We start from the raw sequence: 56,995 nt of genomic DNA, 5'->3' as shown, positions 1-56,995 counted from the left end.
GCTCCTCGATCACCCCCGAGCGGGACGCTTCGGCGACGATCAGATGGAGTTCCTCGGCGGTGACGTGATTCTCCGATTCGCGGCGCAGGCCGATCAGGCGGAAGAAGAGCGCGCTGGTGGCGTCGAGCAGCCACACCAGCGGCGCCGTCAGCCGCGCGAGCCACAGCATCGGCACCGCCATCAGCACCGCGATCGGCTCGGGCGAGCGGAGCGCGAACTGCTTGGGCACCAGCTCGCCGACGATCAGCGAGGCGAAGGTCGTGAGGCCGATGACGACGACATAGGCGATCGTCTCGGCGGTCTCGTGGCTGAGGCCCAGCGCCTCGATCCGGGCGGCGGTGGGTTCGCCGAGGCTGGTCCCCGAATAGGCGCCGGCGACGATGCCGATCAGGGTGATGCCGATCTGGACGGTCGACAGGAACCGGCCGGGATCGGCGGCGAGCTGGATCGCGGTGGCGGCGCCGCTGCGCCCGGTCCGCACCATCGCCTCCAGCCGCGCCTTGCGCGCGGAGACGATCGCCAGCTCGCTCATCGCGAACACGCCGTTCAGAAGGATGAGCGCGAGGATGATCGCGACGTCGATCCAGGGGAAAGGGGGGAGCGCGTGCATTGGCGTTCCGCTATCCCATAGCCGCGAAGCTTACGGTTTCACAACCGTCACGTCAGGCCGGGTTCAGTGCGCAGGCGGAACAATTGCCGGCAATACAGGGTTCCAACGTCGTAAAAACGGGAGGTTTTGACATGATCCGATCCAAGCTTTTGCTCGGGGCCGCGCTCGCGTCGCTGACGCTTGCCAGCGCCTGCGTCACCGATCCGGAGACCGGCGAGCGCCGTCCCGCCAAGGCGGGCCTCGGCGCCGCGGTGGGCGCGGTCGGCGGCTATCTGCTCGGCGACCTGGTCGGCGGGCGGCGCGACCGCACCGAGAAGATCGTCGGCGCCGGCATCGGCGCGATCGCGGGCGCCGGCGTCGGCGCCTATATGGACAATCAGGAGCGCGAGCTGCGCCGCCGCACCGCCGGTACCGACGTGCAGGTGATCCGCCAGGGCGACGATCTGGTGCTCAACATGCCGTCGGGCATCACCTTCGCCTATGACAGCGCGAACATCCAGCCGCAGTTCCGCGGGACGCTCGACCAGGTGGCCGACGTGCTGCGCCAGTATGACCGCACCTATGTCGACGTGTACGGCCACACCGATTCGACCGGCAGCGATTCGTACAACATGGGTCTGTCGGAGCGCCGCGCGACCTCGGTGGCCGACTATCTCGCCAGCCACGGCGTGCAGCCGGCGCGGATCGGCACCCGCGGCTTCGGCGAGAGCCAGCCGGTCGCGTCCAACGACACCGAGGACGGCCGCGCCGCCAACCGCCGCGTCGAGATCAAGATCGTGCCGGTGACGAACGAGGGGTAAGCGCCTGGGGTCGGATGAGGTGGAATCCGTGCTCCTGCGAAGGCAGGAGCCCTGGACTACATGCCATTCGCTTGCGGCCTGAGCTCCTGCCTTCGCAGGCGCACCGATGCTGCTTCGATACGAACGGACAGACGTTAGAGTCCGTTTGGAAAAGGCGGCACCGGCCCGCTCCGCCACCTGGCCACCCACGAGCGTATCCTGATGGGTGGCCGGGTGGCGGAGCGGGCCGGTGCCGCCGAAATGCGCCTTCTGGCGCCTTTCCAAACGGGCACTTAGCGCCGCATCGCGAAGAACTCCCGGAGCAGCGCCGCCGCCTCGGCTTCGCCGATGCCGGCGTAGACCTCGGGGCGGTGGTGGAGCGTCGGCTGGGTGAACAGCCGCGGGCCGTGCTCGATCGCGCCGCCCTTGGGGTCGCTCGCGCCGTAGTAGAGCCGCGCGATGCGGGCGTGGGCGATCGCGCCGGCGCACATCGCGCAGGGCTCCAGCGTCACCCACAGGTCGCAATCCTCGAGCCGCTCGCGGCCGAGCTGGGCGGCCGCCTCGCGAATCACGCGCATCTCGGCATGGGCGGTCGGATCGTGGAGCCCGCGCGGCGCATTGCCGGCGACCGCGATCACGCAGCCGTCGTGGACCAGCGCGGCGCCGACCGGCACCTCGCCGGCCGCGGCGGTATCGCGGGCGGCATCGAGCGCGGCGCGCATCGGTTCGGGAAGCGGGAACATCCGCCTTCCCCTAGCCGGTTCAGGCTGCGCTTGTCGAAGGCCGGCCGATGCCCGATTCGGGCTGCAGCACCGTCCAGAGCGCGAAGATCGCGCCAGGCACGAACGCAAGCAGGGTCAACGCGCAGGCGATGAGGAAATGGCTGTCGGCGCCGCGCTTCAGGTACACGCCGAGCGGCGGCAGCAGCACCGCGGCGACGATCCGTCCCGCGCTCATTGCACCGCGGCGGCGTTGCCCGCCTTCTCGACGCCGATCGTCGGGACCTGCACCGTCTTGTTGACGGTTCCCACGTCGATGCGGCCGACGTCGGCCTTGAACTCGGGCGCCTGGCCGCCCTCCACGTTGATCTTGGGCAGGCTCGCCTGACGGGTCTGATCGATGCTGACCAGCCCCAGCGCCATCAGCACGATCAGCACCACCACGGCCAGGCCGATCAGGGCGAGAAGCGTCCGCATCCTTGGTCTCCCGAAAATCGGTTCGTTCGCGTAATAACGCGTGGACGTCGAATGAGGTTGCACGCTTAAATCGGCAGATGCCGGCTGAATCGGTTGACTGGATGGCCGTCTCCAGCTACGTGCGCCGCCTTTCCGGGGCATATCCCGAAACTCAGGAACGAGCACAATGTCGCGCATCTGCGAGCTGACCGGCAAGGGCCGGCAGGTGGGTCACAATGTTTCCCACGCCAACAACAAGACCAAGCGCACCTTTCTGCCCAACCTGCAGAATGTGACGCTGATGTCGGACGCGCTGGGCACCAGCGTGCGGCTGCGCGTGTCGACGCACGGCCTGCGTTCGGTCGAGCATGTCGGCGGCCTCGACAACTGGCTGCTCAAGACCCGCGACGAGGACCTGTCGCTGCGCGCGCGCCGCCTGAAGCGCGACGTCCGCAAGAAGCTCGGCGAGACCGCCGCGGCCTAACGCGCCTCCGCGTCTGGCGAGACCGGCCTGCTTCCCTCGCGGGAAGCGGGCCGTTCGCGTTTGGGCCAATCGCTTCTGGGGAGGTCGAGCCGGAACTTGAGCAGCAGCGTGCGCTGGAACCAGGACAGATTGTCGTCGGACACCAGCCAGACGATCGTCGCGCCGCCTTCGCGGGTGATGGCAATCCCTTCGAAATTGTCGTGGATCAGCGGCGATTCGAGCGCCGCGATCTCCCGTCCCACCACGCGCTGCCCCGGCTTGACCTTGCGCGTGTCGACGAGCGTCAGCTTGTTGACGAAGCCGGTCCCGAGCGAGAAGCGGCGATTGAGCACGAGGAGCCGGCCATCGGGCAATTCGGCGGCGTCGACCGGGCGGTAGTGCCGGGGCGGCAGATAGGCGAAGGCGAAGCCCCGGCGCGGCGCCGACACCGGATCGCCGAGGAAGCGCAGCACCGCCTTGCCGCCGCCGGGCGCCTTCTGCCCTTCGGAAAAGACCAGGAAGCCACCCCCGCGCAACCGCACCATCGTCTCGGCACCGCTGTTGATCGGCCAGTCGCGCATCGCCGGCGGCGTCGCCGCGCCCTCGGGCCGCGCGAAGCCGGGCGTATAGCGCCAGATCATGTTGAAGCGCTCGAAGCCGACCCAGATGCGGCCGCTCGCCGGATCGCGCACCATCGATTCGCTGTCGCGGTCGAGCTTGCGCCAGCCGCTGCGGGGGCCGGCCGGCAGCACGCCGAACCAGGGATTATGTGGCCGCATCGGCGGCGCCATGCGGAAGCCGAACAACAGACCGCCGTCCGACAGCAGGGTGAAGCGATCGCCGTCGACCGTCATCGACGAGAAGCCGCCGAACGCAGGATCGTCGCTCAGGAGCTGGAGCCCGCCGAGAAAGGTCAGCGCACCGATCCGCTGCGGATCGCCCGCGCCGAGCGCGACCGGCCGCGTCTTCACCGTCGGCGTGCCCCGGTAGAGCGGCAGCCGCTCCTCTCCCGACCAGCTCGGGCAGAGCAGCAGCACGGCGAGGATCACGCGGAGGAAGCGCACACATGCCGCTGTGCCTGAAGCGGAGCCGCAGCGGAAGGGTCCGGCTGAACGGCGGATAACCAACGGATTCAGGAACGGCTCAAGCCGGATATGCGAATCACATATCTGTCGACGGCGGTTGAGTCGCACCGGCGCCGGCACCGAAAGTTGCGAGGAGACGAAAGATGTTCAAGAAACTGATGCTCGCCGGCGCCGCGTTCGCGATGGGTGCCGTGAGCCTGGTCCCGGCGCCTGCGATGGCGCAGCGCTACGACCGCCACTATTCGCACGGGCGTTACTATGACGGCTACGACCGCGGCTACCGCAGCTATCGCGGCCGCGACTACAACTATCGTTCGTACCGGGCGCGCGAGAAGTGCCGCGACGGTGACGGCGGCACCATCGTCGGCGCGATCGCCGGCGGCCTGGTCGGCAACACGGTCGCGGGCCGCGGCGGCGACCGGACGCTCGGCACCATCCTGGGCGCAGGCCTGGGCGCCGTCGCCGGCCGTGCCATCGATCGCTCGGATCGTCCGCATTACTGCCGTTGATCGGCAGTCAGTATCCCCGCGTAGCGTATCGGGGCGAGGGGCCGGCTTCCTTCCGGGGAAGCCGGCCCCTCTGTTTATCGGTTCACGCGAAGGCGCGATGACGCGGAGAGAAGAAGAAGAAGAGTTTGTTCGCGCAGAGGCGCAGGGGACGCAGAGATATCTCGCTTGCGGCCGTCGTCTCGCGCAAGCGAGACCCTTTCATCCGTGGCAGCCCAGCTTTGGAAGCCGCTGGCGCGGCTGAGAGTGCGGCAGGCGACGTATCTCTGCGCCCTCTGCGCCTCTGCGCGAACGAATCTTCCTCCTCGCGCCTTCGCGCCTTTGCGTGAACCTATTCCTCACCCGCCCCTCGACTTCGCCCGGGACGAACGGAGGAATCGTGGACCGGCGCGGTCCGGCCGCGCCTTCGGCCGTCAATACATGTGCTGCCCGCCGTTGATGCTCAGCGTCGAGCCCGTCACGAACCCGCCATCCTCCGAGCACAGGAAGGTGACGCCGCGGGCGATCTCGCTCGCTTGGCCCAGGCGCCCCACCGGGATCTTGGCCACGATCTTCTCGAGCACGTCCGCCGGCACCGCCGCCACCATGTCGGTGTCGATGTAGCCGGGCGCGATCGCGTTCACCGTCACGCCGAAGCGCGCGCCCTCCTGCGCCAGCGCCTTGGTGAAGCCGTGGATGCCCGACTTGGCGGCGGCGTAGTTGACCTGGCCGTACTGCCCCGCCTGGCCGTTGATCGAGCCGATGTTGACGATGCGGCCCCACTTCCTCTCGCGCATCCCGGAGAACACCGCCTTCGCCATGTTGAAGCAGCCGCCGAGGTTGGTGCGCATCACCTCGTCCCACATCTCGTAGGTCATCTTGAGGATGGTCGCGTCGCGGGTGATGCCGGCGTTGTTGACCAGCACGTCGACCGGACCGAGCTCGGCCTCGATCCGCTTCACGCTCTCCTGGCACGCGTCATAGTCGGCGACGTCCCATTTGAACGCAGGGATGCCGGTGCGATCGCTGAATCCCCGCGCGCGCTGCTCGTTGCCGGCATAATTGGCGGCGACGGTCATGCCCTGCTCCTTGAGCGCGATGCTGATCGCCTCGCCGATTCCGCGCGTGCCGCCCGTGACGATCGCTACCCGTGCCATGACCTTCCTCTCCGTGACTGACCGGCCCCGACGCTAGGCGGCGTCGATCCACCCCGCAAGCTCGCGCGCGAGCAGGCGGCGCAGCATTGCGACGCCTTCACGGTCGGCGTTGAGGCAAGGCAGATAGGCGAAGTCGGTTCCGCCCGCCGCGCGGAAGGTCTCGCGCCCGCGGATCGCCAGCTCCTCCAGCGTCTCGACGCAGTCCGCCGCAAAGCCGGGCGCGACCACCGCGACCTTGCGCACACCCTTCGCCGGCAGGGCAGCGAGCGTCGCGTCGGTGGCGGGCTCCAGCCATTTCGCGCGGCCGAAGCGTGATTGGAAGGCGACGATCAGCTCGCGGCCCGATGCTTCGGACAGGAGGCGCACGGTCTCCTGGCAGTGGTCATGATAGGGATCGCCGAGCTCGCGCGTCCGCTGCGGCATTCCGTGGAAGCTGGCGACGATCGCGTCCGGCACGAAATCGAGACGCGCGAGCGACGTTTCGACCGAGGCCCTGAGCGCGGCGACATAGGCGGGATCGTCGTAATAGGGCGGCAGCGTGCGCACCGCCGGCTGCCAGCGCATCGTCGCCAGCGCGGCGAACGCGCTATCGTTGGCAGTGGCGGTCGTCGCCGCGCAATATTGCGGGTAGAGCGGCGCGAGCAGGATGCGCTCGCATCCCGCCGCCTTGAGCGCGATCACCCGGTCGGCGATCGCGGGGCGGCCGTAGCGCATCGCCCAATCAACGCTCACGTCCCCGCCGAACGCATCCTTCAGAGCGGCCGCCTGCTCGGCCGTGATCGCGGCGAGCGGCGAGCCGGCTTCGGTCCACACCTGAGCATAGGCATGGGCGGACTTGCGCGGGCGGGTGCGCAGGATCACCCCGCGCAGGATCGGCTGCCAGAGCGGCTTCGGGAGCTCGATCACGCGCGGATCCGACAGGAACTCGGCGAGATAGCGGCGCACCGCACCCGCCTCGGCGGCATCGGGCGTGCCGAGATTGATCAGCAGCACGCCGACCTTGGCGCGCGGATGACCGGCCGACATCACAGCGGCAATCGCCTGTACCGGTTGCCGGAGAGCGACGCGATCGCATTGGCCAGCGCGGGCGCGACCACCGGCACGCCGAGTTCGCTCACCCCGCCCGGCTCGGCGTCGCTCTCGATCAGCTCGACGGTGATGTCGGGTGTGTCCGCCAGACGCGGCAGGCGGAGGTCGCGGAAGCTGCGCGCGTCGGCGCGGCCGGCAGTATAGCCGGTGGAGGCGCCGGTCGCGGCGGCGAGGCCGAAGATCAGCCCGCCCTCGATCGCCTGCAGCACCAGCTCGGGGTTGATCACCCGCCCGCAATCAACCGCCGCCACCATGCGGTCGACGCGCGGACGGCCGCCGTCCATCCCCGCCTCGACCATCAGCGCGATGCGGCTGCCGCGGAAGCGGTGGCAGGCGACGCCCTGCCCGCTGCCCGGCACCCCGCCCTGCCAGCCGCCCAGCGAGGCGATGGTGGTGAGGCAGCGCGCCAACCGCGGCTCGGCGCCGAGCATCGAGATGCGGTAGGACAAGGGCTCGGTGCCGGCGGCGTTGGCGAGCTCGTCGACGAAGCTCTCGGTCGCGAAGCAGGTCGCGAAATGCCCGCCCGAGCGCCACCAGCCGGACGGGATACCGATCTCGGCCGGATGATGATCGACCGCCCAGGCAGGAAGGCGATAGGCCGGCGCGGCGCCGTCGACCGCGACCGCATCGCCCCGCTCGTGCAGCGCGCGCGCGATCGGCCCGGCGCCCCCGAGCCGCTCCGCCAGCTCATGGCCGAGCGACGGCGCGGCGACCGCCGCCTGCCAGCCGAGGATGCCGCCCTCCGCCCCCAGCCGCGCCAGCATCCGCAGCCGCGCGGGCGGGCGCGGCGGCGGGCGCATCAGGCTTTCGGCGCGCGACCAGCCGAGCTGGACCGGCTTGCCGAGCCGGCGCGTGAGCAGCGCCGCCTGGGCCACCGCCTCGCTCTCCAGGTTCGCGCCGAATGCGCCGCCGGCCATCATCGGGTGCAGCACCACGCGCTCGGGCGCGATGCCGATCGCCCGCGCCGCCGCCGCGCGCGTCGCCTGCGGCGCCTGGGTGGCGGCGTAGAGGATCAGCTTGCCGTCCTCATAGCTGGCGGTGGCGGTGACCGGCTCGATCGCGGCATGGAGGCCGGCGCCGACATGATATTCGGCGCTCACCACATGCGCGTTGCTGAACACGGCGGGAAGATCGCCCTCGCCCGCGACGCGCTCGCCGGGACGGGCCAGCGCCTCGGCCAGCGCGCGGTCGATCGCGGCGCTGTCGACGAGCGGCGCCGGCGTCTCGAAGCGCGGATCGAGCGCCTCCAGCGCGCGATTCGCCGCCCACCAGGTGTTCGCGACCGCCGCCACCCAGCGCTCATGCTCGACGATATGGAGCATACCGGGCACGCGCTCGGCACCCCTGCGGTCGACGCGCACCAGCCGGCTGGCGCCGACGGGACCGTGGCGGACCGCGGCGAACACCATGCCGGGCAGGCGGATGTCGCCGGCGAAATTGGCCGAGCCGTCGACCTTGGCGGGGGCGTCGAGCCTCGGCGCGGGTGTGCCGGCGAGCCGGGCCTGGCCGTCGCGGGGCGGGATGTCGCCGGGCAGGCTTTCGCGCGCCGCCTCCGCCGCCAGCTCGCCGAAGCGCAGCCGCTCGTTGCCGCGCACCACGAATCCCGCTTCGGTGCGCAGCGTGCGCCAGTCGGCGTCCCAGCGCCCCGCGGCCGCCTTCATCAGCAGCGCCCGCGCCAACGCCCCGGCGCGGCGGAGCGGCGCCTCGAACCGGCGGACCGAGCTCGACCCGGCGGTCAGCATCGGCGCCTCGCCGTCGAGCAGGTGCCGCCAGCCGGTATCGGGACCGAACAGCACCTCGGCGGCGAGCGGGTTGGCGTAGAGGCCGCTCTCGGGCGCCGCCTCCACCCCCACCGTCCGCCAGTCGGCGCCGAGCTCGTCCGCGACGATCTGCGGCAGCGCGGTGTAGACGCCCTGCCCGTGCTCGCATTGCGGCACGGCGACGGTGACATGGCCGTCGGTGCCGATCTTGATCCAGCCGGCGAACACCGTCTCGCCCTCGGCGGCGGGCAGGTTGACGACATGCGCGCGGGGCCACAGCGCATAGGCGACGACCAGCCCCGCCGCGGCGCCGCCGCCGATCAGCAGCGTCCGTCGGTCCATGACATGCTCGCCTTCATCCGCTCCGCTCTATCGCGACGCCGCGCCGGCCGCTAGTGAGAGCGCGCCACCTTCCGGGAGAGCCCGTCTTGCTGTCGATACTCGCCGCCGCCGGCCGGCATATCCGCTACGAGGATCTGCACCTCGATCCGGTCGCGCTGCACCTCGGCTTCTTCGACCTCAAATGGTATTCGCTGGCCTATATCGCCGGCATCCTGGTCGGCTGGTGGTATCTGATGCGCCTGCTCGCGCAGCCGGGCGCGCCGATGGCGAAGCGCCATGCCGACGACCTCGTCTTCTACGCGACGCTGGGCATCATCCTCGGCGGGCGGCTGGGCTATGCGATCTTCTACGCCCCCCAGCTGCTGACATCGCTCAGCATCCTCCGCCTGTGGGACGGCGGCATGTCCTTCCACGGCGGGGTGGTCGGCACCACCATCGCGATCATCGTGATGGCGCGGCAGCACAAGCTCAACTGGCTGCGCATCCACGACTATGTCGCCTGCTGCGCGCCGTTCGGGCTGTTCTTCGGCCGGATCGCCAATTTCGTGAACGGCGAGCTGTGGGGCAAGCCCGCCGACGTGCCCTGGGCGATCATCTTCCCGCGCACCGGCGACGACGTCGCGCGCCATCCGAGCCAGCTCTACGAGGCGGGGCTGGAGGGGATCGTGCTGTTCGCGGTGCTGTGGTTCCTGTTCTGGCGGACCGACGCGCGCTACCAGCCGGGCAAGCTCGTCGGCACCTTCCTGGTTGGTTATGGCCTGTCGCGCTTCTTCGTCGAATTCTTCCGCGAGCCCGACGAGCAGTTCGCCGGAACGATCTTCGCCCATGCCGGGCTGCACATGGGACAGCTGCTGACGCTGCCGATGATCGCGGGCGGCATCTACCTGATCGCCACCGCCAGGCGCCGCCGCCTGCGGGTCGAGGCGACGGCGGGGCTGGAGAGCGTGGCCTGACCCAAACCGTCATGCCGGACTTGTTCCGGCATCCACCGAGCAGCAAGAACCGAAACTGACCGAAACGGGGCACGGTGGACCCCGGAACAAGTCCGGGGTGACGAATTAGAGCCTGTCCGGATGAAGTGGAATCGTGCTCCTGCGAAAGCAGGAGCCCTGGATCACGGGGGTATCTCTTGCGGCCTGAGCTCCTGCTTTCGCAGGAGCACTGGCACTGCTTCAATCTGAACAGGACAGACTTTAGGACAAGTGACCGAAGACCTCCTTCCCGAACGCCTCGCCCGCGCGATCACGCTCGCCGGGCCGATCCCGCTGTCGCAATATATGGCGGCGGCGAACGCGCATTATTACGCGACGCGCGATCCCCTGGGCGCCGCGGGCGATTTCACCACCGCGCCCGAGATCAGCCAGATGTTCGGCGAGCTGATCGGCCTGTGGCTCGCCGACCTGTGGAGCCGCGCCGGACGGCCGGCGGCGCGCTACGTCGAGTTCGGCCCCGGCCGCGGCACGCTGGCGAACGATGCCCTGAGGGCGATGGCCAAGGCCGGGCTCGCCCCGCCGGTGCACCTCGTCGAGTTCAGCCCCGCGCTCCGCGCGCAGCAGGCCGAGCGGCTGCCGCAGGCGGAATGGTGCGTCGACCTGGTCGGCGTGCCCGACGACGGCGCGCTGCTGGTCGTCGCCAACGAGTTCTTCGACGCGCTGCCGATCCGCCAGCTCGTCAAGACCAACGACGGCTGGCGCGAGCGGCTGGTCGCCTGCCAGGACACCGTGTTCGTGCCGGTGGTCGGCAACACCGTGTTCGATCCGATCGTCCCGCCCGCGCTCAGGGACGCGCCTGCCGGGTCGGTGCTCGAGACCTCGCCGGCGAGCGTCGCCGCGGTGCGCCAGCTCGCCCGCGCGGTCGCGACACGCGGCGGAGCGGCGCTGGTGATCGACTATGGCTATGCGGGCCCGGCGATCGGCGACAGCTTCCAGGCGGTGAAGGCGCACCGCTTCGCCAATCCGTTCGACCAGCCCGGCGAGGCCGACCTCACCGCGCACGTCGATTTCGCCACGCTCGCCGAGGCCGCGCGGGCGGAGGGCGCGGCCACTTACGGCCCGGTCGGCCAGGGCGCCTTCCTGACCGCGCTCGGCATCGATGCGCGCGCGGCTGCGCTCGGCGGCGGGACGGACGTGATGACCGCGCGCGACCGGCTGGTCGGGGCCGAGCAGATGGGGGAATTGTTCCGGGTGCTGGCGATCGTGCATCCGGACTGGCCGCTACCGGAGGGTTTCGCATGATCGACTATCGTGACGCCACGCCGGCCGACGGCCCGGCGCTCGACGCGATGGCGCGGGCGATCTGGGTCGAGACCTTCGCCCACAGCTGTTCGGCGGAGGATGCCGAGGCCTATCTCGCCACCGCTTATGGCCCCGCCGGCGCGCTGCTGCGCGACCTCAACGGCGGCAGGGCGCGCTTCCGGCTGGCGCTCGCGGCGGAGCGGATCGTCGGTTACGCCAAGCTCAACCCGCCGTGGCTGCCCGATGCCGAGCCGGGGGCGATGCAGCTCAGCCAGCTCTATGTCGTGCGCGACTTCCACGGCGCCGGCATCGCGCACGCGCTGATGGACTGGTCGATCGACGCCGCCCGCGCCGCCGGCGCCGCCGCGCTGCTGCTGACGGTGTGGGAGGAAAACCATCGGGCGCGACGCTTCTACGAGAAGCGCGGCTTCGTCCATGTCGGCGACTATGCCTTCCCGGTCGGCAATCAGATCGATACCGACAACATCATGCGGCTGGCGCTGTGAGCGACGTCGAGGTGATCCGCGCCAGGGCGTTCGGCGATCTCGCGCACGGCTTCCTCGGCCGGCGCGGCGGGGTGTCGGCCGGAGTGCTGGCGGGCCTCAACGTCGGCTGGGGATCGGGCGACGACCGGGAGGCGATCGCGGAGAACCGCCGCCGCGCCGTGGAAGCGGTATCGCCGGATGCCAGGCTGGTCACCGTCCACCAGGTCCATTCGCCCGATGCGGTCGCGATCGCCGCGCCCTTCCCCGACGACGCCCGGCCGCGCGCCGACGCGATGGTCACCGACCGGCCGGGCCTGCTGCTCGGCATCCTCACCGCCGACTGCGCGCCGGTGCTGTTCGCCGACGCCGAGGCAGGCGTGATCGGCGCCGCCCATGCCGGGTGGAAGGGCGCGATCGGCGGCGTCACCGACGCGACGGTCGCCGCGATGGAGCGGCTCGGCGCCCGGCGCGAGCGGATCGCCGCCGCGGTCGGCCCCTGCATCGCCCAGGCGAGCTATGAGGTCGACCTCGCCTTCCGGGACCGCTTCGCCGCGGACGATCCCGCCAACGAACGCTTCTTCGTCGACGGCCGTCCCGGCCATGCCCGCTTCGACCTCGAAGGCTATGTCGCGCACCGCCTCGCCGCCGCCGGCATCCGCCGCGTCGAGCTCATGGGCCTCGACACCTATGCCGATCCCGCGCGTTTCTTCAGCTATCGCCGCGCCACCCATCGCGGCGAGCCCGACTATGGGCGGCAGATCAGCCTGATCGGTTTGAGATAGTTTCCACTGTTACTTGTTTTCGGCTAGGTCGGATCGAGATCGGAGAGACAGGATGACGGACGAGACCGAAGCCGAGCTGACCGGGACCAAGCCCCAACGCAAACCCAAGGCATCGGCGCAGTCGATCGGCGAGCGCAGGCTCAAGCCGTCGACCTTGATGATGGGTCACGGCTTTGACCCGATGCTGTCGGAAGGATCGCTGAAGCCGCCGATCTTCCTGACCTCCACCTTCGTCTTTCCCAACGCGGCGGCGGGCAAGCGCCATTTCGAGGGTGTCACCGGCAAGCGTCCCGGCGGCGCCGAGGGGCTGGTCTACTCGCGCTTCAACGGTCCCAACCAGGAGATCCTGGAGGATCGCCTGGGCGTGTGGGAGGATGCCGAGGACGCGCTCGCCTTCTCCTCGGGCATGTCGGCGATCGCGACCCTGTTCCTGTCGATGGTCAAGCCTGGCGACACCATCGTCCATTCGGGGCCGCTCTACGCCGCGACCGAGACGCTGATCGCGCGCATCCTCGGCCGGTTCGGAGTGCATTGGCTCGACTTCCCCGCCGGGGCGACGCGCGAGGAGATCGACGCGGTGCTCTCCAAGGCGGCGAGCGGCAACGTCGCCCTCATCTATCTCGAAAGCCCCGCCAACCCGACCAACGCGCTGGTCGACGTCGAGGCGGTAGCGGCGAGCCGCGACGCGATCTTCGGCAATGGCGCCGGCAAGCCGCCGATCGCGATCGACAACACCTTCCTCGGGCCGCTCTGGGCACAGCCACTCAAGCAGGGCGCCGACATCGTCGTCTACTCGCTGACCAAATATGCCGGCGGCCATTCGGACCTGGTCGCGGGCGGCGTGCTCGGTTCCAAGGCGCACATCAACACCATCCGGCTGATGCGCAACACCATCGGCACGATCTGCGACCCCAACACCGCCTGGATGCTGCTGCGCTCGCTGGAGACGCTCGAGCTGCGCATGAGCCGCGCGGGCGAGAACGCCGCGAAGGTGTGCGAATTCCTCGCCCGGCACCCCAAGGTCGAGAAGGTCGGCTATCTCGGCTTCCTCGAGCGCGGCAGCGACGCGCGGCAGGCCGACATCTACAAGCGCCATTGCACCGGCGCCGGCTCGACCTTCTCGCTGTACCTCAAGGGCGGCGAGAAGGAGGCGTTCGCCTTCCTCGACGCGCTCAGGATCGCCAAGCTGGCGGTCAGCCTCGGCGGCACCGAGACGCTGGCCTCGCACCCTGCGGCGATGACGCACCTGTCGGTGCCCGATGCGCGCAAGGCGGCGCTCGGCATCACCGACAATCTGGTGCGCATCTCGATCGGGGTCGAGGATGCCGACGACCTGATCGCCGACTTCGAGGCGGCGCTGGAAGCGGTGTGATCGCCGTCGCCCCGGCAAGGGAGCCATCACGGGAATGGTTTGATGGGCCCCGATGGCGGGGGCCGCCAATAGTATCTCGCTAGGGGTCTGTCCGGACGAGATTGAATCGTGCTCCTGCGAAGGCAGGAGCCTTGGATCATGGGCGTGTCGCTCGCGGCCCGGGCTCCTGCCTTCGCAGGAGCACTGACACGGCTTCGATCTGAACAGGACAGACTCTGGATTCGGATTCGCGGATCGACATTCGACGGGCGGGCGCCGCCGCGCTTGCAATGTAGGATTTCACCTGCTTGCCTCGCGGGCCGGCGTTGCCGCGGCGCCGGCCCGCTCTTTGATTCCGTCCATCTTGTCCGTGCCGCTCCTGCGCCGCGTCCATGGCGCGCTGGCGTCGCGTAACTGCCGCGTCAACGGCGCTCAGGTGCCGCGTTCCTGCCGCTTCGACGGCGCCTTCATGCCGCTTCGGTAGCGTTTCGGCCTACAAAGGCCGCGCCAAGTCAATTTGGTCAAGATTTTCGGGCATCCTGACACCGGACAGCACCGTCCGAGACGAGGCCGTCTACCCGTGACTTTCGTGACCTTCGACGGTTTTCTGCGGGTTTCGGGATCGTCATCGAAGCAGAGCCAGTGCTCCTGCGAAGGCAGGAGCTCAGGCCACAAGCGCCGTCCTCTGATCCAGCGCTCCTGCCTTCGCAGGAGCACGACCTCCCCTTCATCCGGATCGGCTTCAGTTCGGGCGAATGGGAATTTGCTTATTGCCATTTGGCACCACATTCACTATTTCATGCCACATGGCCCACGCCGAACTCATCGATACCCGTGCTCCCGCCTTCGTCGCGGAACCGATCACCGACGAAGAGGCGGGCGCCCTGTTCCGCGCGGCGGTGCGGCTGTTGGCGCTATGGGGGGTGACCGATCCGCAAGCGGCGACGCTGCTCGACATGCCGCTCCGCACCTTCCGCCGCTGGAAAGCGGGGCAGCTGGGCCAGGCCGGGCGCGACCTCAAGGCGCGGCTCGCCAACCTCATCGGCATCCACAAGGCGCTGCGGCTGATCTTCAACGATCCCACGCGCGGCTATCGCTGGATCAAGGCGCCCAACCAGGCCTTCGCCGGCGCCTCGGCGCTCGACGTGATGCTGGGCGGCGAGCTCACCGATCTGATGCGCGTGCGCCGCTATCTCGACGCCGAGCGCGGCGGCTGGTGAGCGATCCGCCGCCGGCGGCGGAGGTCGACTGGCGCGGCGCGCGCCGGATCATCCGCACCCACTTCCCGCCGATCGACCTGTTCGAGGACATCGCCGATCCCGCCGACTGGCCGCTGCTGATCTCGGCCGAGCAGAAGACCAACCCGCGCCTCGCCGCCTCGATCGGCAACCTCGACCTCGTACCGCCCGCGCGCCGCGTCGGCGGGCCGGGCGCGAGCTATCTGATGGCGCCCTTCACCCATGCCAGCCCCGACCGGCCGAGCCGCTTCTCGGACGGGCTGCCCGGCGTGCTCTACGCCGGCGACAGCTTCGAGGTGGCGCTGTTCGAGACGATGCACCACCATGCCCGCTTCATGGCGCGGACGGACGAGGCGCCGGGCTGGACCTCCCAGTTCCGCGAGATCGTGCTCGACGTTGCGGGCGACCTCCACGACCTGCGCCGCGGCGGCTTCATGGCCGAGCTCGACCCCGATCGCTACGACGCCGGCCAGCGTCTCGCACGGTCGCTGCGCGCCGAGGGATCGGACGGGCTCGTCTATCCCAGCGTGCGCTATCCCGGCGGCGAGTGCGTCGCATTGTTCTACCCCGATCTGGCGCGCCATCCGCTGCAGGGCCGGCACCTCGACTATCATTGGGACGGCGAGCGGGTCGACCTCTACCGTGACGCCGGCGCGGGCGCAGTCTATCGGCTGAGCTGAGCCCGCACCTCCAGGCGATCAGTCGAACAGCTCCGACAGGAACGACTTGCGCTTGTAATGCTGCTTGTGCCGATGGTCGTCGTCATAGCGGCGCGGCTGCTCGTAGCGGCGGCGGTCGTCGTCGCGGTCGCGGTCGCCGCCGAACGCGGCGTTGCTGCGCTCGATGATCTTGTCGAGCTCGCCGCGGTCGAGCCAGACACCGCGGCAGCTCGGGCAATGGTCGATCTCGATCGCCTCGCGCACGGTCGGCACCAGCGTGGTCTGGCACACGGGGCAGGACATGGTGGTGGTCATGATCACTCCTCTTGTTCGGTCGGCGCCGGTGGAGGAGGAAGGCGGTGGCCGAACCTGCACCGAGCGCGCTCGATGCGGTCCGACATCACGATGGCTCACAGGAGAGCCGTCGCCAGAGGGGCCCGGTCCGCACCCGTCACGTGGGGGTGCGGCCATGCGGCTTCAAGGGTCAGCCGTCGCCGACGCGCTCGATGTCGGCGCCGACCGCGGAGAGCTTCTCCTCCAGCCGCTCATAGCCGCGGTCGAGGTGATAGACGCGGTTGACCTGGGTCTCGCCCTCGGCGGCGAGGCCGGCGATGATCAGGCTCATCGAGGCGCGCAGGTCCGTCGCCATCACCGGCGCGCCGACCATCCGCTTGACGCCGCGCACCACCGCCGAGCGGCCCTTGACGGTGATGTCCGCCCCCATGCGCGCGAGCTCTGGGACATGCATGTAGCGGTTCTCGAAGATCGTCTCGGTGAGCACGCTGGCGCCGTCGGCCTTGCACAGCATCGCCATGAACTGCGCCTGCATGTCGGTGGCGAAGCCGGGATAGGGCGCGGTCGACAGCGTCAGCGGATGAAGGCCGTTGCGGGCCTCGACCTTGAGGCCGCCGCGCGTCTCCTCGACCGTCGCGCCGGCCTCGACCAGCGCAGCGACAGTGGCGCGCATGTCATGCGCATTGGCGCCGGCCAGCTCGACCGAGCCGCCGGTGATCGCCGCGGCGCAGGCATAGCTGCCCGCCTCGATCCGGTCGGGCATCACCGCATAGGTCGCCCCGTGCAGCCGATCGCGCCCCTCGATCTCCAGCGTCTCGGTGCCGATGCCGGAGATGCTCGCGCCCATCGCTACCAGGCAGTTGCAGAGGTCGACGATCTCGGGCTCGCGCGCGGCATTCTCGATCATGGTGCCGCCCTTGGCGGTCACCGCCGCCATCACCGCGTTCTCGGTCGCGCCGACCGATACGATCGGAAAGGTCACGCGCCCGCCCGGCAGCCGCCTGACGCCGTTGGTTTTCGGCGCGGTCGCCTTCACATAGCCGGCGGCGAGCTCGATCTCCGCGCCCAGCGCTTCCAGCGCCTTGAGGTGCAGATCGATCGGCCGGTTGCCGATCGCGCAGCCGCCGGGCAGCGATACCGTCGCCTCGCCCGTGCGGCCGACCAATGGTCCCAGCACCAGGATCGACGCGCGCATCTTGCGCACGATGTCGTAAGGTGCCTCGCTGGAGGTCAGGCGGCCGGCGCGGATCGTCATCACCCGGCCGAAATCCTCCGGCCGCGCCCCTTCCACCTGCGTCGAGGCGCCGAGCTGGTTGAGCAGATGGCCGAAGCTGTCGACGTCGGCGAGGCGTGGCAGGTTCCTCAGCGTCAGCGGCTCGTCGGTGAGCAGCGCGCAAGGCATCAAGGTGAGCGCCGCGTTCTTCGCGCCGGAGATGAAGATGCGGCCTTCGAGCCGGTTGCCGCCGCGGATCAGGATACGGTCCATGGACCGGCTTCTATCGTGCGCCGGGCCCCGCGCAAGCACCGCTCGCCAACTTCCGCTTGATCGACTTTAATGCGTTGATTCCAAATGACTGCTCTGCAGGGGCGGAACGGGGGGACTGTACGTGCCATCGAGTTGTTTCGCCGACGTATTGGGCGAGCACGTCGATCTGACGGCGGCGGAGCGCGATGCGCTCGCCAGGTTGGAGGAGCGTCGCCGCGACATACGCCGCGGTGCCATTCTGCAGCGGGAGAACGAGCCCGGCGGCGAGCTCTATGTGCTCCGCCGCGGGCTGATGATGAGCTATGTGCTGCTCGACGACGGCAGCCGGCAGATCCTGCGTTTCCTGTTCCCTGGCGACATGATCGGGTTCGGCGGCGTCATCTATCGCGAATCGCCCGAGACGCTGGCGGCGCTCAGCGACTGCACGGTGTGCCCGTTCGATCGGCACGCGCTCAGCCAGATCTTCGTCGACCACCCGCGGCTGGCGGCGTTGATCCTGATGTTCAACCAGATCGAGCGCGTCTCGCTCACCGACCGGCTCGCCGCGCTCGGCCGCACCTCGGCCAAGGCGCGGGTGGCGGCGCTGATCCTCGATCTCAGGAACCGGCTCGCCATCACCGACAAGTCGGTCGGCGCCACCTTCACGCTCGGGCTGACGCAGGAGGAGATCGGCGACGCCACCGGCCTCACCGCCGTCCACGTCAACCGTATGCTCCGCCAGCTCGAGGAGGAGGGGCTGATCAAGCGCGAGCTCGGCCGCGTCACCATCCTCGACGAGCGCTCGCTGACACGGGCGGCCAATTACGTGAACCGCTACGAGGGGTTGGAGCTCGGCTGGCTGCCGCCGGCGCGCTGACCGAGCGATTGACCCATAAATTCCGTTCGCCCTGAGCTTGTCGAAGGGCCGTACTTCTTCTTCGCTGACGGAAAGAGGAGCAGCCCTTCGACAAGCTCAGGGCGAACGGGAAAGGTGATTTCAATCAATCTGCTGTCGCTTTAACGGATCACGCCTTCTCCAGCGTGCACTGGAGCGGGTGCTGGTTCTGGCGGGCGAAGTCCATCACCTGGCCGACCTTGGTCTCGGCGACCTCGTAGCTGAACACGCCGCACACGCCGACGCCCTTCTGGTGGACGTGGAGCATCACCTGCGTCGCCTCCTCCATGCTCATGCGGAAGAAGCGCTGGAGCACGAGCACCACGAACTCCATCGGCGTGTAATCGTCGTTGAGCATCAGCACGCGATAGGGCGTCGGCTTCTTGGTCCGCGTCCGCGTGCGGGTGGCGACGCCCAGCGAGGTGCCGACGTCGCCGTCGTCGCTTTCGTTCTCGTCGGCCATGATAATGTCAGGGATCACACTCACGGCCTAAAAATATGGCATTCGCCAGCCCAAGGGCAAGGGGCGAGACGACGCCCGTCCTCTCGCGCCGTCAATCCGCCGAAAGCGGGGATGAGGGCGCTGCCGTGCTTCATTATCCGTTCGAGCAGAGCCTGTCGAAGCTCCGCCCTCCCCGTCCCTTGTATGAAGAAGAAAGGACGGCCCTTCGACAAGCTCAGGGCGAACGGAAGCAGGTTCCGATCAGCCAAACTCGCGTCTCGCCGCCAAAAAGAAAGGGCGGCCACCCAGCGGCGGCCGCCCCTTCGGTACGCTTACCGGCGCACAGGCGCTCAGGCGGCGGTCTTCACCTTCTCGGCGGCGACCGCGAAGCGGTTGGAGATCGGCTGCGCGGCATCGCCGGCGAGCTTGATGACGGCCTCGGTGCCCTTCGACGCCTCGGCGACCGCCGAGTCGAACGAGGTGCGCAGATAATCGCTCTGCAGCTTGAAGAAATCGGCCGGCGACTTGGCGCCGGCGAGATTCTTGAGGGTCGCGGTGAAACCCTCGAACGACTTGCGGCCGTATTCGGCGGCATCCTGGCTCAGGGTCTCGAGACCCTTGGCGGTGATGCGGCTCGACTCGACGAGCGCCTCGACGTTGCCCTTGGCGAAATCGTTGAATTCCTCGACGAGCTTCGCCGACTTCTCCATCGCCGCCTTGGCGCGGTCGTTGATGTCGGTGAACGCCTTCGGAGCTTCGAACTGGGTGGCCATGACGGTGGTTTCCTTCTGCGCGGTTTCCGCGGTCTCCACCGCGGCGGTGGTGACGGCCTGCGCCGTTTCGATCACGGGAGCGGCGGCTTCGACGACGGCCTCCTCGACCCTGGCGGCGATCGCGACCGGCGCCGGATCAGCCGCGGGGGCCTGAACGGCTTCGATCAGGTTCGCCGGCGTTTCGGCAGCGGCCTTGACGGCCAGCGCCTTGGCGCGGGTGACGCGGCGCTTGGGCGTTTCAGCGGCCGGCGCCTTGGCGCCGATCTTCGGACCCTTGCTGGCCATTATCCTCTTCCGAATCCCGGTTGTTGCTGCGGCGCACAAATACGCATCTCGCGCCGGAAATCAAGTAGATTTTGTGCAGCGCAACATAGGTGTAACGATCGTCGGAAAACGGTGAATTTCAGCGGATCCGGACGTATTCTCCCGGAGCCTCGGCCAATGCCTTGAGCTTGCCGTGCCCCGGTATTCTGGCGCCTTTTGCGGGCACTTCGTCGCTCTCGAGTCCGCGCAGCCAGGCCATCCAGTCGGGCCACCAGCTTCCCTTGGTCTCGGTCGCGCCGGCAAGGAACTCCTCGAGAGTCGCCGCAGGCTTGTCGTTGGTCCAATACTGGTACTTGCCCGCCGCGGGTGGATTCACCACGCCCGCGATGTGTCCCGACCCGGCGAGCACGAACCGCAGCGGGCCGGAGAGGTGGTGGGTGATCTTCCACACGCTCCTGGCCGGCGCGATATGGTCTTCGCGCCCGGCCTGGACATAGGTCGGTACCGTCACCTTGCCGAGGTCGATCGGCGTCCCCCTGATCGCCAGGCTGCCCGGCAGCACCAGCCGGTTGTCGCGGTAGAGATCGGTCAGATAACCCTGGTGCCACAGCGCCGGCAGGTTGGTGACGTCGCCGTTCCAGTAGAGCAGGTCGAACGGCAGATAGTCCTGCCCCATCAGGTAGTTGTTGGTGACATAGTTCCAGATCAGGTCGCGTCCCCTCAGCAGGTTGAAGGTCGCGGCCATGTAGCGTCCGTCGAGATAGCCGTCGGCGGCGAGGCTCTTGATCAGCGCCATCTGGTCGTCGTCGATGAACAGGTTGAGGTCGCCGGCCTCGCTGAAGTCGACCTGGGCGGTGAAGAAGGTCGCGCTCGCGACCTTGTCGAGTTGCCCGCGCGCGGCAAGCACCGCCAGGGTCGCGGCGAGCGTCGTGCCGGCGACGCAATAGCCGATCGCATGGACGCTCGGCACGTCCAGCAGGTCGCGGATCGTGTCGATCGCATTGATCTGGCCGTCTTCGACGTAATTGTCCCAGATCACGTCCTTCATCGATGCGTCCGCCGACTTCCAGGACACCATGAACACGGTGAGGCCCTGCGCCACCGCCCAGGCGATGAAGCTCTTCTCGGGCGAAAGATCGAGGATGTAGAAGCGGTTGATCCACGGCGGGAAGATGACCAGCGGCGTCTTCAGCACCTTGTCCGTGGTCGGCGAATATTGGATCAGCTCGTAGAGCGGGGTGCGCTTCACCACCTTGCCCGGCGTCACCGCAATGTTGCGACCGACCTCGAACGCTTCGGGATCGGTATGCGTGAGCTGCCCCTTGCCGAGATCGGCGAGCATGTTCTGCAGGCCCTTCAAGAGGCTCTCGCCCCGCGTCTCGGCGATCTTCTTCAGCACCTCCGGGTTGGTCGCCGGAAAGTTGGTCGGGCTCATCGCATCGATGAAGCCCCTCGTCGCGAAGCGGATCTGCTCCTTCTGCCTGGAATCGACGCCTTCGAGCGCGTCCACGCCCTTCACCAGATGCTCGGCGATGGTGAAGTAGCTCTGGCGGATGAAGTCGAACAGCGGCTGCTCGCGCCATTCGGGTGCCTTGAAGCGCTTGTCCCTGGCCTGCTCGGGCGACTCATGGAAGGGCTCGGCGTGGGCGGGATCGAGGAAGCGCTGCCACAGCTTCATCGTGTCCGCCCAGAAGTCCGCCGAGGCGCGCAGCATCGGCGTCGGATCGAACGGGGCGGGCAGCGCCGGGGCCTGCTCGGCCGCGGCGACGCCCGCCTCCAGCATCATCTGCTGCGCGCGACCCAGCACCCATGTCCAATGCTGCATGTCCTCGAGGCTCGGCGCGATCGGGGACGTTTCGGTACTGCTCATGCGTGCTCGGGTCTCCGGCGGCCGACGCGGGATCAGCGCTCAGCCGCCCGGAATGGTTTCCATGCGCTTGACGCGCCAGCTCGTGATCTCGCCAGCCGTAACGCAGGCCCAGGTCGAGGTGAAGCGTCCGGCGGTCTTGAACGGCTTGCCTTTGTCGTCCTTGCCCGACTGGGCGAAGCGGCCGTCGACCTGCCAGGCATCGCCCTGCTTGGTCGTGCTGGCGATCGTCATCGTCACATCGTCGATCTGCCAATTGTTGAACCGGTCGAAATAGGCCATCACCTTCTCCGAGCCAACGACCTGGCTCTTGTCGGGCGCGATCAGCACGCCTTCGGCGCCGTACATCGTCGCGAGGCTGCCATTGTCCTGGACCATCTGCGCATTGGCGTAACGATCGACCGCGCGGGTCAGCGTCTCGCGCCGACAGACCGGCACGTCGGCAGGGAACGCGGCGAGCGACGCCCCGATCAGCAACATCTCCAACATCTTCCCCTCCGTTCCGCGGTGTTCGTGCACCGCATATCGCGCTATGATAGCGCAACGTCGCGCCGAGCGCGACGCCAGCCGAAAAGGATAATGTCGTGTCCGAAGAGTTCTACCGCATCCGCCGCCTGCCCCCCTATGTCATCGCCGAAGTCAACGCGATGCGGGCAGCCGCGCGTGCGGCGGGCGAGGACATCATCGACCTCGGCATGGGCAACCCCGACCTGCCGCCGCCGGCCCATGTCATCGACAAGCTGTGCGAGGTCGCGCAGAAGCCGGCGGCGCACGGCTATTCGCAGTCGAAAGGCATTCCGGGCCTGCGCCGCGCCCAGGCGAACTATTACGCCCGCCGCTTCGGGGTCGAGCTCGATCCCGAGAACGAGGTCGTCGTGACGATGGGTTCCAAGGAAGGGCTCGCCAGCCTCGCCACCGCGATCACCGCGCCGGGCGACGTGATCCTGGCGCCCAACCCCAGCTATCCGATCCACACCTTCGGCTTCATCATCGCCGGAGCGACGATCCGCGCGGTGCCGACCACGCCGGACGAAGCCTATTTCGAGAGCCTCGAGCGCGCGATGAACTTCACCGTGCCGCGGCCGAGCGTGCTGGTGGTCAACTATCCGTCGAACCCGACCGCGGAGACGGTCGACCTCGCCTTCTACGAACGGCTGGTCGCCTGGGCGCGCGAGAACGAGGTGTGGGTATTGTCCGACCTCGCGTATTCGGAGCTCTATTACGACGGCAAGCCGACGCCCTCGATCCTGCAGGTCAAGGGCGCCAAGGACGTGGCGGTCGAGTTCACCTCGCTCAGCAAGACCTATTCGATGGCGGGCTGGCGGATCGGCTTCGCGGTCGGCAACAGGAAGCTGATCGCGGCGATGACGCGGGTGAAGTCCTATCTCGATTACGGCGCCTTCACGCCGATCCAGGCGGCCGCCTGCGCCGCGCTCAACGGGCCACAGGACATCGTCGAGACGAACCGGCAGCTCTACCACAAGCGCCGCGACGTGCTGGTCGAGAGCTTCGCGCGCGCCGGTTGGGACATCCCCTCCCCGCGCGCCAGCATGTTCGCCTGGGCACCGCTGCCGCCGGCGCTGGCGCATCTCGGCAGCCTGGAGTTCTCGAAGCAGCTCCTGACCCACGCCAAGGTCGCGGTGGCGCCGGGGGTCGGCTATGGCGAGAACGGCGAGGGTTATGTGCGGATCGCGCTGGTCGAGAACGAACAGCGCCTCCGCCAGGCGGCACGCAACGTGAAGCGCTACCTCCAGTCGATGGGCGTCAACACGCCGACGCAGGCGGCGGGCTAGAGTCTTTCCCCTCTCCCTCTCCCTTTGGGAGAGGGGTTGTTGAACGCTGTCCTATCTTCCAATGAGTGATCCATGCCCGTCCCGGCTGCGCCTCTCGACGCGCTTCCGCGCCAAGATCGGCGGACCAGCCCGTCGATAACGCTGCCGGACGAGGTACGCGCTTTCCCGGAGAGCCTTCCGACCGGACGGTGAGATCTATTCCGCCGCCTTGAGCTGCGGATCCTCGCTCGCGACATCCTCGGGCAGCGCCCAGAGCAGGTCCGTCTTCGCGAGCTCGCGCCCGTCGTGCGAGAGCACGTGCACCTGGCGGATCGGGCGATGATCGCGCGCGTCGACCAGGATCGGCGAGGCGGGCACCCCCGTCTCCCAGCGCTCGCCCCATTGCCTCAGCGCCACCATCGTCGGCAGCAGCGCCATGCCCTTCTCGGTCAGGCGATACTCGATCTTGCGGCGGTCGTCGGGCAGCGCGCGCCGTTCGAGGATGCCGTGGCTGACGAGCCGCGCCAGCCGGTTGGCGAGGATGTTGCGGGCGATGCCGAGCTCCGACTGGAACTCCTCGAAATGGTGGAGGCCGTTGAACGACGCCCTCAGGATCAGGAACGACCAGCGCTCCCCCATCGCTTCGAGCGCGGCGGGCAGGCTGCATGCCAGATCCCGCAACGGCTCTCTCAGGCGGTTCGTGCCCATGGCTGCCATCCTATCGAAAAAGTCTTCCCATTGAAACCGATCGTGCTATCGCAATGCAGCAAAAGTTTTCAGTTGCAACTTACAAGCGAATCATATAAGTAGCGAATTGCAACTTAGTTGCAATCCCCAGGAGGAAGTGATGGTTCGTTTCCTGTCCACCACCGCGGCTGCCGCTGCTTCGCTGATGCTTGTCGCCGCGGTTCCGGCCGCCGCCCAGAGCGCCTATTACAGCGCCACCGCCGCCAATGCGGTGAAGAAGACCAGCATCGTCACCCGCAACACCATCTGGAAGTGCAGGGACACGGTGTGCACCGCTGCCAAGGCGCCCGATCGCGACGCCACCATGTGCGTGATGGTGGCCCAGCGCGTCGGCCAGCTCTCGTCCTTCACCGTGAACGGCACGGCGTTCGACGCCGAGGCGCTCGGCAAGTGCAACGCCGCAGCGAGCTGACCTGACGCCGCATCGCCGTCCCTCCGCCGCTGACGAACGGAGGGACGGCCGGCGGTCGCCAATGCCTGCAGGACCGCTGGAAATTTATTGCAAAGCAGCAGCAGCCCGCCCCATCTAGGACTCATGCTGCGTCAGTACGAACTGGTCGATCGGGTCCTTGGCTATGACCCTCAAGCCGACGAGGCTCTGCTGAACCGCGCCTATGTCTTCTCGATGAAGGCGCACGGGAGCCAGCTCCGCGCATCCGGCGACCCCTATTTCAGCCATCCGATCGAGGTGGCCGGCATCCTCACCGATCTGCACCTCGACGACGAGACGATCGCCACCGCGATCCTCCATGACACGATCGAGGACACGGTGGCGACGCCGGAGGAAATCCAGAAGCTGTTCGGCGGCAACGTCGCCCGCATGGTCGACGGCGTCACCAAGCTCAGCAAGATCGAGGCGCAGACCGAGAACGAGCGCGCCGCGGAGAACCTCAGGAAGTTCCTGCTGGCGATGTCCGACGACATCCGCGTGCTGCTGGTCAAGCTCGCCGACCGGCTCCACAACATGCGCACGCTCCACCACATCAAGTCGGAGGAGAAGCGCCGCCGCATCGCCCGCGAGACGCTCGATATCTATGCCCCGCTCGCCGAGCGGATCGGCATGTACGAGTTCATGAAGGAGATGCAGACGCTCGCCTTCCGCGAGCTCGAGCCCGACGCCTATGAATCGATCACCCGCCGGCTCGGGGCATTGAAGGAAGGCGGCGACGACCGCATCGTCAAGATCGCGCAGGCGATCAAGACCCAGCTGTCGCGCGCGGGAATTGAGGCGGAGGTGTCGGGCCGCGAGAAGCACCCCTATTCGATCTGGCGCAAGATGAGCGAGCGCCACGTCAGCCTGGAGCAATTGAGCGACCTGATGGCGTTCCGCGCGACCGTGGAAACCGAGGAGGAGTGCTACCGCGCGCTCGGCGTGATCCACCGCAAATGGCCGATGGTGCCGGGCCGGTTCAAGGATTTCATCTCGACACCCAAGCGCAACGGCTACCGCTCGCTCCACACCAGCGTCTTCTACGGCGACAACACGCGCATCGAGATCCAGGTCAGGACTCACGCGATGCACGCCCAGGCCGAGTTCGGCATCGCCGCGCACTGGGCCTACAAGCAGGACATGGTCCGCCCGGACACGCAGGTGCCGTGGATCAGCGACCTGCTCGAGATCCTGGAGAACGCCGCCAGCCCCGAGGAGTTGCTCGAACATACGCGGATGGCGATGTACGCCGACCGCATCTTCGCCTTCACCCCGCGCGGCGAGCTCATCCAGCTGCCCAAGGGCGCGACGCCGATCGACTTCGCCTATGCGGTGCACACCGACCTCGGCGACCAGGCGGTCGGCGCCAAGATCAACGGCCGCGTCGTGCCGCTCCGCACCGAGATCGCCAACGGCGATTCGGTGCAGATCCTGCGATCCAAGGGCCAGGAGCCGCAACCCAATTGGCTCAACTTCGCGATCACCGGCAAGGCGCGCGCCGCGATCCGCCGCCACCAGCGCCACAAGCAGCGCGAGGAGACCCAGGCGCTCGGCCGCAAGCTCTACGAGGACATCCTCGCGCGCCTGCCCGCGCCGGTGAACGAGGAAGCGGTGCAGGAGGCGGTCAAGCGCCTCAAGCTCGCCGACGAGGATGCGCTGATGGAGGCGATCGCGCTCCGCAAGCTCTCCGACGCGCAGGTCATGGAGGCGCTGATGCCGGGGTCGGCGGGCGAGGAGCATGTCGCGCCGCCGCAGCATCACGCCATTTCGATCACCGGCCTGACGCCGGGCGTCGCCTATCAACTCGCCGAATGCTGCCGGCCGGTACCGGGCGACCGCATCGTCGGCGTGCGGCGGCCAGGCGAGGGCATCCTGGTCCACGCCATCGCCTGCCCCGAGCTGGAAAAGAGCGAGGAGGGCGACTGGGTTGACCTCGCCTGGGGCGACAAGGCCGAGGGCGGCGTCGCGCGCATCGCCGTCACGCTCAAGAACGAGCCGGGCGCGCTCGGCGCGGTCGCGACGGTGATCGGCGCGCACAAGGCCAACATCCTGGGCCTCCGCCTCGACAACCGCGACACCACCTATCACACCAACACGATCGACCTGGAGGTGCGCAACGCCGCGCACCTTACCAAGCTGCTCGCGGCGCTGCGCGCGACCGATGCGGTGAGCGGGGCGGAGCGGCTTTAGGGTGTGCCCTCAATGCCGCCAACGGCATTGAGGAAGCTAACGCTTCCCTACCAACAACACCCGCGCACCTTCCAACGCCGCGTCGTACCGGCTCGCCGAGACCAAGCGCCGAAACCGCCGCCTCGTCGAGCAGTGCGGCGCTGGCGACCGTAGGCGGTGCCGAAGCCGGCGCCGGCATCCGGGCGATATTCAGAATCGATCGCGTCAGGACGCGATCGACGCCTGACGATCGTCCGCGATCGCTGCAATGTTATCATGAAGCCCGACCGACAGCACCGCAGAGTGTTGCGCAACCGGCAACGGCTGCACCGCTTTCCGCGATAACGGGCAATGCTGCGGCGCAGTAAGCAGCCTCCGGTTTCACATCGGGAGGGCGCGCGTGATCCGGACTATCTTCTTCGCGACGACGGCGCTGTGGGCCGGATCGGCCGCGACGGCGCAAGAGGTACTGACGGACGCGCAGGACGAACAGGACATCGTCGTCACCGGCACCCGCTCGGCGGGTCGCGCGGCGATCGAATCTTCGGCACCCATCGACGTGGTGAGCAGCGACGCGATCGCGAGCACCGGCTATCCCGATTTGAGCCGCGCGCTCAACTTCCTGCAGCCCTCGGTCAATTTCGCCCGTGCCGCGACCACGGCGAGCGCGGCCAACACTCGGCCGATCACCCTGCGCGGCCTCTCGCCCGATCAGACACTGGTGCTGGTCAACGGCAAGCGCCGTCACGCCAACGCCGTGCTCAACGTCAACAACAGCATCGGCCGCGGCTCGGCTGGCGTCGATTTCGATACCATTCCCGAAAGCGCAATCGAGCGCATCGAGATCCTGCGCGACGGTGCCGCCGCGCAATATGGCTCGGACGCGATCGCCGGGGTGGTCAACGTCATCCTCAAGTCCAACGCGAGCGGCGGTTCCGGCGAGCTGCTCGGCGGCGTGACCGAGGAGGGCGACGGCCTCAACGGCATGGCGAGCGCCAGCGCCGGCTTCGGGCTCGGCGACGGCGGCCATCTCACCGTCACCGCGCTTGCGCGCCACCAGGACCCGACCAACCGTGCCTTCACCGACCAGCGCTTCGACCGCGTCACCTACCGCATCGGCGATCCGCTCGCGTCGGTGGCGAGCTTCGCGTTCGATGCCGGCGTGCCGCTCGGCGACGTCGAGCTCTACGGCTTCGGCACCGTCACCAAGAAGATCTCGAACAACGCCGCCGGCTTCCGCGTCCCCGGCTTCTCGCCGCTCTATCCTGATGGCTTCCTGCCGATCGTCGAGCCGACCATCTGGGACGTCGGCGGCACGATCGGCGCGCGGGGAGCGTTCGGGCGGCTCAAGGCCGACCTCAGCCAGACCTACGGCTACAACAAGGCCGATTTTCGCGTGTTCGACACTGCGAATGCCTCGCTTGGCCTGGCCAGTCCGACCGGCTTCGATTCGGGCGGCGTCACCTACCAGCAATATGTGACGGACCTCACCCTGTCGCTGCCGCTCGACGGTGTGCTGGCCGGCGGCAACGTCGCCGCGGGCGCGCAGTATCGGCATGAGCGCTATTCAATCCGTAATGGCGAGCCGCTCGCCTATTTCGGGACCGGCGCGGACGGCTTCGCCGGCTTCAACCCGCGCAATCCTACCGACGCGGATCGCGATGCCTATGCCGGCTTCCTCGACGTCGAGCTGCGGCCGATCGAGCCGCTGCTGCTGGGCGGAGCACTGCGCTACGACCATTATGACGACTTCGGCGGGCGGACGACCTGGCGCGCGACCGGACGCTTCGACGCGGCGCCGGGCGTGGCGCTGCGCGCGACCTTCGGCACCGGCTTCAAGGCGCCGTCGCTCCAGCAGCAATATTACAGCGCGGTGCAGGGGGCGCTCAGCGCCGGCGTGCTGGTCAACGTCGCGACGCTGCCGGTGTCCGATCCGATCGCCCAGGCGCTCGGCGCCGCGCCGCTCAAGCCCGAGCGCTCGAGCAACGCCACCGCCGGCGTGGTGTTCGGCCCGTTCGGCGGCTTCACCTTCACCGCCGACTATTTCCGCATCCGCATCCGCGACCGCATCGCACTCAGCGAGCAACTCGGCGGCGCCGCGGTGAACGCGATCCTGCGCGATGCCGGCATCACCGGCTTCAGCCAGGTGCGCTTCTTCACCAACGCGGTCGACACGACGACCAGGGGCGTCGAGGTGACCGCGCGCTGGCAAGGCTCGCTCGGGCCCGGGACGCGGCTGTCGGTCGCGGCCGGCTACAGCTGGCTCGACAACCGGCTCGACACGCTGCGTCCCAATCCGATGCTGCCGACGCTGCCGCTGCTCGCGACCAAATCGATCCTGTTCCTGACCGAAGCGCAGCCGCGCGCCAAGGGCACCCTGCAGGCCAGCCTCACCCGCGGTCGCTTCGATTTCGGCGCCAGTCTCACTGCGTTCGGCACCTACACCTCGGCGCCGCTGGTCAAGGTGCAGGCGTTCGGCGGCAAGGAATCGATCGACCTGTCGGCGGGCTATGCCTTCGCCGAAGGGCTGCGCTTCCAGATCGGCGTCCAGAACCTGCTCGATGCGCGGCCGGATACGATCGTTGACCAGGCGACCGCGATCGCCGCGACCGGCGGCAGCTTCCCGACCGGCGAGGAGACGCCGCTCGGGCTCAACGGCCGCAGCTATTTCGCGCGGCTGTCGGCGCGCTTCTGATGCTCGACCGGCGGACCTTGCTTACAGGCGCGGCGGCACTGGCCGCTGCCCGCTTCGCCCAAGCCGGCGTGATGGCGCGCGTGCGCGAGGCCCGGCTGCGGCTCAGCGCGGACCCGTTCGCGCTCGGCGTCGCTTCCGGCGATCCGGCACCAGACGGCTTCGTCCTGTGGACGCGCGTTCTCGGCATCGAAGAAGATGCAGCGATCGCCTGGGAAGTGGCGGAGGACGAGGGCTTCAAGCGCATCGCGCGGAAGGGTCGCGCACTCGCCGTGAAGGGACGCGCCCGCGCCGTCCATGTGCCGGTGCGGGGGCTTCGGCCCGGCCTCCCATATTTCTACCGCTTCCACCTGGGCGGCGCGGTCAGCCGGATCGGCCGCACCGCCACCATCGCCGACGATCCGCAGACGCTGCGGCTGGCGCTCACCTCATGCCAGCATTGGGAGCAGGGCTGGTTCTCCGCCTATCGCGACATGATCGCCCAGCGGCCCGACGCGGTGCTCCAGGTCGGCGACTATATCTACGAGAAATCCTTCGGCGCCGGCCCCGACGTGCGCAGCTTCGGCGCGCCCGATCCGCATACGCTCGACGAGTATCGCGCGCGCCATGCGCTCTACCGCACCGACCGCGATCTCGCCGACGCGCACGCCGCGCTGCCGTTCATCGTCACCTGGGACGATCACGAGGTCGAGAACGACTATGCCGGCGCGGAGGGCGGCGCCACCGCCGATCCCGTCGCCTTCGTCCGCCGCCGCGCCGCGGCCTATCAGGCATATTTCGAACATATGCCGATCGACCCGGTCCGCCTGCTGCCGTCCGGCGAGGCGCGGCTCTACCGCCGCTTCGGCTGGGGACGGCTGGCGAGCGTGCATATGCTCGACACGCGCCAGTATCGCACGCCCCACGCCTGTGGCGCGCCTGAGCGGCGGGGTGGGCGGATCGTGCGGGATTGCGCGGCGATGACGGCAGCCGGCGCGACGATGCTCGGCCGGGCCCAGGAGGCTTGGCTGGCGAAAGGACTGCGGGACGAGCGGGCAGCCTGGTCGCTCGTCGCCCAGCAGACCCTGTTCTCCCGCCTCTATCTGCCGCAGGGTCGGGAGGCCGCCTATTCGGACATATGGGACGGGTACGCCGCGACGCGCGAGCGGACGCTGGCGGCGCTGGCGCAGCCGGCGGTGCGCAACCCGGTGCTGCTTGGCGGCGACGTCCATTCCTTCTGGATCAACGACGTGAAACAGGATTTCGCGCGGCCGGAGTCGCCAACGGTCGCGACCGAGGTCGTCACCAGCTGCCTCGCCTCTCGCAATGGGCCGGAGGCGCTGTTCGCCCCGGCACCGCGGCTCAATCCGCATGTGCGCTTCCTCGACAATGCCCATGCCGGCTATGTGCTGCTCGACGTGACGGCCTCCAGGCTGGTAATCGACCTGCGGGCGGCGGAGAGTCTCGCCGATCCGGGAAGCGCCTGCCGTTCGCTGGCACGTTATGACGTCGAGTCCGGACATCCCGGCATCATTGCGTGAGATACGACGGCTGTTGTCACAAACCCGTGACAAGCCGGCGCTAGTTCTGTCCGCATGTTGCGCCAGGCGCCTCCGCTCGAGGCGATCGAGATCTTCGTAGCGGCGGCTGGCGGTGCGAGCTTCCGATCCGTGGCCCGCGAGCTTGCGCTCAGTCCGTCGGCAGTCAGCAGGCGGATCGCCGCGCTCGAGGCGTTCCTTGGCACGTCCCTGTTCGAACGGCGCGGTCAGACGCAGCGACTGAGCCCGGCAGGGACGCGATACCTCGCTGCGGTCGAGCCGGCACTTCATGCGATCCGGCGCGCGACCGCACAGGTCAGCCCCGATCCGCTGGAGCGCCTCACTGTCGCCACGTCGCATAGCCTGGCCGCCGCGTGGCTGGTGCCGCGCCTGCCCGAGGCGCAGGACCTCCTCGGGATCGAGATCGAGGTGCTGCCGTCGCGCAATCCCGACGTGCTGCGCTCGGGCGAGGCGCAGCTTGCGATCTGGGGCGGCATGTCTGAGCAACCGGGCCTTGCCGCCGAGCGCCTGTTCGACGTGGTCGCGATTCCGGCGGCACGCCCGCAGCTCGTGGGACGGAAGGGCTGGTCGGACGCGGAACTGGCCGTCCGGCCGCTCCTGACCGTGCAATCGCCCTCCCGACTATGGGAGCGCTGGTTCGCGGGCGAGGGCGAATCGGCGCCATGTCCCTTACGGTTGCGCGTCTTTCCGACGCTCCAGCTCATGTACGAAGCGGCATGTGCCGGCGCCGGCATCGTGCTGGCAATGCCGGTCATCGCCGACAGTTATCTGGCGTCAGGTCGGCTGGTGCCCGTCGCGCGCACGATCCGACCGCTGGGCGAAGGCTATGCGCTGTTCCGCCCGGTGCGCCGCAGCGGCCCCAGCCCTGTCGAACGGCAGTTCGTCGCGTGGTTACGAGAATCCATCGACCGATCGAGAACCGCTTTCGACGAACTGACCCGATGATGGTGAACCCGCTCCGTGAGGCACGGCTGGATATCCGCGCCGACTTCGAACGCCACGGTGAAAATCCGAGGCTATCGTCAATGCTTTGCATCGGTCGATAGCGGCCGCATTGCGGCTTTCGCCGGCTCAGCCGACTGCTTGGGAACGGTAGCCCGACGGCGTCATGTTGGACATGATGCTGCCCCATCGTTAAGATGCGGATCGGCATCTAACTCACGGCACGGTGGAGGGATACGGCGCAGGAATGGCTCAGGCGAAGGCCTCGCGGCGGCGTGGGGAGGTGCTCGAGGAAGCTATTCTCGAGGCTGCATGGGCAGAACTGGCTGAACGCGGCTACTCCGGCACGACGTTGGAGAGGGTTGCCAGACGCGCGGGGACGAGCCGCCCCGTGCTGCATCGCCGCTGGAAGAGCCGCCTCGAACTTGCCGCCGCTGCAATGGCGCGTCACTTCGCCCAGAATCCGATTGAAGTGCCGGATCTCGGCAGCGTGCGCGAGGAGCTGGCCATGCTGCTCCGCAAGCTGTCGGACCGCGGCGCCCCGACGATGCTTCGGCTGATGCTGGCGATGAACGAGGACCTCGTTCGGGAGCGGTCGAATCTCCTGGCGCTGAAATCCCGCCTTGCTGTCGACGGTGGCGCTACCGAAGAAATTCTGCAGCGAGGGATCGATCGCGGCGAAATCGATCCGGACAGGATCACGCCGCGGATCGCTTCGCTGCCCAAGGACCTGTTGCGCCACGAAGTCATCATGACCTTCGATGGTGTCTCCGATTTCGTCATTTACGAGATCCTCGATCAAGTCTTTCTTCCTCTCGTCGCCCCCGTGGATCGGGAACCATGATCTTCGGGGTCAGCGCGAGGTCCGGAATGGTTCTTGCCGTTTCAGACGCGTTCATCGGCGATGCGGAATGATCGACGTCCAGACCGACACGACAAGAAGCGCCCCCAAGCCGGCGCCCATCAGGCCGACCAGCAGCGAATCCAGTATCCTTGCCACCGAGACACCGATCATGGCCGGAGCGAGCAGGCCGACGAGCCACAGCCCCACCGTCCCGAACGGGAAAACCTTGAGCCTGGTTATCCAAGCCCGCGGCTTCCCCGCTCTTGCCACGACTGTGCCGTCACCGTTCGACGCGATGCGGTACCGGGAGCTCACAAGCGATAGGTGAAGGATACGAAGCCGAGCGGCCGGGTCTTGTGATAGACGATCGGGCTGTCCTTCACGTCGCCGAGCAAGGTGGTGACGGCGCCCGTGACGCTGAGGCTGATGCGGTCGGTCAGGCGGTAGTTGGCGCTGAGCGCCGCGGTCGCGTCCGTGAAGCCGCTCCCCGCGCGAAACTGCGGGAGGCCCGACGCAAGGGACTGCTCCGCGTTCACGCCGAAATAGCGATCGTTGTGCTTCCGGTCCGCCCAGGTCGTGCCGATCGAAGGAACGAGCGTGAAGCGCGAGGAAACGGCGACCGGATAGGCCACGCCGACGTCGGCGATGAATCCCTTGGTTCCGCCGGTGATCACCTTCGTGCCGCCGAGCGTGGCGACGAAACCCGCCGCCTTGAGGCTCACGAAGGCACGCCCGCCCAAGCCGAGCGAGAGCTTGCCGATCCCTTCGGGCGCATCCCTGCGGCGATAGCCCTGGACGCCCGTCAGGCTCACGCCCGCCGTCACGACGTCCGTGTCGATGACCTTGACGCCCAGCCCGTCGCGCAGGTTGAGGAAGAGAGGTTCCCAGGCCACGTCGATGTCGGGGAGCGGCTGAAAACGATAGCTGTCCGCGCCCTGGTACGCGGGCATGTAGGCGCCCCCGACACCGAGGATGAAATGGTCCCCGTCCTGGTCCGCCTCCGGTTCCTCGATCTTGGCTATGGGGTCCGCCTGCGCATTCGCCGCGGCGGGCCACAAGGCGATCGCAAGAAGAGTGATCGACGCAAAGAGCTGGGTACGCGTTTTCGGCAGATATCGCATCATTATACTCGCTGCTTGTGGTTCAGGGGACATGACCGGCGCTGGTCCGAAGGGATTGGATTCCGGCCGTTCGGGATCGTTCGGAGCCACCAGCCGATCGATCTCGGCTATACGCCGATCGTCGTAACCCGCATCGCGGAGGCGGATGCGCTCCGCCTCGACGAATGCGCCCCGGTGCGTGCGGCGCAGGATCGCATAACGGCGCAGGGCTTCGAGTCGGGAATCCGCGAGCGGCGGTGCGCGTACTCCGAAGAGGTATCGGGAAACGCCGTTCTGTCGCACCAGGCTCGAAACCGGATCATTTCGTGCCAGGGCGATCACCGCCAGTTCGATGCTCGTGATTGCATGGGTGGGCACCAGGGCGCTCTCCTTCCAGCCTTGAGACGCCGGCAGGTCGGTGCAGCCTCATCAAAAATTTAGCCGAGAGACGGCGGGTCGATCCCCTGCCGGTGCGGACAATCAGAAGCGCGCGTCGATCCCCAACCTGATGGTCCGAGGCCGGAGCGGCGTCATCTGGTCGCCATCCCTCAAGCTGAACGGATTGCCGAACGCGAAGGTATTCGCGCGGGTATCGCCGAGATTGGCGACGTCGAGCGAAATCCCGAAACCGCCGAAGTCGAGCCGGCCGCCCAGCCCCGCCACCGTGTAATCCCCTTGGGAGACGCCAAGCAGCGGGCCTGCGCCGAGGTTGGATTTGCCGACATGTCGCAGCGACGCATTCCCCGTCAGGGAGATTCCGGCGGCGATCTGCGTCCGCCACTCCGCCGCCACCCGCACCCCGGTATGCGCGATGTTCGGCAAGGTGTTCTGGTCTTCGCCGGCAAACGCCGGCTCGGCCGCCCGCAGATAGCTGTTGTTCAGGAAAGCGGCCGCCGTGACCGTCACGGCAGGCGACAGGCGCCACGTGATCTCCCCGTCCAGCCCGTAGATCCTGCCGCTGCCGATGTTGGCGGTATATGGCAGGCCGGAGCTGTCGACGAGATCGGCCTGGATGTGATTCCAGTCGACGAGGAACATGGCGGCGCGAACCGACAGCCGGTCCCGTTCCTTGTGCCCCCACCGCACGCCGAGCTCGATCTGGCCCAGGTCGTCGGCCGCGAACTTCTGGCTCTCGAGCGTCGATCCCGAGGGCGCCACCGCCAGGCCGCCGGCCCTGTATCCCTGTTGAAAGTGCAGGAAGCCAGACAGGGATCGGGTCACATGCCAATCGAGCGCGAAGCTCGGCGAGAAGCGCAGCTGATTGCGGAACAGTCCCTCGTCCGCATCCCGGCTTTCGTCGAGCAGCCTGCCGGTGCTGCGCGCGAAGGTGAGCCGGCCGCCGGCGGTGGCGATCAGCGAGCGGCCGAGCGGGTGCGACGCCTGCCCGAACAGCGAAAGCTCGAGCTGCCGGTTGCGAACCCCGGCGATCTGTGCCGGAGACGCCGGCGGGCCGAGCGAGCGCCTCAGCTGGCTGTCGTTGTAGATTCCCGCCACGCCCGCCACCCAGGGAGTCTTCCGGCTCCCGCCCGAGACGCGGGTTTCGTGGGAGACGAGCGTGATGTCGTTCTCCTCCTCGAACTGCGTCGGGGTCGCCGAGCCGTCGTGACCGGTCGCGTCGAATATCGACCTCAGCTCGTGCCGGACGACCGACGTCGTCGTGACCAGCTCGCTGCTTCCCAGCATCCGGCGCGCGTTGAGGTAGGCGACGCGATAGTCGTTGTGGAACGGCTGCTGCAGCGCGTTGGTGCGCGTCAGCGGCGGATCGCCGCGGAGCGTATATTGCCCGTCGCGGCTGGCGATGTTCTGGAAGACGCCGCCGAGATCGATCGTCCATCCCGACAGGTCCGGGAGACGCAAGGTCATGCGCGTGCCGTAGCTGCGTGTGCTGTTGATGTCGCGCAGGGCCCGCGAGGGGTCGTCGATATAGCCGGCCTCGCGCGCGCCGTAGAGCACAAGGCGAACGGCAGCCCCGCCCTTCCCGACCGGCAGATTGAACATCGCGGCGGCGTCGCTCCCTATCGCGCCGAAACGCGTGGAGCTCACGCCGCCCGATGCGGTCGCGTATGCGGCGCTGCCGTCGGGCGCGTTGGGCACGAGCCGGATGATCCCGCCCAGCGAGCTCGCGCCGTAGAGCGTACCCTGCGGGCCGACCAGGACCTCGACGCGCTGCATGTCGTAGAGATTGAGGTCCGGGTCGGGCGCGTTGTAGTTGAGGCGGACGTCGCCGAGATACTGGCCCACCGTCGCCTGGGTCGGACCGTTGAAGCTGCTGTCGGCGATGCCGCGAACGAACAGCTTGTCCCGTCCGGGGCCGAGATTCGTCGAACCGAGCGTCGGCAGGGCTTCCGTGATCGCTGCCGTTCCCGCCGCCGCGTTGCGCGCGAGCCAGCCCGGCTCGAGCTCGACGAACTTGACCGATCCGGGATAGTTGTCGAGCAGCATTCCCTGCTTGCTGGCTGTGACAACGATCTCGGCGGGATGATGTTCGGCGGGGGGCGGTGCTGGGGCCGGAGCCGGCTTGGGCCTGGTCGGAGGAGGCGGCGGCGCGCGCCGCCGCACGATCCGGACGGTCGCCTTGTCGTAGAACATCGCCTCGGCACCGGTTCCCCGCAGAGCCTGCGCCAGCGCCGCGCGCACGGAGGATGCGCCGCGAATGCCGGGCGAACGGCGGGCGGCGAGATCCGGATCGGTGACCGCGATCGTGATTCCCGCCTGCGCTCCAAGGGCTGCCGCTACGTCACCCAGACGTCCGGCGGGGACGTTGAAGCGCTGCGCATGAGCGGCGTCGGCCATGCTCAGGCCGCAGGCGATGGCGGCGGTGGCCGCCGCCCATCTAGCGTACCGCACCGTCGGCAGGCTTCATCGTCCAACCGTGCGGCCCCGCTTCCAGGACCACGTTCAGGGCCAGCTCCAGGCGCTTGCGTTGCTCGGCCCGGCTGCCGTCGAGCGCTATCGCGCCCGAGAAGGGGCGATCGGCGATGGCGGGAGAGACGGCGATCCGCACGCCGAGCGCCCGGCCCAGATCGGCCGCGACCTCCGACATGGGCGCCCCCGAGTAGACGAGCCTTCCTTTCTCCCATGAGCCGACGGCTTCGACCGGTATCCGGGTCACGCGGACGATCTTGGACCCGGAGCGGTCCACCAGCGCCTGGCCCGCATCCAGCGGAACGGCATCGCGCCCTGGATTGTAGACGACCTTGCCTTCGGCGACGGCGACGCGCACCTCGCCCATCCCGCGCGCGACGTTGAAGATCGTTCCGGCATCCTCCACGCGATCCTCGCCGAGCTCCAGCCTGAACGGCTTCGCACCGTCGTGCCGGACGCGGAACAGGGCCTCGCCTTCGGTCAGAGCGGCGAAGCGCGGATCCTTGCGGTCGAACGTCATGCGTGTCGAGCCGTTGAGCACGATCCGCGTGGCAGGACCGAGTGTCACCGTCCGGCGTTCGCCCGGTCCGGTGGCGACGTCGTATCGGCCGGACGCGAGCTGCGGGACCAAGACGACCGCGGCCGCGACCGATGCCGCCAGCGCACCGCCGACCACCACCCAACGGCGCGCCCGGCGCCCCGGCGGCGCGATCGGCACGTCGACATCATTGGCCGCTTCCCGGAAAACCACGCCCGGCAGCAGCGGTTCGATCGCGAGATCGGTTCGCTCGATCTCGTCATAGGCCTCGGCGTGACGCGGATCCTCGGCCAGCCATTCGGCGAATGCCTCCCAGGTCGCGTCGTCGCCATGGCGAAGCCGGACGTGCCACTCGATGGCACGCTCGCGAACGCTGTCCTGCGTCTCAGCTCCCATGACGACCTCTTTCAGCCTTAAGACGCCGCGGATCCCGACGCTCCCCATCAAGACGAAGCCTCGCAGCCGAAATCGCCTCATAGGCGCGGGTCAGGTGCTTTTCGACGGCGCTGACGCTGATGCCCAGATCGGCCGCAATCTGGCGCTGAGGCTCGCCGTCGACCCGGAAGCGGCGGAAGATCGCGCGGGTCCGTTCGGGCAGCCCGTCCAGCACGCGCTGCAGGATCGCAAGCTGCTCGCGCGCGATGAGCTCCGCCTCGACCGAGGGCCGCTCGTCGACTTCGCCGTCGTTCCCGCCGAAGGCATCCACCCAATCCTCCTCGCGGCGCGTGCGCCGGTCGGCCGTACGGCGGAGGCCGAGAAAGTGGTTGTTGGTCATCCTGTAGAGATAGGCGCGCGGCTCGGCGACCGGACCGATCCTGTCCGCAAGCAGCTTGAGGTAGACCTCCTGAAGAATATCCTCCGCGTCGGCGGACGATGCCCCGCGCAACATGAGATAGCGCAACAGCGCCGGACGCGAATCCGCGAAGGTCTGAAGGAGCCCGCTGCTCGTCGACATCCTGCTTCCGCGTCTTCAGCGGCCGAGATGAGCCGAGGATCGACGAGGCGCGGGTCCGCGCACTGCCACGCCACGACGCGACAACGTCGCCGTCATTTTGATGGGGCTGTGCCCGTTCCCCGGTGTCTTAGGGATGAAAGGAGAAGGCTCCAGTGTCCCGCCAGACAGTGACGATCCTCCAGTTGGCGGCGACCGTACGCGGCTCGGCGATCCCGCTGTTCCGCGATCGTGCAGATCGGTCGAGAGCAGCTTCGCCGCCCGGCTTTCGAGATTGCACATCAACAAGCTCGTGGCTCCAAATCCGCCGGAAAACCGCCCGCGGTACCTCAGCAAACTTCCCTGTCGCCGCCCTATATAAGGTGCGCGTTGGTATCTTACTACGCAGGAAAGTGCAACTCGTTCGGTAGGCATGTTCATGAGCGCGAGGTCATCTCGCCGCGGAAGCAGGGCGCTCATGATGCGTGTCCCTGGTTCCCCTTGCGCTGCTCTCGCTGGCTTTAAACTCCCGAGGCCCGGCGGATCGAAAAAGGACGCCGACCGTGACGCGTTCGGGCGAGGAGGGAGCAAGGGATGACAGCGAAAGGACGGGATCCATAGCGCACGGGAGCGAGCGCATCCTATTGCGCCGGGTTGCGCATCGCCGATCAGACGATTGATCCAGAGATTGGAGACCCGGACGTCGAGCCGGTTCGGGCCCGGCTTGATCGCGCCGGGCGGAAGGCGACGTCGGCAAGCAGCCAAGGATCGACTTCCCGTAGGCTATGGGACGCCGGTTGAGGTGCGGTTCAGGCCGTCGCCGGCGGCTGTGCGGCTCCGTGCTCGTAGCGGGACAGGCTGCTCGCCTTCATCTCGATCGAGAAGCCCGGCGCCTCCGGCGCCAGATAGGCTCCGTTTGTCACCACGCAGGGGGCGACGAAATGTTCGTGGAGATGGTCGACATATTCGGCGACGCGGCCCTCCTTCGTCCCCGCGAAGCTCAGATAGTCGATCATCGAGAGGTGCTGCACATATTCGCACAGCCCCACGCCGCCGGCGTGCGGGCAGACGGGCAGGTCATTCTTCGCGGCCATCAGCAGCACCGCCAGCACCTCGTTGACGCCGCCCAGCCGGCAGGCGTCGATCTGCACCACGTCGATCGCACCGCGCATGATGAACTGCTTGAACACGATGCGGTTCTGGCACATCTCGCCGGTCGCGACCTTGACCGGCGCGACGGCCTCGCGGATGCGGCGGTGGCCTTCGACGTCGTCGGGGCTGGTCGGCTCCTCGATGAACCAGGGTTTGGCGAAGGCGAGCGCGCGGACGTGGTCGATCGCGGTGCCCACCTCCCATACCTGGTTGGCGTCGATCATCAGCTCGCGATCGGGCCCCAGCACCTCGCGCGCGATGCCGACGCGGCGGATGTCGTCGGCCAGGCTCCTCCCGACCTTCAGCTTGATGTGGCGGAAGCCGGCGTCGATCGCCTCGCGGCAGAGCTGGTCGAGCTTGGCGTCCGAATAGCCGAGCCAGCCGGGCGAGGTGGTGTAGCACGGATAGCCTTCGGCAAGCAGGCGCGCGGCGCGTTCAGCCTTGCCCTCCGCGCGCCGCTCGAGCAGCGCCAGCGCCTCGTCCGGGGTGATGCAGTCGGTGATGTAGCGGAAGTCGATCAGCCGCACGAGCTCGGCGGGCGACATCTCGCCGACCAGCCGCCACAGCGGCTTGCCCTCGGCCTTGGCCCAGAGGTCCCAGACGGCATTGACGACCGCGCCGGTGGCGAGATGGATCACGCCCTTCTCCGGCCCGATCCAGCGCAGCTGGCTGTCGCTGGTCACATGCCGCCAGAAACGGCCGGCATCCTCGCGGATCCAGTCGAGGTCGAGACCCTCGACCAGCGGCGCGAGGGCCTGGATCGCCGCGCAGCAGATGTCGTTGCCGCGACCGATGGTGAAGGTGAGGCCGTGCCCCGCCAGCCCCGGCTGGTCGGTCTCGAGGATGCAATAGGCGGCCGAATAGTCCGGATCGGCGTTCATCGCGTCCGATCCGTCGAGCTGCTGGGACGTGGGGAAGCGGATGTCGAGCACCCGCAGCTTGGTGATCCGCATCAGGCGCGGAGCTCCCGGTTTTGTTTGCTTATGGTATGAATTTTCATATGTGCCAATACTTGCCTGCGCAAGCGGAATATGAACGAGGGCGGCCGGAGCATCGTCGACTGGCGTCTCTATGTCCGCGGGGAGCGATCGCATGTGCGGCTGACGCCCGTCAGACCCGGCTGTCGCCTTCGACGAGTTGCTCGGAGATGCGCTGTGCGGCCTCACGGACCTGGGCGATCGCCTCGCGAGGCATCAGCGATTGCTGCAGCTTCTTCAGGAACGGCACGGTGAGCGCCGCCGCGGCGCTGCCGCCGCGCATGACGGGAGCCGAGATGTCGGTGACGCCCGCGACGAACTGGCTCGGCGCCATCTCGACCTGACGCTCGCGGATTTCGTCGGCATGGGCGCGGAATTGCGCGAGCTCTTCCTTGTTCAGCGGCGGGTCGAACAGCCTTTCCCACCGCTCGCGCACATCGTCGGGCTGGAAGGCGTAGAGCACCGCGCCCGACGCGGACTTCGACAGCGGGCGCCGGTAGCCGACGCGCACGGAGAAACCGAGCTGTTCGCTCGACTCCATCCGCGCGACCACCACCATCTCGCCGCGGCTATGCAGCGCGAGATGGCAAGATTGGCCGAGAGACAAGGTGAGCTGGCGCATGACCGGCAATGCCACCTCGATCAGGTTGCGCATCCGCGGCTGCTGCATCCCGAGCGAGAAGAGCCGGTCGCTGACGCGATAGCCGTCGGACGCCGGATCCTGCTCGATATATCCGCGGAACTCGAGCACCTGGACCATGCGGAACAATTCGCCATGCGAACGGCCGAGCCGGTTGACGATGCCGGTGAGCGTCACCGGCGCGCTCTCGCTTGCCAGCAGCTCCAGGATGTCGAGCCCCTTCTCGAGCGCAGGCGCGCGGTAGCGGCGATCCTCGTCCGGATTGTCCTGCGCTGCCACTGCCATTCCCCGCCTACCCCGCTGATGCCGTCCCTTAACGCCGGACACCCGCGGGCCGTGCAATGAAGAACTCAATAAGAGAATTCGGTTCGCACGCGCAATCATCCAGCTGCGGCGGAGGTGGGAAGAGGTTGACCCTGAACGGCTCATCCGCCGCGGAGCAACTGCATCACCATCGCACGGATGCGGCGATAGTTGCCGCTTCGCAGCGGGCCAAGAAGGCCGTGCTTCTCTTCCGGAAGATGCGCCAGCGGGTGGCCGTCCGGCCGGAAGACATAGTGATCGAAGAAGGCGCGCCAGGCGGCGCGCTCCCCTGCCGGCCGCTCAGCGATCGCGATCATCGCCAGCATCATCGCCGTATAGGGCGCATCCGGTCCGGCGCTGAAGCCGTCCCACCAATAGTTGACGAGCAGGTTGAAAGGCCCGGTCGCCTCGACGCGATGCCACCAGAGCTTCGGCAGATACAGCGCGTCGCCGGGCTCCAGCTCGACGACGACGGCGCGGCCCCGCGCGCGTTCGAACCGGGGATAGCGCGGATCGCCTGGAACGGAGCCGACGGCCAAGCCGATCGGCTGGCCCGCCATGGTATGGTCGATCGGGCCGACATAGAGGTCGGCGATCGCGTCGGGAGGATAGAGCGTGAACCTGCGCCTTCCCGCCACGACGCAGGCCAGATTGTCATAGGTGTCGTAATGGCAGGCGATCTCCGATCGGCTGCCGAGCCAGATGCGAGGGCGAACCGACGGAGCGATCATCGCCGCACGGTTCTCGTCGGCAAAGCCGGGCAGGTGACGGTCCGCCGGAAGCGAGCCCATGTAGATGGACGATCCACGGTCACCGACAATCCGGTCGAGCACGTCGCGGATGCCGAGTTCCTCGCGCCGGAAATTGAAGCCCGCGAGACCCTCGTCATAATGATAGCGTCCATCGATATCGGGCGCTCCGATGAACGCCTCTGCGGTGATGCCGCCATCGAATTGGAGCAGGTAGTTCGCCAGATCGCCGGGAGACCGCTCCGCCGCCTGTCGTGCAGGCCAGTCGGCGCAGACGCCTCTCACCACCACGGGCTCGCACCGCTCGCAGACATGCTGCCTGAACGAGTCGGGGTCCGCGACCAATTCGGCGTCGATTTCGGGAAGATGTTGGGCCATCACGCTTCCTTTTCACGCCGACAGGCGTCGATTCCGTCGATCGGCAAGGACGGAAATCTGCTGCAGCGACCCGATCATGCAGTAAGCGAGCTGGAGATGGCCGCTGCGGAACAATTCGAGCGCGGCCGAATCGTCGAGGTCGCGCAGCGCATCGAGGCTGACGGTATAGAGCCCCTGGAGCGAGAGGGCCTCGCCGTCGTCGAAGCGCAGTGAGATATCGATCGGTTCGATCAGCTTGAAGCCGAGAAGCGCGCGGATGAACACCTCGGTCTCCTCGACCCCTGACTTCAGCAGGCCGAGCGCTCGCTGGATGCGGCGCAGCGAATCGCTCGGCTCGCCATCCTCGTCGAACAGCGGCTTGCCCTCCGTCTCGCTGATCCGCGGGTGTTCGCGGTCGATCGCGACGTGTTCGCCGGAGATGAAGAACGCCTGGCGCTGGAGGTCGAGCGGCCGGAAAACGTCGCCAAGCTCGGCGAGCAGAGGCTCGTCCGGTCTGAAGCCGAGCATCGCGCCGGCATAGAAGCGGCCGGTTTCGGCGTTCTTCGCGAACAGGACCGGGCACAGGGCAGCCGCAGCGGGGAACTCGCCGGCGACGATCTGCGCAAAATGAGGTCCCCCACCCGACTCGGCCCGCAGGCGCAGATGGCGATGATCGCTCACATTCAGCACCTCCAGCCTCGCCATTCGCTGAACTCCTCTCTCTAATCGCCAAGCGGTATTGATAGCGCTAACTTTTACTGCTATTCTGCGTCGAACAACGAATAACACAACAGGAGAGGATCGCGACGCTGCCGAAGGGCGGATTCCTTCAAAGTTCCAGGTGATCCGCAGTTCGCTGGACCGAGGTCCGGCGAAATAGTGCAGCCGCGTCAAATGCTCCTGCCTGAAGAGGAGGGGGTATGACCGAAGGCAACGGCATCAAATTGGCTGTCACCGCCACTCATCGCATTCGAGTTGCGCGATTTTCGCTGGCGGCCGCTTCGAGCCTGTTTGCGATCGCGGCGGCCTCTCCGGCATTGGCCGAGGAAACACCGGTAAGCGATAGCGTTATCATCTCCGAGCAGGGCGGTCCGGCCGCTCAGGCACAGGCGCAAGACAGCACCGCGGCGCCGGCCCAGATCGACGAGGGCCAGGCGAACGACATCGTCGTCACTGGGCTGCGCGAGTCGCTGCAACGCAACCTCGACATCAAGCGCAACGCGCCCGGCGTGGTCGACGCCATCTCCGCCGAGGACATCGGCAAATTCCCGGATTCGAACGTCGCGGCTTCGCTGCAGCGCCTGCCGGGCGTCTCGATCCAGCGCGCCGGCGCGCGCGGCGAGCCGCAGGGCATCACGGTGCGCGGCTTCGGCGGCGACTTCAACGAGACGCTCTACGACGGCCGCCGCATCACGACCGCCACCGGAAGCCGCGCGGTCGATTTCAGCACCGTCGGCGCCGATTTCGTCGGGCGGCTGACCGTGCTGAAGACGCCCGACGTCACGCTGACGAGCAGCTCGATCGGCGCGACCGTCAACATCGAGTTTCCCAAGCCGTTCGACTATTCGGGCATGAGGCTGGTCGCCACCGCATCGGGCTCGATCCAGGACGACGCGGGCAAGATCGTCCCTACCGCGGGCGTGCTGTTCAGCGATACCTTCGCCGGCGGCACGTTCGGCGTGCTGGTCTCCGGCATGTATACGCGGCACGACACCCAAACGAACCGCGTCTATGTGAGCGGCTGGCCGGGCGGCCTCTACGCGCCGTGCCAGCTCGCCGGCACCACGGCGACGGTGTGCAACCCCAGCGACGACCCGGCGTCGGCGCCTTCGGACCTCAGATCGATACCCGGCTGGTTCGAGCAGCAATATGGCGCGATGCAGCTCTACACCAAGGATGAACGCATCGACGGCCGCATCGCCTTCCAATGGCGCCCGTCGGACGACGTGCTGCTCACGCTCGACAACAATTACTCGCGGCAGAAGATCAGGACCGACAGCTTCGGCTATGGCATCTGGTTCAATCAGGGCAGCCTGCGCAACGTCCAGCTCGACGAGAACGGGACGACGGTCGACTTCACCCAGGCCGGCTCGCAGACCGACTTCGTCGCCGGTACCGACAGGTCCGTGCGGCAGACCAACCAGACCGGCCTCAATCTCAAATGGGACGCGTCCGAGAACCTCAAGCTCGAAGCGGACGTGAGCTACGCCAAGAGCTGGCTCAATCCGAACGGCGAGATCAGCAGCGACAATGCCGACATCGGCTACGGCTTCGCGATCGGCCCCTCGCTCGGCATCCGGATCGATGGCGACAGCAAGGACACCCTCCCCGTGCTGCACGACTATGGCCCGAACGGCGACCCGTCGCGCTGGGCCGATCCCTCGGTGATGGGCTCGCACGTCACGGTGCGCCAGGCGACCAGGAACACCGATGAGCTGAAGCAGGGGCGCCTCGCCGCCAGCTGGGAGCAGGATGGCTTCGGCATCAAGATCGGCGGCCAATATGTCGAGGATCATTTCCAGTTCCAGCAGCGCAACACCTTCGCCAACAATTTCTGGCAGGCTTATGCGGGCTATGGTGCACCGTCGGGCAGCACGACCGGCGTGCTCATCCCGGCGAGCCTGTTCACCGGCCAGGTCAGCACGCGAGACTTCATTCCGGGCTTCTCGGGCGCGCTGCCGCCGACGCTGCTGAGGTTCGACGCACGCGCCTATCAGGAATTTCTGGAAGGCCTCGGGAATCCCTATGCAACGCCGATTCCCGGCTTCAACTACCCCGGTCCGACCGATCCCAACAACGGCTTGTGGAACTTCCGCGGCAGGTTCGACCTGGCGCTCGACAACGGCAGCATCCGGGACATCACCGAGAAGAGCTGGGCACTGTTCGTCCGCGCGAACTTCGATACCGAGGTCGCCGGGATGCCGTTCCACTTCAATGCCGGCCTGCGTCAGGAGAACACGAACGTCACCGCGATCGGTTTCGGGCAGGTGCCGCTCAGCATCCAGCCGAACACCGGCGACCCGACGCTGCTGACGGTGATCCTGAGCGATCCCCAGAAGGTCACCACCAAGAGCAGCTATTCCTATCTGCTGCCCAGCGTCGACATGAAGCTGGAGCTTACCGACAAGTTCCACCTGCGCTTCGACGCGTCGCGAACGCTGACCCGGCCCACGCTCGACCTGCTGACGCCGGTGCTGAACGTCGGCGTCGGCCAGCGTCGCGGTGCGCTCACGGCCAACGGCGGCAACCCGCAGCTCAGGCCCTATCTTGCCGACAATTTCGATTTCGCGGCCGAATGGTATTACCAGCGCAATTCCTACGCCTCGGTCAATTTCTTCCTCAAGAACGTCAGCAACTTCATCGTGCAGGGCGTACAGACCGAGACGATCAACGACGTTATCGATCCCTCGACCGGACGGCCGGCGCAGTTCGCCGTGTCGCAGCGGGTCAACGGGCCCGAGGCAACGGTGCGCGGCGTCGAGATCGCCTGGCAGCATGTGTTCGGCAACAGCGGCTTCGGCTTCAACGCCAACGCCACCTTCGTCGACACGAACAAGCCCTATGATCCGCAGGACACTTCGCTCAGCGGTTTCGCCGTCACCGGCCTCGCCAACTCCGCCAACTTCGTCGGCTTCTACGACAAGAACGGCTTCGAGGCGCGCGTGGCGGCGAACTGGCGCGACGAATATCTCCTGCAGTTCGGCCAGAACCAGAACACCGGGTCGTTCGGCGCCGAGCCGACCTTCGTCAATTCGAGCCTGCAGATCGATTTCAGCACCAGCTATCAGCTTACGAAGCAGATCAACGTCTTCTTCGAGGCGCTCAACCTCACCAACGAGACGATGAGCACCCACGGGCGCTTCGACAACCAGCTGCTCGACGTGTTCGCCTATGGACGGCGGTTCACCGCGGGCGCACGGTTCCGCTTCTAGGTCTCCCCTTACGGGGATGTCGGTCATCGTCGGCATCCCCGGGCTTTTTTGCGGACGAAGATGACCCATCCCGTACGAAAGATTGTCATCGTGGGCGGCGGCACCGCCGGCTGGCTGACCGCCGGCGTCATCGCGGCGAAGCACCGCAGCCGGATGGCGACGGGGTTCAGCGTAACGCTGGTCGAATCGCCCAACACGCCGATCATCGGCGTTGGCGAGGGGACCTGGCCGACGCTTCGGACCACGCTGGCGCGGATCGGGGTGTCGGAAACCGAATTCTTCCGCCAGTGCGATGCCGCGTTCAAGCAGGGTGCCCGCTTCGCGCGCTGGACCACCGGCGCGGCGGACGACGGCTATTACCACCCGCTGATGCTGCCGCAGAGCTTCCACCAGCTCAATCTGGTGCCGCACTGGCTGGCGGAGGGGAACGGGCGCAGCTTCTGCGACGCGGTGTGTCCGCAGGGGCGGATCTGCGACGACGGCCTCGCGCCGAAAACGATCGCGACACCCGAGTTCGATGCGGTGGCAAATTATGCCTATCACCTCGACGCCGGCAAGTTCGCCCCCTTCCTGCAGCGCCACTGCTGCGAGACCTTGGGGGTGCGCCACGTGCTGGCCGACGTCCGTCAGGTGAGGCTTGCCGAGAACGGCGACATCCGCAGCATCGCGACCGAACAGGCGGGCGAGATCGAGGGCGACCTGTTCGTCGACTGCACCGGATTCAGGGCGCTGCTGATCGGCGAGACGCTGGGCGTGGGGTTCAAGGACTGCGGCGACGTCCTGTTCTGCGACACCGCGCTGGCCGTGCAGATCCCCTATGAGAGCGAGGCGAGCCCGATCGCCTCGCACACCATCTCGACCGCGCAGTCGGCGGGATGGATCTGGGACATCGGCCTGCCGACCCGGCGCGGCACCGGCTATGTCTACTCCAGCCGCCATATCTCCGACGACGAGGCCGAGCGCGAACTGCGCGCCTATCTCGGCCCCGCGGGCAGGGACCTGCCGGTGCGCAGGATCCCGATCCGCTCGGGACATCGCGAGACCTTCTGGAAGCGCAACTGCGTCGCGACCGGGTTGGCGGCGGGGTTCCTGGAGCCGCTCGAGGCCTCGGCGATCGTGCTGATCGAGCTGTCCGCCAAGCTGATCGCCGAACAGATGCCCGTGTGCCGCGAAGTGATGGACGTGATCGCGTCGCGCTTCAACGCCACGACCCATTATCGCTGGGGGAGGATCATCGACTTCCTCAAGCTCCACTATGTGCTGAGCCAGCGCGAGGACAGCGCCTTCTGGCGCGACAACCGGCTGCCCGAGACGATCCCCGAGCGGCTCCAGGACCTGCTGACGCTGTGGCACCACCAGTCGCCGTGGTTCCACGACGAGTTCGACCGGGTCGAGGAGGTCTTCCCGCCGGCGAGTTACCAGTATGTCCTCTACGGCATGGGCTTCCGCACCGAGGTCGAGCCGGAGGCGCTGGCGGACGAGGCCAGGATCGCGGAGCGGGCGATGCGGGAGAATGCCGTCCAGACGGCGCGGCTGCGGGACGGATTGCCGCGGCATCGCGCGCTGATCCGCAAGATCGTCGAGCAGGGGCTGCAGCCCGTCTGAACATCGCGCCCCATCAGCAAGGACTCAGTATGAACCTCTCCCTTCGCCACACCGCCGCGGCCGTCGCGCTCTTCGCCGCCGTCCCCGCCTTCGCGCAGACGGGTGCGGTCACGACCGTGACCGTGCACGCGGACCGGCCGGGCCCGAAGATCGACCGCAACATCTTCGGCCAATTCGCCGAGCATCTCGGCACCGGCATCTACGGCGGCGTGTGGGTGGGGAAGGATTCGCCGATCCCCAACGTCCGTGGCATCCGCAGCGACGTCGTCGCCGCACTGAAGGCGATCCGGGTGCCGGTGGTGCGCTGGCCGGGCGGGTGCTTCGCCGACGAATATCACTGGCGCGACGGCATCGGCGATCCGGCGCGGCGCAAGCAGACCGTCAACGCCAACTGGGGCGGCGCGATCGAGACCAACGCGTTCGGCACCGACGAGTTCATGGACTTCGTCGGCCAGATCGGCGCGGAGGCCTATGTCTCGGTCAACGTCGGATCAGGAACCGTGAAGGAAGCGGCCGACTGGATCGCCTATATGACCGCGGACCGGCAGAGCAGCGCCGGACAGGAGCGCGCCGCCAACGGGCATCCGGCGCCCTACAAGGTCAGGTACCTCGGCATCGGCAACGAAAGCTGGGGCTGTGGCGGGGCGATGCGGCCGGACTTCTATACCGACCAGATGAAGCTCTACGCACGCTTCGTGCGCAACTATAATCCGGCGCAGGCCAAGGACGAGGCGATGCAGCGCATCGCGGTCGGCCCCACCGACGACGACACCAGCTACACCGAAGCGGTGATGAAGGCATGGAAGAGCCACGACTGGAGCTGGAACATCGAGGGGCTGTCGTTCCATTCCTACACGGTCGGCGGGTGGCCGCCGTCCTATCCGAGCATCGGCTTCGGCGAGGACGACTATGCCAAGCTGGTGAAGGCGACGCTGGTCATGGACGCGCGCATCGCCGCCCACTCGGCGATCATGGACCGATATGATCCCGAGAAGAAGGTACCGCTCTTCATCGACGAATGGGGCGTGTGGCTGGCACCGTTGCCGGGGACCAACCCGGGCTTCCTCGTGCAGCAGAATTCGATGCGCGACGCGATCATCGCCGCGCTCAACGTCAACATCTTCGCCCGCCATGCCGATCGCGTGCGGATGACCAACGTCGCGCAGATGGTGAACGTTCTCCAGGCGATGATCCTGACCGACGGGCCGAAGATGGTGCTGACCCCCACCTATCACGTCTTCAGGATGTACCTGCCGTTCCAGGATGCGACGTTCGTGCCGGTAAGCTTCGAGGCGGGCCGCTATCGCCGCGGCGATGTCGAGCTGCCGCGCGTCGACGCGGTCGCGGCGCGTGCGGCCGACGGGAAGCTGTGGCTGGCGCTGGTCAACGTCGATCCGAACAAGGCGGCGGAGATCGGTGTGGCCGTGCCTGGCCTCTCCGTCCGCCGCGCGGAGGGACAGGTGCTGACGGCGGCCAATGTCAATTCGATCAACAGCTTCGAGGCGCCGGATACCGTCACGCCGAAACCGATCGCAGGACGTGTCGAAAGTGGCGCCATCACGGTCCGGTTGCCGGCCAAGTCGGTGGCGATACTTTCGCTGGACAACTGAATCTGTGCTCCTGCGAAGGCAGGAGCCCTGGATCATCGGAGTGCCGCTTGCGGCCTGGAGTCTGTTCTGTTGAGATTGAATCACCGTGCTCCCACACAGGCGGGAGCACGGTGATTCAATCTAAAGCGGACGGAGACTAGGTCGTGCTGACGTTCAGCGTTTCGGCGAAGCTGCGGACACACCGCAACGTCGCTTGCAATGTAGGATTTCGCCTGCTTGGCTCGGCCCGTCCGAGCCGCGCGAGCGCCGGCCGGGCCGCTCTTTGATCTCGTCGATCTCATCCATGTCGCGCCACCGCCGCGTCCGTGCAGCGTTCCCAGCGTATCGGCTCGCAAACACACGACCTGAGTCAACTTAGTCAACATTTTCGGAAGACGCCGATACCGGACGGCCTCATTCGGAGGGGGCCGATCCACCTATGACTTTCGTGACTTTCGACGGATTTCCGCGGGTTTTCGGCGCCTATCCTGAAGCTCGGCGACCGCCTGCCGGTCGCTGATCATCGGCGTATCGCACTCGACCAGGAATCGGCGGAACATGGGGCCGCGCTCGAATGGCTAAGATGAATGCCACACAACCTGGGCTCGATTTCACTTTGGTCGAACCGCCTCCTTTCCGTTCGCCCTGAGCTTGTCGAAGGGCGAACGGGACAAAGGCGATTCCGGTCAACTGAAACCGACTCTAGGCTCCTACCTGCGCAGGAGCACGGCGGACTGACTAGGCCATCGCCATCAAGCTCGCGTTACCGCCGGCGGCGGTGGTGTTGATCGAGGTCGACACCTCCTCGACCAGCCAGTCGAGGCGATAGCCGACGGTGCCGGCCTGAGTCAGCACGATCGGGCCGGGCAGTTCCGCGATCGCCTGCTGGAGAGTGCAGACCCGTGCCGCGTCGCCTTCGATCAGCGCGCCCGCGAACGGCCCGGCGACAGTCCATTCCTCGACCCAGCGTACGCGAGACACAAGGTTCGGCGGCAAAGCGGGCCGGATCGCCGGATCGGCCTGGACGACGAGGTCGTTGCCGCTCGCGAGACCGGCGGCGATCTGCGCGACCAAGCCGGCACGCGTCTCCGGCAGCAGCAGGATGCGGCCGCGCGGGTGAAGCGCGTAGAGGTTGCGCTCGCCGACGGGGCCGGGCAGCTCCAGCTCGGCGGACAGCGGGACGCCCGGCAGCTTGCGGACCGCATCGGCCGATGCGCCGTCTCCCGTTGCCTCCAACGACAGCGCGAGGTCGCGCACGGCCGTGGCGGTCGCGGCGACCGCCAGCTGCGGCGGCATCGCGGCACCCCTCACCAGCCGGCCGAGATAAAGCGGCCCGCCCGCCTTCGGCCCCGTGCCGGAAAGCCCGCGCCCGCCGAACGGCTGCACGCCCACCACCGCGCCGATCACGTTGCGGTTGACGTAGAGGTTGCCCGCCTTCACCCGCGCCGTCACATGCGCGATCGTCTCGTCGAGCCGCGTGTGCAGGCCGAAGGTGAGGCCGTAGCCGGTGGCGTTGATCCGGTCGATCAGGCGATCGATCTCCGCGCGCTTGAAACGGACGACGTGGAGGACGGGGCCGAACACCTCGCGTTCCAGTTCGGCGATGCTGGTGAGTTCGATGATCGTTGGCGGAACGAAGGTGCCGTGCGCCGTCTCTTCTGAAAGCGGCAGCTGCTCGGCCTTATGGCCGCGCGAGCGCATCCTTTCGATGTGCTTCTCGAGGTTTGCCTTGGCCTCGGCGGTGATGACGGGGCCGACATCGATGCTGAGGCGATCCGTGCGGCCGACGCGCAGCTCGCGCATCGCGCCCTTGAGCATCGTCAGCGTGCGGTCGGCGATCTCCTCCTGCAGACACAGGATGCGCAGCGCCGAGCAGCGCTGGCCGGCGCTGTCGAAAGCGGAGGCGAGCACGTCGGCCACCACTTGCTCGGCGAGCGCCGAGGAGTCGACGATCATCGCATTCTGTCCGCCGGTCTCGGCGATCAGCGGAATCGGCTCGCCGGCGGACGAGACGCGCGTGGCGAGCTCGGCCTGGATCAGCCGCGCGACCTCGGTCGAGCCGGTGAACATCACTCCCGCCGTCTCCGGGGCGACGACCAGCGCGGCGCCGATCGCGCCGTCGCCGGGAAGGAGCTGCAGCGCGTCGGCGGGGATGCCGGCCTCGTGGAGGATGGCGACGCCTGCGGCGGCGATCAGCGGGGTCTCCTCGGCAGGCTTGGCGAGAACCGTGTTGCCGGCGACCAGCGCGGCGGCGATCTGGCCGGTGAAAATCGCAAGCGGGAAGTTCCACGGGCTGATGCAGGTCACCGGGCCCAGCGGCATTTGGCTCTCTCCCAGCGTGAGCCGCGCCTGCTCGGCATAGTAACGGAGGAAGTCGACCGCCTCGCGCACCTCGGCGATGGCGTTGGGCAGCGACTTACCGGCCTCGCGCAGGATCAGGCCGAGCAGCGGCGGCATCCGCTCCTGCATCAGGTCGGCGGCGCTTTCGAGGAGAGCGGCACGCTCGGCCGCAGGTACCGCCGCCCATGACGGCGCAGCCGCCAAGGCTATGCGGACGGCAGCCTGGGCCTGCTCGGGCGAGGCTTCGACGACGGTACCGACGCGGTCGCGGTGGTCGGCTGGATTGAGAACCGGGCGCGGCGTACCTTCGCCATTCGCCGGAGCCGCACTCCAGTTCGAATGGACACCGGCGCGCATCGTCTCGCTCAGCGCCGCCAGCACCGTCTCGTCGCTGAGATCCAGCCCCGCGGAGTTGCGCCGGGCGCCGTAGAGGTCGCGGGGCAGCGCGATCATCGGGTGCTGCTGCCCCGGCTCGGCCATCGCCCGGACCGTCTCGACCGGATCGGCGATCAGTTCCGCAATCGATACATCGGGATCGGCGATACGGTTGACGAAGGAGGAATTGGCACCGTTCTCCAGGAGCCGGCGGACGAGATAGGCGAGCAGGGTCTCGTGCGTGCCGACCGGCGCGTAGATGCGGCAAGGCCGGCCGAGCCCATCCTCCCCCACCACCTCGTCGTAGAGCGGCTCGCCCATGCCGTGAAGGCACTGGAACTCATAGTCGCCGATCGCGAAGTCCGGCCCGGCCATCTCGACGATGGTGGCGAGCGTCTGGGCATTGTGGGTCGCGAACTGGGGGAAGACGACATCGCGCGCCGCCAGCAGCTTGCAGGCGCAGGCGATGTAGGCGACGTCGGTGTGGACCTTGCGGGTGTAGACGGGGAAGTCCGGGAGGCCGTCGACCTGGGCACGCTTGATCTCGGCATCCCAATAGGCGCCCTTGACCAGCCGCACCATGATCCGCCGCCCGGTCCGGCGGGCGAGATCGACGATCCAGTCGATCACGAACGGGCAGCGCTTGCCATAGGCCTGGACGACGAAGCCGAGGCCGTTCCAGCCGGCAAGGTCAGGGTCGAACGCCAGGCTTTCGAGCAGATCGAGCGACAGCTCGAGCCGGTCCGCCTCCTCGGCGTCGATGTTGAGGCCGATGCCGTGGCCCTTCGCCAGCACCGCCAGCGCCTTCACGCGCGGCAGCAGCTCGCCCATCACGCGGTCGGCCTGTGCGCGCGAATAGCGCGGGTGCAGCGCCGACAGCTTGATCGAGATGCCCGGCCCGCCATAGACGCCGCGCCCGGCCGCGGCGGCGCCGATCGCCTGGATGGCGGACTCATAGTCGCGGTAGTAGCGATCGGCATCGGCGGCGGTGGTCGCGGCCTCGCCGAGCATGTCGTAGCTGTATTGGTAACCCCGCGCCTCGAGCGGGCGGGCGCGCTTCAGCGCTTCGGCAATCGTCTCGCCGGTGACGAACTGCTCGCCCATCATCTTCATCGCCAGCGCAACCGCGCGGCGGATCACCGGCTCGCCGGTGCGCGCGATCAGACGGGTGAGCGCGGCTCCCAGGCCCCGGTCGTCGACGCTGCCGGCCAGCTTGCCGGTGACCACCAGCCCCCAGGTCGCGGCGTTGACGAACAGCGAGCGCCCCTCCCCCAGATGCGCCTTCCAGTCGCCGCCGGCGATCTTGTCACGGATCAGTGCGTCGCGGGTGTCGTCGTCGGGGATGCGCAGCAGCGCCTCGGCGAGGCACATCAGCGCGACGCCCTCCTCGCTCGAGAGGGCATATTCCTGCACCAGTCCCTCGACGCCGTTGCCCCGGCGCTTGCCGCGCAGCGCCTCGATCAGCGCGGTTGCGGTGCGGGCGGCGGCAGCGCGCACCGGCGCGGGCAGCGTCGCCTGCTCGACTAGCGGCGCGAGGCATTCCGGCTCGGGGCGGCGGTAGGCGGCGGTGATCGCCTGCCTGAGTGCGCTCTGCTCGCGGATCGGCGGAGCGAAATCGGCGAAAAGGGGCGGAAGTTCGGACGGTTGCGCCATCGGTGCCTCGGTCGGGATGTGGGCTCTTCCTATCGCAAATGCATCTGGCGATCCGACTTATCCTGCGGCATCAGGAGGTCTATCGACCTTCATTCCAGCCAGGATTCGGGCTAAATGGCCATCGACCAATTCGACCGCAGGATCATCGATCTGCTGCGCGAGGACGGGCGTATGCCGATCGCCGAGCTCGCCCGCCGTGTCGGCCTGTCCAAGACGCCGTGCCAGGTGCGCCTCAGGCGGCTGATCGACCAGGGCTATATCCGCGGCTTCCGCGCGATCGTCGATCCGGCGCGGCTGGGACTGGACCATATCGCCTTCGCCGAGGTGAAGCTGTCCGACACGCGCGAGGCGGCGCTGGAGGACTTCCGCCGCGCGGTGCTGCGCATCAAGGAAGTGGAGGAATGCCACATGATCGCGAGCAGCTTCGACTATCTGCTCAAGGTCCGCACCGCCGACATCCGCAAGTACCGCGAGGTACTGGGCGAGCGCATCTCCAACCTGCCCCATGTCGCCAGCACCTCGACCTTCGTCGCGATGGAGACGATCCGCGACGCGATGTGACGGCGGACCGGGCGATTTGCCTTCACCCGTTCGCCCTGAGCTTGTCGAAGGGCGAACGGAAGGATTACTCGCTCGGCGCCGTCGTCCAGCCCAGTTGGGGGATGGCGATCGAGCGCCGGCCGGACAGGTCGACCCGGGTCACGATCATCCCGCGGCTTTCCATATAGGACAGCACCCGCCGCGCCCGGCCGAGCGACCCCGTACCATAGGCCGCGGCGATCGCCTCGTCGCTCGGGCCTTGCTCGCCTTCGCGGGCGGCGTGGGCGATGAGCAGGAAGGCGCCGAGCATATCGTCGGGAACCCCGCACGCCGCCTCCAGCGCCGGCGCCCATTCCGCATCGAGCCCGGTGAAGATGCCGGCCCGCGCCGCCGCCAGCCGGCGGGTGAAGCCCGAGGCGTCGAGCGGCGGCCGGCGGACGCCCGCCATGCGGCAGCGGACCTGGAAGTCCTGGTAGAGCACCGCCGCCGGCTTGGCGCGCGAATCCGGGTCCTCGATGATGCCGCGCAGCGCCTCGATCACCACCGGCTCGCGATCGACCAGCACCTCCTCCTCCGGCTCGGGCTCGGCAGCGGCGGCCGCCTCGCTCAACTGGTCGAGCACGCTCACCACCGGCGTCGGCGCGCGCACCGGCGGCGGTGGCGGGATGAGGTACGGCTCCTCCACCGCGGCCAGCAGCAGGTCCTTGATCTCGACCGCGGAGGTCTCCGGCAGCGGGATCAGCGACGGGCTGCTGCTGCGTGCCGAGGTCTTCACCGGCCCGATGGCGATCGTCACCGGCCGCCTTGCGATCGCCGGCCCCAGCCCCAGGAAGGTGCCGCGGCCGAGATCCCGGATCGTCTCCGCCTGGCGCCGCTCCATGCCGAGCAGGTCGGCGGCGCGGGCCATGTCGATGTCGAGGAAGGTGCGGCCCATCAGGAAGTTGCTCGCCTCCGCCGCAACGTTCTTCGACAGCTTGGCGAGCCGCTGGGTGGCGATGATGCCGGCCAGCCCGCGCTTGCGCCCCCGCGACATCAGGTTCGCCATCGCCGACAGCGAGGTGCGCCGCGCCTCCTCGCTGACCTCGGCGCCGGCGGCGGGGGCGAAGATCTGCGCCTCGTCGACCACGACCAGCGCCGGGTACCAATGCTCGCGCGGCGCATCGAACAGGCCGCCCAGGAACGCGGCGGCGCAGCGCATCTGGCCGTCCATCTCCAGCCCCTCCAGGCTCAGCACCACCGAGGCGCGGTGCTCGCGGCAGCGCATCGCGAACCGGGCGATCTCCCCCACCGAATAGTCGGCCGCCTCGATCGCGACATGGCCATAGGCGTCAGCGAGCGTGACGAAGTCACCCTCCGGGTCGATCACCGCCTGCTGCACCTGCGCCGCGCTGCCTTCCAGCAGGCGGCGCAGGAGGTGCGACTTGCCCGAGCCCGAATTGCCCTGCACCAGCAGGCGCGTGGCGAGCAGCTCCTCGAGATCGATCGAGACGGTCCTGCCGGCACCGTCCGCCCCCATGTCCACCTGAAACGTCATCGCGGGCGACTTGGTCGATCTGACCGGTCGAGGGCAAGCGATTCCCGCGAACATGTTATAGGTGAACGGTCGGTCGGAGAAGGCTGTCATGGAAGCTCCTAGGGAACCCGCCGCGATGTCGCGCGGCACTGCTCTCGCCTATGCCGTCGGATTGCCGCTTGCCCTGCTCCTGCTGCTGTTCCTGCCGGCGGGGTCGATCGGCTGGTGGCCCGGATGGGTGTTCGTCGCCGTGCTGGTACTGGGCTTCGGCGCCTCGGCGCTGGTGCTGGCGCGGGTCAATCCGGTGATCTACCGCGCCCGCAGCCGGTTCCAGCCGGGGACGAAGGGCTGGGACAAGGCGCTGCTCGCGGTGATCCTGCCGGCGATGGTGGCGATCCTGCCGGTCGCGGCGCTCGATGCGGGGCGGTTCCACTGGTCGGCGGTGCCGCTCTGGCTCGCGATCCTTGGTTATGCCGCGCTGCTCGCCGGCATCGCGGTGACGGCATGGGCGCAGGCGGTCAACCCGTTCTTCGAGCCCGGCGTCCGCATTCAGTCCGAGCGCCACCAGCGGGTGATCGACACCGGGCCGTACCGGTTCGTACGCCATCCGGGCTATGTCGCAGCGCTGCTGCTGTTCCTCGGGATGGCACTCGCGCTGGGATCGTTCTGGGCATTGGTGCCGGTCGCGATCGCCTCGGCCGTCCTGGTCCTGCGCACCGCGTGGGAGGATCGGCTGCTGCAGGCGGAGCTGCCGGGGTATCAGGACTATACGCGCCGCGTGGGATGGCGATTGGTCCCGGGCATCTGGTGATGCGACAAGTCCCGGCTTGTCGGGATTGTAGTTGGATTGGCGACCGTCGCCTCCGCCTGGAACCCCAACGTCGCCTCGGTGATGACGTGGTAGCTCGCCTTGCGGCTGCGGATGTTGCCGGCCGCATCATATTGCCAGAGCACCGACGCCGCCGGCGCGCCTTTCGTCGGGTCCGACCAGCCGCTGCCGGATTCCGC

At 67.9% G+C, this 56,995-nt stretch carries 50 protein-coding genes (1 of these 50 cut by a window edge); 23 read left to right on the top strand and 27 right to left on the bottom strand.

Features of this window, described 5'->3' with window-relative positions; translation table 11 throughout:
- Positions 1-610, bottom strand: partial view of a hemolysin family protein gene (locus ACMGER_RS14845; protein WP_436812947.1) — the beginning only. 695 nt of this gene lie to the left of the window's left edge; only the first 610 of its 1,305 coding nucleotides appear in the window; its start codon is at positions 608-610; its stop codon lies off the left edge, out of view.
- A gap of 131 nt (positions 611-741) precedes the next feature.
- On the opposite strand from ACMGER_RS14845, the gene ACMGER_RS14840 reads away from it, so the two are divergent.
- On the top strand, positions 742-1,410 hold the full coding sequence (locus ACMGER_RS14840; RefSeq protein WP_436812946.1) for a YiaD family glycine zipper/OmpA-like lipoprotein: 669 nt from the start codon (positions 742-744) through the stop codon (positions 1,408-1,410).
- A 272-nt stretch (positions 1,411-1,682) separates the two neighbouring features.
- Here ACMGER_RS14840 and ACMGER_RS14835 read toward each other — a convergent pair whose 3' ends face one another.
- From ACMGER_RS14835 to ACMGER_RS14825, 3 genes are read right to left on the bottom strand one after another with little or no spacing between them, the layout of a single operon-like run.
- A complete protein-coding gene (locus tag ACMGER_RS14835; RefSeq protein WP_436813546.1) occupies positions 1,683-2,111 on the bottom strand; it encodes a nucleoside deaminase in 429 nt (142 codons plus the stop codon).
- 40 nt (positions 2,112-2,151) lie between these two features.
- Positions 2,152-2,346, bottom strand: coding sequence for a YqaE/Pmp3 family membrane protein (locus ACMGER_RS14830; RefSeq protein WP_436812945.1), 195 nt, complete (start codon positions 2,344-2,346; stop codon positions 2,152-2,154).
- The gene (locus tag ACMGER_RS14825) at positions 2,343-2,585 is read right to left on the bottom strand and encodes a hypothetical protein (protein WP_436812944.1); all 243 of its coding nucleotides are present in this window, start codon (positions 2,583-2,585) and stop codon (positions 2,343-2,345) included. Before ACMGER_RS14825 ends, ACMGER_RS14830 begins: the two co-directional genes overlap by 4 nt.
- 166 nt (positions 2,586-2,751) lie before the next feature.
- On the opposite strand from ACMGER_RS14825, the gene rpmB reads away from it, so the two are divergent.
- Positions 2,752-3,048 carry a 50S ribosomal protein L28 gene (rpmB, locus tag ACMGER_RS14820; RefSeq protein WP_436812943.1) on the top strand — a complete coding sequence of 99 codons (297 nt, stop codon included), beginning with the start codon at positions 2,752-2,754 and terminating at the stop codon, positions 3,046-3,048.
- Here rpmB and ACMGER_RS14815 read toward each other — a convergent pair.
- The gene (locus tag ACMGER_RS14815; protein WP_436812942.1) at positions 3,045-4,091 is read right to left on the bottom strand and encodes an esterase-like activity of phytase family protein; all 1,047 of its coding nucleotides are present in this window, start codon (positions 4,089-4,091) and stop codon (positions 3,045-3,047) included. The genes rpmB and ACMGER_RS14815 overlap by 4 nt on opposite strands.
- 164 nt (positions 4,092-4,255) lie before the next feature.
- Here ACMGER_RS14815 and ACMGER_RS14810 point away from each other — a divergent pair, with 164 nt between their 5' ends.
- Positions 4,256-4,621: a glycine zipper 2TM domain-containing protein gene (locus tag ACMGER_RS14810; protein ID WP_436812941.1), complete on the top strand. Its 366-nt coding sequence runs from the start codon at positions 4,256-4,258 to the stop codon at positions 4,619-4,621.
- A gap of 410 nt (positions 4,622-5,031) precedes the next feature.
- On the opposite strand, the gene phbB is transcribed toward ACMGER_RS14810, so the two are convergent.
- From phbB to ACMGER_RS14795, 3 genes are read right to left on the bottom strand one after another with little or no spacing between them, the layout of a single operon-like run.
- The gene (gene phbB / locus ACMGER_RS14805) at positions 5,032-5,754 is read right to left on the bottom strand and encodes an acetoacetyl-CoA reductase (RefSeq protein ID WP_436812940.1); all 723 of its coding nucleotides are present in this window, start codon (positions 5,752-5,754) and stop codon (positions 5,032-5,034) included.
- A gap of 33 nt (positions 5,755-5,787) precedes the next feature.
- Positions 5,788-6,780, bottom strand: a complete 993-nt coding sequence (gene hemH, locus ACMGER_RS14800) for a ferrochelatase (RefSeq protein ID WP_436812939.1) — start codon at positions 6,778-6,780, stop codon at positions 5,788-5,790.
- Positions 6,780-8,945: a xanthine dehydrogenase family protein molybdopterin-binding subunit gene (locus ACMGER_RS14795; protein WP_436812938.1), complete on the bottom strand. Its 2,166-nt coding sequence runs from the start codon at positions 8,943-8,945 to the stop codon at positions 6,780-6,782. The genes hemH and ACMGER_RS14795 overlap by 1 nt, the downstream gene beginning before the upstream one ends.
- A gap of 86 nt (positions 8,946-9,031) precedes the next feature.
- Here ACMGER_RS14795 and lgt point away from each other — a divergent pair, with 86 nt between their 5' ends.
- From lgt to ACMGER_RS14760, 7 genes are all read left to right on the top strand, one after another.
- A complete protein-coding gene (gene lgt, locus ACMGER_RS14790; protein ID WP_436812937.1) occupies positions 9,032-9,898 on the top strand; it encodes a prolipoprotein diacylglyceryl transferase in 867 nt (288 codons plus the stop codon).
- Positions 9,899-10,147: 249 nt separating this feature from the next.
- A complete protein-coding gene (locus tag ACMGER_RS14785; RefSeq protein ID WP_436812936.1) occupies positions 10,148-11,179 on the top strand; it encodes a class I SAM-dependent methyltransferase in 1,032 nt (343 codons plus the stop codon).
- Positions 11,176-11,685: a GNAT family N-acetyltransferase gene (locus ACMGER_RS14780; protein ID WP_436812935.1), complete on the top strand. Its 510-nt coding sequence runs from the start codon at positions 11,176-11,178 to the stop codon at positions 11,683-11,685. Before ACMGER_RS14785 ends, ACMGER_RS14780 begins: the two co-directional genes overlap by 4 nt.
- On the top strand, positions 11,682-12,446 hold the full coding sequence (gene pgeF / locus ACMGER_RS14775) for a peptidoglycan editing factor PgeF (RefSeq protein ID WP_436812934.1): 765 nt from the start codon (positions 11,682-11,684) through the stop codon (positions 12,444-12,446). The genes ACMGER_RS14780 and pgeF overlap by 4 nt, the downstream gene beginning before the upstream one ends.
- Positions 12,447-12,498: 52 nt before the next feature.
- Positions 12,499-13,818 carry a cystathionine gamma-synthase family protein gene (locus ACMGER_RS14770; RefSeq protein WP_436812933.1) on the top strand — a complete coding sequence of 440 codons (1,320 nt, stop codon included), beginning with the start codon at positions 12,499-12,501 and terminating at the stop codon, positions 13,816-13,818.
- Between the two features lie 785 nt (positions 13,819-14,603).
- Positions 14,604-15,017, top strand: coding sequence for an antitoxin Xre/MbcA/ParS toxin-binding domain-containing protein (locus tag ACMGER_RS14765; RefSeq protein ID WP_436812932.1), 414 nt, complete (start codon positions 14,604-14,606; stop codon positions 15,015-15,017).
- Positions 15,014-15,715: an RES family NAD+ phosphorylase gene (locus ACMGER_RS14760; protein ID WP_436812931.1), complete on the top strand. Its 702-nt coding sequence runs from the start codon at positions 15,014-15,016 to the stop codon at positions 15,713-15,715. Before ACMGER_RS14765 ends, ACMGER_RS14760 begins: the two co-directional genes overlap by 4 nt.
- 18 nt (positions 15,716-15,733) lie before the next feature.
- Here the strand turns inward: ACMGER_RS14760 and ACMGER_RS14755 are convergent, their stop codons facing one another.
- Positions 15,734-16,009 (bottom strand): TFIIB-type zinc ribbon-containing protein, encoded by a 276-nt coding sequence (locus ACMGER_RS14755; RefSeq protein WP_436812930.1) that lies wholly within the window; start codon positions 16,007-16,009, stop codon positions 15,734-15,736.
- Positions 16,010-16,178: 169 nt separating this feature from the next.
- The gene (murA, locus tag ACMGER_RS14750; protein WP_436812929.1) at positions 16,179-17,474 is read right to left on the bottom strand and encodes a UDP-N-acetylglucosamine 1-carboxyvinyltransferase; all 1,296 of its coding nucleotides are present in this window, start codon (positions 17,472-17,474) and stop codon (positions 16,179-16,181) included.
- A gap of 121 nt (positions 17,475-17,595) precedes the next feature.
- Between murA and ACMGER_RS14745 the strand changes: the two genes are divergently transcribed.
- Entirely contained in the window at positions 17,596-18,330 is a 735-nt protein-coding gene (locus tag ACMGER_RS14745) for a Crp/Fnr family transcriptional regulator (RefSeq protein ID WP_436812928.1), read from the top strand.
- A gap of 148 nt (positions 18,331-18,478) precedes the next feature.
- On the opposite strand, the gene clpS is transcribed toward ACMGER_RS14745, so the two are convergent.
- The 4 genes from clpS to ACMGER_RS14725 all read right to left on the bottom strand — a co-directional run bounded on the left by clpS (position 18,479) and on the right by ACMGER_RS14725 (position 22,183).
- Complete coding sequence (gene clpS, locus ACMGER_RS14740; protein WP_436813545.1) at positions 18,479-18,811, bottom strand: ATP-dependent Clp protease adapter ClpS; 333 nt, start codon at positions 18,809-18,811, stop codon at positions 18,479-18,481.
- A gap of 329 nt (positions 18,812-19,140) precedes the next feature.
- Positions 19,141-19,848 carry a phasin family protein gene (locus ACMGER_RS14735; RefSeq protein ID WP_436812927.1) on the bottom strand — a complete coding sequence of 236 codons (708 nt, stop codon included), beginning with the start codon at positions 19,846-19,848 and terminating at the stop codon, positions 19,141-19,143.
- Between the two features lie 118 nt (positions 19,849-19,966).
- Entirely contained in the window at positions 19,967-21,697 is a 1,731-nt protein-coding gene (locus tag ACMGER_RS14730; RefSeq protein WP_436812926.1) for a PHA/PHB synthase family protein, read from the bottom strand.
- Positions 21,698-21,736: 39 nt separating this feature from the next.
- Positions 21,737-22,183: a DUF4440 domain-containing protein gene (locus ACMGER_RS14725; protein WP_436812925.1), complete on the bottom strand. Its 447-nt coding sequence runs from the start codon at positions 22,181-22,183 to the stop codon at positions 21,737-21,739.
- 95 nt (positions 22,184-22,278) lie between these two features.
- Here ACMGER_RS14725 and ACMGER_RS14720 point away from each other — a divergent pair, with 95 nt between their 5' ends.
- Positions 22,279-23,487 (top strand): LL-diaminopimelate aminotransferase, encoded by a 1,209-nt coding sequence (locus tag ACMGER_RS14720; protein ID WP_436812924.1) that lies wholly within the window; start codon positions 22,279-22,281, stop codon positions 23,485-23,487.
- Between the two features lie 195 nt (positions 23,488-23,682).
- Here ACMGER_RS14720 and ACMGER_RS14715 read toward each other — a convergent pair whose 3' ends face one another.
- Positions 23,683-24,174, bottom strand: a complete 492-nt coding sequence (locus ACMGER_RS14715; RefSeq protein WP_436812923.1) for a winged helix-turn-helix transcriptional regulator — start codon at positions 24,172-24,174, stop codon at positions 23,683-23,685.
- A 139-nt stretch (positions 24,175-24,313) separates the two neighbouring features.
- On the opposite strand from ACMGER_RS14715, the gene ACMGER_RS14710 reads away from it, so the two are divergent.
- The 6 genes from ACMGER_RS14710 (at position 24,314) to ACMGER_RS14685 (ending at position 32,828) form a co-directional block, all read left to right on the top strand.
- Positions 24,314-24,625 (top strand): CC_3452 family protein, encoded by a 312-nt coding sequence (locus ACMGER_RS14710; protein ID WP_436812922.1) that lies wholly within the window; start codon positions 24,314-24,316, stop codon positions 24,623-24,625.
- A 123-nt stretch (positions 24,626-24,748) separates the two neighbouring features.
- Positions 24,749-26,833: a RelA/SpoT family protein gene (locus tag ACMGER_RS14705; RefSeq protein WP_436812921.1), complete on the top strand. Its 2,085-nt coding sequence runs from the start codon at positions 24,749-24,751 to the stop codon at positions 26,831-26,833.
- Positions 26,834-27,212: 379 nt separating this feature from the next.
- A complete protein-coding gene (locus tag ACMGER_RS14700; protein WP_436812920.1) occupies positions 27,213-29,507 on the top strand; it encodes a TonB-dependent receptor plug domain-containing protein in 2,295 nt (764 codons plus the stop codon).
- Positions 29,507-31,024 (top strand): alkaline phosphatase D family protein, encoded by a 1,518-nt coding sequence (locus ACMGER_RS14695; protein ID WP_436812919.1) that lies wholly within the window; start codon positions 29,507-29,509, stop codon positions 31,022-31,024. Before ACMGER_RS14700 ends, ACMGER_RS14695 begins: the two co-directional genes overlap by 1 nt.
- 54 nt (positions 31,025-31,078) lie before the next feature.
- Positions 31,079-31,987: a LysR substrate-binding domain-containing protein gene (locus ACMGER_RS14690; RefSeq protein ID WP_436812918.1), complete on the top strand. Its 909-nt coding sequence runs from the start codon at positions 31,079-31,081 to the stop codon at positions 31,985-31,987.
- A 244-nt stretch (positions 31,988-32,231) separates the two neighbouring features.
- On the top strand, positions 32,232-32,828 hold the full coding sequence (locus ACMGER_RS14685) for a TetR/AcrR family transcriptional regulator (RefSeq protein WP_436812917.1): 597 nt from the start codon (positions 32,232-32,234) through the stop codon (positions 32,826-32,828).
- 51 nt (positions 32,829-32,879) lie between these two features.
- Here ACMGER_RS14685 and ACMGER_RS14680 read toward each other — a convergent pair whose 3' ends face one another.
- The 9 genes from ACMGER_RS14680 to ACMGER_RS14640 all read right to left on the bottom strand — a co-directional run bounded on the left by ACMGER_RS14680 (position 32,880) and on the right by ACMGER_RS14640 (position 43,334).
- On the bottom strand, positions 32,880-33,035 hold the full coding sequence (locus tag ACMGER_RS14680) for a hypothetical protein (protein WP_436812916.1): 156 nt from the start codon (positions 33,033-33,035) through the stop codon (positions 32,880-32,882).
- A 104-nt stretch (positions 33,036-33,139) separates the two neighbouring features.
- Positions 33,140-34,306: a MipA/OmpV family protein gene (locus tag ACMGER_RS14675; protein ID WP_436812915.1), complete on the bottom strand. Its 1,167-nt coding sequence runs from the start codon at positions 34,304-34,306 to the stop codon at positions 33,140-33,142.
- A gap of 102 nt (positions 34,307-34,408) precedes the next feature.
- Complete coding sequence (locus tag ACMGER_RS14670; RefSeq protein WP_436812914.1) at positions 34,409-36,721, bottom strand: TonB-dependent receptor; 2,313 nt, start codon at positions 36,719-36,721, stop codon at positions 34,409-34,411.
- Positions 36,722-36,761: 40 nt separating this feature from the next.
- Positions 36,762-37,727, bottom strand: coding sequence for a FecR family protein (locus ACMGER_RS14665; protein ID WP_436812913.1), 966 nt, complete (start codon positions 37,725-37,727; stop codon positions 36,762-36,764).
- Positions 37,717-38,286, bottom strand: a complete 570-nt coding sequence (locus ACMGER_RS14660; RefSeq protein ID WP_436812912.1) for an RNA polymerase sigma factor — start codon at positions 38,284-38,286, stop codon at positions 37,717-37,719. Before ACMGER_RS14660 ends, ACMGER_RS14665 begins: the two co-directional genes overlap by 11 nt.
- 785 nt (positions 38,287-39,071) lie before the next feature.
- Positions 39,072-40,367 (bottom strand): L-fuconate dehydratase, encoded by a 1,296-nt coding sequence (locus tag ACMGER_RS14655; protein WP_436812911.1) that lies wholly within the window; start codon positions 40,365-40,367, stop codon positions 39,072-39,074.
- Between the two features lie 157 nt (positions 40,368-40,524).
- Positions 40,525-41,316 (bottom strand): IclR family transcriptional regulator, encoded by a 792-nt coding sequence (locus ACMGER_RS14650; RefSeq protein ID WP_436812910.1) that lies wholly within the window; start codon positions 41,314-41,316, stop codon positions 40,525-40,527.
- 140 nt (positions 41,317-41,456) lie between these two features.
- Complete coding sequence (locus ACMGER_RS14645; RefSeq protein WP_436812909.1) at positions 41,457-42,461, bottom strand: cupin-like domain-containing protein; 1,005 nt, start codon at positions 42,459-42,461, stop codon at positions 41,457-41,459.
- A 12-nt stretch (positions 42,462-42,473) separates the two neighbouring features.
- A complete protein-coding gene (locus ACMGER_RS14640) occupies positions 42,474-43,334 on the bottom strand; it encodes a SapC family protein (protein ID WP_436812908.1) in 861 nt (286 codons plus the stop codon).
- A gap of 26 nt (positions 43,335-43,360) precedes the next feature.
- On the opposite strand from ACMGER_RS14640, the gene ACMGER_RS14635 reads away from it, so the two are divergent.
- The 3 genes from ACMGER_RS14635 to ACMGER_RS14625 are packed head-to-tail and all read left to right on the top strand — an operon-like array spanning position 43,361 to position 49,587.
- Complete coding sequence (locus ACMGER_RS14635) at positions 43,361-46,372, top strand: TonB-dependent receptor (protein ID WP_436812907.1); 3,012 nt, start codon at positions 43,361-43,363, stop codon at positions 46,370-46,372.
- A gap of 60 nt (positions 46,373-46,432) precedes the next feature.
- Positions 46,433-47,977, top strand: coding sequence for a tryptophan halogenase family protein (locus ACMGER_RS14630; protein ID WP_436812906.1), 1,545 nt, complete (start codon positions 46,433-46,435; stop codon positions 47,975-47,977).
- Between the two features lie 29 nt (positions 47,978-48,006).
- Positions 48,007-49,587 carry an alpha-N-arabinofuranosidase gene (locus ACMGER_RS14625; protein ID WP_436812905.1) on the top strand — a complete coding sequence of 527 codons (1,581 nt, stop codon included), beginning with the start codon at positions 48,007-48,009 and terminating at the stop codon, positions 49,585-49,587.
- 717 nt (positions 49,588-50,304) lie between these two features.
- Here the strand turns inward: ACMGER_RS14625 and putA are convergent.
- Complete coding sequence (gene putA / locus ACMGER_RS14620; RefSeq protein ID WP_436812904.1) at positions 50,305-53,934, bottom strand: trifunctional transcriptional regulator/proline dehydrogenase/L-glutamate gamma-semialdehyde dehydrogenase; 3,630 nt, start codon at positions 53,932-53,934, stop codon at positions 50,305-50,307.
- A gap of 114 nt (positions 53,935-54,048) precedes the next feature.
- Between putA and ACMGER_RS14615 the strand changes: the two genes are divergently transcribed.
- Entirely contained in the window at positions 54,049-54,495 is a 447-nt protein-coding gene (locus ACMGER_RS14615; protein ID WP_436812903.1) for an Lrp/AsnC family transcriptional regulator, read from the top strand.
- Between the two features lie 64 nt (positions 54,496-54,559).
- On the opposite strand, the gene ACMGER_RS14610 is transcribed toward ACMGER_RS14615, so the two are convergent.
- On the bottom strand, positions 54,560-56,008 hold the full coding sequence (locus ACMGER_RS14610; protein ID WP_436812902.1) for a helicase HerA domain-containing protein: 1,449 nt from the start codon (positions 56,006-56,008) through the stop codon (positions 54,560-54,562).
- A gap of 88 nt (positions 56,009-56,096) precedes the next feature.
- On the opposite strand from ACMGER_RS14610, the gene ACMGER_RS14605 reads away from it, so the two are divergent.
- Positions 56,097-56,798 carry a methyltransferase family protein gene (locus tag ACMGER_RS14605; RefSeq protein ID WP_436812901.1) on the top strand — a complete coding sequence of 234 codons (702 nt, stop codon included), beginning with the start codon at positions 56,097-56,099 and terminating at the stop codon, positions 56,796-56,798.
- Here ACMGER_RS14605 and ACMGER_RS14600 read toward each other — a convergent pair.
- Positions 56,753-56,995, bottom strand: a 243-nt coding sequence (locus ACMGER_RS14600; RefSeq protein ID WP_436812900.1) for a hypothetical protein, incomplete at its 5' end; no start/stop codon positions are given. The two genes, ACMGER_RS14605 and ACMGER_RS14600, sit on opposite strands and share 46 nt — an antisense overlap.

Source organism: Sphingomonas astragali (genome assembly GCF_051400615.1).
Classification (GTDB): Bacteria; Pseudomonadota; Alphaproteobacteria; order Sphingomonadales; family Sphingomonadaceae; genus Sphingomonas.
The sequence above is the reverse complement of the archived record's forward strand: the minus strand, read 5'-3'. Positions and strand labels throughout refer to the sequence as shown.

Coding starts and splice junctions, on each gene's coding strand:
- ACMGER_RS14685 (WP_436812917.1), top strand. CDS start 32,232: ATGGCTCAGGCGAAGGCCTCGCGGCGGCGTGGGGAGGTGCTCGAGGAA.
- ACMGER_RS14615 (WP_436812903.1), top strand. CDS start 54,049: ATGGCCATCGACCAATTCGACCGCAGGATCATCGATCTGCTGCGCGAG.
- phbB (WP_436812940.1), bottom strand. CDS start 5,754: ATGGCACGGGTAGCGATCGTCACGGGCGGCACGCGCGGAATCGGCGAG.
- ACMGER_RS14660 (WP_436812912.1), bottom strand. CDS start 38,286: ATGTCGACGAGCAGCGGGCTCCTTCAGACCTTCGCGGATTCGCGTCCG.
- rpmB (WP_436812943.1), top strand. CDS start 2,752: ATGTCGCGCATCTGCGAGCTGACCGGCAAGGGCCGGCAGGTGGGTCAC.
- ACMGER_RS14840 (WP_436812946.1), top strand. CDS start 742: ATGATCCGATCCAAGCTTTTGCTCGGGGCCGCGCTCGCGTCGCTGACG.
- clpS (WP_436813545.1), bottom strand. CDS start 18,811: ATGGCCGACGAGAACGAAAGCGACGACGGCGACGTCGGCACCTCGCTG.
- ACMGER_RS14705 (WP_436812921.1), top strand. CDS start 24,749: ATGCTGCGTCAGTACGAACTGGTCGATCGGGTCCTTGGCTATGACCCT.
- ACMGER_RS14655 (WP_436812911.1), bottom strand. CDS start 40,367: ATGCGGATCACCAAGCTGCGGGTGCTCGACATCCGCTTCCCCACGTCC.
- ACMGER_RS14645 (WP_436812909.1), bottom strand. CDS start 42,461: ATGGCCCAACATCTTCCCGAAATCGACGCCGAATTGGTCGCGGACCCC.
- murA (WP_436812929.1), bottom strand. CDS start 17,474: ATGGACCGTATCCTGATCCGCGGCGGCAACCGGCTCGAAGGCCGCATC.
- ACMGER_RS14795 (WP_436812938.1), bottom strand. CDS start 8,945: ATGGACCGACGGACGCTGCTGATCGGCGGCGGCGCCGCGGCGGGGCTG.
- ACMGER_RS14690 (WP_436812918.1), top strand. CDS start 31,079: ATGTTGCGCCAGGCGCCTCCGCTCGAGGCGATCGAGATCTTCGTAGCG.
- ACMGER_RS14725 (WP_436812925.1), bottom strand. CDS start 22,183: ATGTTGGAGATGTTGCTGATCGGGGCGTCGCTCGCCGCGTTCCCTGCC.
- ACMGER_RS14610 (WP_436812902.1), bottom strand. CDS start 56,008: ATGACGTTTCAGGTGGACATGGGGGCGGACGGTGCCGGCAGGACCGTC.
- ACMGER_RS14650 (WP_436812910.1), bottom strand. CDS start 41,316: ATGGCAGTGGCAGCGCAGGACAATCCGGACGAGGATCGCCGCTACCGC.
- ACMGER_RS14765 (WP_436812932.1), top strand. CDS start 14,604: ATGGCCCACGCCGAACTCATCGATACCCGTGCTCCCGCCTTCGTCGCG.
- ACMGER_RS14770 (WP_436812933.1), top strand. CDS start 12,499: ATGACGGACGAGACCGAAGCCGAGCTGACCGGGACCAAGCCCCAACGC.
- ACMGER_RS14710 (WP_436812922.1), top strand. CDS start 24,314: ATGGTTCGTTTCCTGTCCACCACCGCGGCTGCCGCTGCTTCGCTGATG.
- ACMGER_RS14635 (WP_436812907.1), top strand. CDS start 43,361: ATGACCGAAGGCAACGGCATCAAATTGGCTGTCACCGCCACTCATCGC.
- ACMGER_RS14695 (WP_436812919.1), top strand. CDS start 29,507: ATGCTCGACCGGCGGACCTTGCTTACAGGCGCGGCGGCACTGGCCGCT.
- ACMGER_RS14780 (WP_436812935.1), top strand. CDS start 11,176: ATGATCGACTATCGTGACGCCACGCCGGCCGACGGCCCGGCGCTCGAC.
- ACMGER_RS14665 (WP_436812913.1), bottom strand. CDS start 37,727: ATGGGAGCTGAGACGCAGGACAGCGTTCGCGAGCGTGCCATCGAGTGG.
- ACMGER_RS14825 (WP_436812944.1), bottom strand. CDS start 2,585: ATGCGGACGCTTCTCGCCCTGATCGGCCTGGCCGTGGTGGTGCTGATC.
- ACMGER_RS14605 (WP_436812901.1), top strand. CDS start 56,097: ATGGAAGCTCCTAGGGAACCCGCCGCGATGTCGCGCGGCACTGCTCTC.
- ACMGER_RS14715 (WP_436812923.1), bottom strand. CDS start 24,174: ATGGGCACGAACCGCCTGAGAGAGCCGTTGCGGGATCTGGCATGCAGC.
- ACMGER_RS14735 (WP_436812927.1), bottom strand. CDS start 19,848: ATGGCCAGCAAGGGTCCGAAGATCGGCGCCAAGGCGCCGGCCGCTGAA.
- ACMGER_RS14810 (WP_436812941.1), top strand. CDS start 4,256: ATGTTCAAGAAACTGATGCTCGCCGGCGCCGCGTTCGCGATGGGTGCC.
- ACMGER_RS14730 (WP_436812926.1), bottom strand. CDS start 21,697: ATGAGCAGTACCGAAACGTCCCCGATCGCGCCGAGCCTCGAGGACATG.
- ACMGER_RS14670 (WP_436812914.1), bottom strand. CDS start 36,721: ATGGCCGACGCCGCTCATGCGCAGCGCTTCAACGTCCCCGCCGGACGT.
- ACMGER_RS14830 (WP_436812945.1), bottom strand. CDS start 2,346: ATGAGCGCGGGACGGATCGTCGCCGCGGTGCTGCTGCCGCCGCTCGGC.
- putA (WP_436812904.1), bottom strand. CDS start 53,934: ATGGCGCAACCGTCCGAACTTCCGCCCCTTTTCGCCGATTTCGCTCCG.
- ACMGER_RS14625 (WP_436812905.1), top strand. CDS start 48,007: ATGAACCTCTCCCTTCGCCACACCGCCGCGGCCGTCGCGCTCTTCGCC.
- ACMGER_RS14630 (WP_436812906.1), top strand. CDS start 46,433: ATGACCCATCCCGTACGAAAGATTGTCATCGTGGGCGGCGGCACCGCC.
- ACMGER_RS14755 (WP_436812930.1), bottom strand. CDS start 16,009: ATGACCACCACCATGTCCTGCCCCGTGTGCCAGACCACGCTGGTGCCG.
- ACMGER_RS14835 (WP_436813546.1), bottom strand. CDS start 2,111: ATGCGCGCCGCGCTCGATGCCGCCCGCGATACCGCCGCGGCCGGCGAG.
- hemH (WP_436812939.1), bottom strand. CDS start 6,780: ATGTCGGCCGGTCATCCGCGCGCCAAGGTCGGCGTGCTGCTGATCAAT.